56 protein-coding genes, 1 tRNA gene and 1 pseudogene (1 of these 58 running past the window's edge) are annotated in these 55,994 nt (G+C 63.1%); 31 read left to right on the top strand and 27 right to left on the bottom strand.

What is annotated here, in order from left to right:
• Together NKI49_RS25830 and NKI49_RS25825 are read left to right on the top strand one after the other, a co-directional pair.
• Nucleotides 1-156: the 3' portion of a transglycosylase SLT domain-containing protein gene (locus NKI49_RS25830; protein ID WP_027023508.1), read on the top strand. 699 nt of this gene lie to the left of the window's left edge; only the last 156 of its 855 coding nucleotides appear in the window; the start codon falls outside the window, past its left edge; its stop codon occupies nt 154-156.
• Nucleotides 157-295: 139 nt separating this feature from the next.
• On the top strand, nt 296-1,048 hold the full coding sequence (locus tag NKI49_RS25825) for a Stf0 family sulfotransferase (protein WP_352600258.1): 753 nt from the start codon (nt 296-298) through the stop codon (nt 1,046-1,048).
• A 6-nt stretch (nt 1,049-1,054) separates the two neighbouring features.
• On the opposite strand, the gene NKI49_RS25820 is transcribed toward NKI49_RS25825, so the two are convergent.
• From NKI49_RS25820 to NKI49_RS25810, 3 genes are all read right to left on the bottom strand, one after another.
• Nucleotides 1,055-3,391 (bottom strand): response regulator, encoded by a 2,337-nt coding sequence (locus tag NKI49_RS25820; RefSeq protein ID WP_352600256.1) that lies wholly within the window; start codon nt 3,389-3,391, stop codon nt 1,055-1,057.
• Nucleotides 3,392-3,742: 351 nt separating this feature from the next.
• Nucleotides 3,743-4,498 carry an SDR family oxidoreductase gene (locus NKI49_RS25815; RefSeq protein WP_352600254.1) on the bottom strand — a complete coding sequence of 252 codons (756 nt, stop codon included), beginning with the start codon at nt 4,496-4,498 and terminating at the stop codon, nt 3,743-3,745.
• Nucleotides 4,499-4,522: 24 nt separating this feature from the next.
• Nucleotides 4,523-5,440: a polyprenyl synthetase family protein gene (locus NKI49_RS25810; RefSeq protein WP_352600252.1), complete on the bottom strand. Its 918-nt coding sequence runs from the start codon at nt 5,438-5,440 to the stop codon at nt 4,523-4,525.
• Between the two features lie 78 nt (nt 5,441-5,518).
• Between NKI49_RS25810 and NKI49_RS25805 the strand changes: the two genes are divergently transcribed.
• The 3 genes from NKI49_RS25805 to NKI49_RS25795 all read left to right on the top strand — a co-directional run bounded on the left by NKI49_RS25805 (nt 5,519) and on the right by NKI49_RS25795 (nt 7,343).
• A complete protein-coding gene (locus tag NKI49_RS25805) occupies nt 5,519-6,280 on the top strand; it encodes a biosynthetic peptidoglycan transglycosylase (protein ID WP_352600250.1) in 762 nt (253 codons plus the stop codon).
• Nucleotides 6,281-6,423: 143 nt separating this feature from the next.
• Entirely contained in the window at nt 6,424-6,606 is a 183-nt protein-coding gene (gene rpmF / locus NKI49_RS25800) for a 50S ribosomal protein L32 (RefSeq protein ID WP_008834724.1), read from the top strand.
• Nucleotides 6,607-6,941: 335 nt separating this feature from the next.
• Entirely contained in the window at nt 6,942-7,343 is a 402-nt protein-coding gene (locus NKI49_RS25795) for a hypothetical protein (protein ID WP_352600248.1), read from the top strand.
• Nucleotides 7,344-7,443: 100 nt separating this feature from the next.
• Here the strand turns inward: NKI49_RS25795 and NKI49_RS25790 are convergent, their stop codons facing one another.
• From NKI49_RS25790 to NKI49_RS25780, 3 genes are all read right to left on the bottom strand, one after another.
• Nucleotides 7,444-7,875: a GlcG/HbpS family heme-binding protein gene (locus NKI49_RS25790; RefSeq protein WP_352600246.1), complete on the bottom strand. Its 432-nt coding sequence runs from the start codon at nt 7,873-7,875 to the stop codon at nt 7,444-7,446.
• An 89-nt stretch (nt 7,876-7,964) separates the two neighbouring features.
• Nucleotides 7,965-8,198, bottom strand: coding sequence for a hypothetical protein (locus NKI49_RS25785; protein WP_352600244.1), 234 nt, complete (start codon nt 8,196-8,198; stop codon nt 7,965-7,967).
• 76 nt (nt 8,199-8,274) lie between these two features.
• Entirely contained in the window at nt 8,275-8,796 is a 522-nt protein-coding gene (locus NKI49_RS25780; protein WP_352600242.1) for a winged helix-turn-helix transcriptional regulator, read from the bottom strand.
• Nucleotides 8,797-8,887: 91 nt separating this feature from the next.
• On the opposite strand from NKI49_RS25780, the pseudogene NKI49_RS25775 reads away from it, so the two are divergent.
• Together NKI49_RS25775 and NKI49_RS25770 are read left to right on the top strand one after the other, a co-directional pair.
• Nucleotides 8,888-9,743: pseudogene (locus NKI49_RS25775) on the top strand (alpha/beta fold hydrolase).
• Between the two features lie 58 nt (nt 9,744-9,801).
• Nucleotides 9,802-10,458 carry a glutathione S-transferase family protein gene (locus NKI49_RS25770; RefSeq protein WP_352600240.1) on the top strand — a complete coding sequence of 219 codons (657 nt, stop codon included), beginning with the start codon at nt 9,802-9,804 and terminating at the stop codon, nt 10,456-10,458.
• A gap of 29 nt (nt 10,459-10,487) precedes the next feature.
• Here the strand turns inward: NKI49_RS25770 and NKI49_RS25765 are convergent, their stop codons facing one another.
• The 3 genes from NKI49_RS25765 to NKI49_RS25755 all read right to left on the bottom strand — a co-directional run bounded on the left by NKI49_RS25765 (nt 10,488) and on the right by NKI49_RS25755 (nt 12,314).
• Nucleotides 10,488-10,751 carry an ArsR/SmtB family transcription factor gene (locus tag NKI49_RS25765; protein WP_352600238.1) on the bottom strand — a complete coding sequence of 88 codons (264 nt, stop codon included), beginning with the start codon at nt 10,749-10,751 and terminating at the stop codon, nt 10,488-10,490.
• Nucleotides 10,752-10,782: 31 nt separating this feature from the next.
• Complete coding sequence (locus NKI49_RS25760; RefSeq protein WP_352600236.1) at nt 10,783-12,030, bottom strand: MFS transporter; 1,248 nt, start codon at nt 12,028-12,030, stop codon at nt 10,783-10,785.
• Between the two features lie 89 nt (nt 12,031-12,119).
• Nucleotides 12,120-12,314: a DUF1192 domain-containing protein gene (locus tag NKI49_RS25755; protein ID WP_352600234.1), complete on the bottom strand. Its 195-nt coding sequence runs from the start codon at nt 12,312-12,314 to the stop codon at nt 12,120-12,122.
• A gap of 123 nt (nt 12,315-12,437) precedes the next feature.
• On the opposite strand from NKI49_RS25755, the gene NKI49_RS25750 reads away from it, so the two are divergent.
• From NKI49_RS25750 to NKI49_RS25740, 3 genes are all read left to right on the top strand, one after another.
• Nucleotides 12,438-13,448, top strand: a complete 1,011-nt coding sequence (locus NKI49_RS25750) for an NAD(P)H-quinone oxidoreductase (protein ID WP_352600232.1) — start codon at nt 12,438-12,440, stop codon at nt 13,446-13,448.
• A 192-nt stretch (nt 13,449-13,640) separates the two neighbouring features.
• Entirely contained in the window at nt 13,641-13,781 is a 141-nt protein-coding gene (locus NKI49_RS25745; protein WP_013892619.1) for a DUF1127 domain-containing protein, read from the top strand.
• A 364-nt stretch (nt 13,782-14,145) separates the two neighbouring features.
• Nucleotides 14,146-14,844: a DUF1013 domain-containing protein gene (locus NKI49_RS25740; protein ID WP_352600230.1), complete on the top strand. Its 699-nt coding sequence runs from the start codon at nt 14,146-14,148 to the stop codon at nt 14,842-14,844.
• A gap of 63 nt (nt 14,845-14,907) precedes the next feature.
• Here the strand turns inward: NKI49_RS25740 and NKI49_RS25735 are convergent, their stop codons facing one another.
• The 4 genes from NKI49_RS25735 to NKI49_RS25720 form a co-directional block, all read right to left on the bottom strand.
• A complete protein-coding gene (locus tag NKI49_RS25735) occupies nt 14,908-15,627 on the bottom strand; it encodes a helix-turn-helix transcriptional regulator (protein WP_352600228.1) in 720 nt (239 codons plus the stop codon).
• Nucleotides 15,628-15,699: 72 nt separating this feature from the next.
• Nucleotides 15,700-16,011, bottom strand: a complete 312-nt coding sequence (locus tag NKI49_RS25730; protein WP_352695809.1) for a hypothetical protein — start codon at nt 16,009-16,011, stop codon at nt 15,700-15,702.
• A 167-nt stretch (nt 16,012-16,178) separates the two neighbouring features.
• On the bottom strand, nt 16,179-16,769 hold the full coding sequence (locus NKI49_RS25725; protein ID WP_352600226.1) for a DJ-1/PfpI family protein: 591 nt from the start codon (nt 16,767-16,769) through the stop codon (nt 16,179-16,181).
• 80 nt (nt 16,770-16,849) lie between these two features.
• Nucleotides 16,850-17,011, bottom strand: coding sequence for a hypothetical protein (locus NKI49_RS25720; protein WP_081689354.1), 162 nt, complete (start codon nt 17,009-17,011; stop codon nt 16,850-16,852).
• 308 nt (nt 17,012-17,319) lie between these two features.
• On the opposite strand from NKI49_RS25720, the gene NKI49_RS25715 reads away from it, so the two are divergent.
• Nucleotides 17,320-18,273: a ring-cleaving dioxygenase gene (locus NKI49_RS25715; protein WP_352600224.1), complete on the top strand. Its 954-nt coding sequence runs from the start codon at nt 17,320-17,322 to the stop codon at nt 18,271-18,273.
• A gap of 98 nt (nt 18,274-18,371) precedes the next feature.
• Nucleotides 18,372-18,551, top strand: coding sequence for a hypothetical protein (locus NKI49_RS25710; RefSeq protein WP_032919006.1), 180 nt, complete (start codon nt 18,372-18,374; stop codon nt 18,549-18,551).
• Nucleotides 18,552-18,585: 34 nt separating this feature from the next.
• Here NKI49_RS25710 and NKI49_RS25705 read toward each other — a convergent pair whose 3' ends face one another.
• The 7 genes from NKI49_RS25705 to tkt all read right to left on the bottom strand — a co-directional run bounded on the left by NKI49_RS25705 (nt 18,586) and on the right by tkt (nt 28,294).
• Entirely contained in the window at nt 18,586-19,302 is a 717-nt protein-coding gene (locus tag NKI49_RS25705; protein ID WP_352600222.1) for an SGNH/GDSL hydrolase family protein, read from the bottom strand.
• A gap of 46 nt (nt 19,303-19,348) precedes the next feature.
• Nucleotides 19,349-20,167, bottom strand: coding sequence for a DUF899 domain-containing protein (locus NKI49_RS25700; RefSeq protein WP_352600220.1), 819 nt, complete (start codon nt 20,165-20,167; stop codon nt 19,349-19,351).
• Between the two features lie 170 nt (nt 20,168-20,337).
• Nucleotides 20,338-21,363 carry a class I fructose-bisphosphate aldolase gene (locus NKI49_RS25695; protein ID WP_352600218.1) on the bottom strand — a complete coding sequence of 342 codons (1,026 nt, stop codon included), beginning with the start codon at nt 21,361-21,363 and terminating at the stop codon, nt 20,338-20,340.
• Nucleotides 21,364-21,522: 159 nt separating this feature from the next.
• Nucleotides 21,523-22,719: a phosphoglycerate kinase gene (locus NKI49_RS25690; RefSeq protein ID WP_352600216.1), complete on the bottom strand. Its 1,197-nt coding sequence runs from the start codon at nt 22,717-22,719 to the stop codon at nt 21,523-21,525.
• A gap of 182 nt (nt 22,720-22,901) precedes the next feature.
• Nucleotides 22,902-24,785 carry a potassium/proton antiporter gene (locus tag NKI49_RS25685; RefSeq protein ID WP_352600214.1) on the bottom strand — a complete coding sequence of 628 codons (1,884 nt, stop codon included), beginning with the start codon at nt 24,783-24,785 and terminating at the stop codon, nt 22,902-22,904.
• 348 nt (nt 24,786-25,133) lie between these two features.
• The gene (gap, locus tag NKI49_RS25680) at nt 25,134-26,144 is read right to left on the bottom strand and encodes a type I glyceraldehyde-3-phosphate dehydrogenase (protein WP_352600212.1); all 1,011 of its coding nucleotides are present in this window, start codon (nt 26,142-26,144) and stop codon (nt 25,134-25,136) included.
• Nucleotides 26,145-26,302: 158 nt separating this feature from the next.
• Nucleotides 26,303-28,294, bottom strand: a complete 1,992-nt coding sequence (tkt, locus tag NKI49_RS25675) for a transketolase (protein ID WP_352600210.1) — start codon at nt 28,292-28,294, stop codon at nt 26,303-26,305.
• A 259-nt stretch (nt 28,295-28,553) separates the two neighbouring features.
• Between tkt and NKI49_RS25670 the strand changes: the two genes are divergently transcribed.
• From NKI49_RS25670 to NKI49_RS25655, 4 genes are all read left to right on the top strand, one after another.
• Nucleotides 28,554-28,826, top strand: a complete 273-nt coding sequence (locus tag NKI49_RS25670) for a DUF4164 domain-containing protein (RefSeq protein ID WP_023763725.1) — start codon at nt 28,554-28,556, stop codon at nt 28,824-28,826.
• A 4-nt stretch (nt 28,827-28,830) separates the two neighbouring features.
• Nucleotides 28,831-29,196: a cell division protein ZapA gene (locus NKI49_RS25665; protein ID WP_352600208.1), complete on the top strand. Its 366-nt coding sequence runs from the start codon at nt 28,831-28,833 to the stop codon at nt 29,194-29,196.
• Between the two features lie 205 nt (nt 29,197-29,401).
• Entirely contained in the window at nt 29,402-30,061 is a 660-nt protein-coding gene (locus NKI49_RS25660) for a peroxiredoxin (protein WP_027023480.1), read from the top strand.
• Between the two features lie 142 nt (nt 30,062-30,203).
• A complete protein-coding gene (locus tag NKI49_RS25655; protein WP_352600206.1) occupies nt 30,204-31,076 on the top strand; it encodes an MBL fold metallo-hydrolase in 873 nt (290 codons plus the stop codon).
• A gap of 174 nt (nt 31,077-31,250) precedes the next feature.
• On the opposite strand, the gene rpoH is transcribed toward NKI49_RS25655, so the two are convergent.
• Both rpoH and NKI49_RS25645 read right to left on the bottom strand, forming a co-directional pair.
• Entirely contained in the window at nt 31,251-32,162 is a 912-nt protein-coding gene (gene rpoH / locus NKI49_RS25650; protein WP_352600204.1) for an RNA polymerase sigma factor RpoH, read from the bottom strand.
• A 211-nt stretch (nt 32,163-32,373) separates the two neighbouring features.
• Nucleotides 32,374-33,426, bottom strand: coding sequence for an RluA family pseudouridine synthase (locus NKI49_RS25645; RefSeq protein WP_352600202.1), 1,053 nt, complete (start codon nt 33,424-33,426; stop codon nt 32,374-32,376).
• A gap of 26 nt (nt 33,427-33,452) precedes the next feature.
• Here NKI49_RS25645 and NKI49_RS25640 point away from each other — a divergent pair, with 26 nt between their 5' ends.
• The 3 genes from NKI49_RS25640 (at nt 33,453) to NKI49_RS25630 (ending at nt 34,439) form a co-directional block, all read left to right on the top strand.
• Nucleotides 33,453-33,851 (top strand): fimbrial protein, encoded by a 399-nt coding sequence (locus tag NKI49_RS25640; RefSeq protein WP_352600200.1) that lies wholly within the window; start codon nt 33,453-33,455, stop codon nt 33,849-33,851.
• A 14-nt stretch (nt 33,852-33,865) separates the two neighbouring features.
• Nucleotides 33,866-34,273 (top strand): VOC family protein, encoded by a 408-nt coding sequence (locus NKI49_RS25635; RefSeq protein WP_352600510.1) that lies wholly within the window; start codon nt 33,866-33,868, stop codon nt 34,271-34,273.
• Nucleotides 34,274-34,364: 91 nt separating this feature from the next.
• Nucleotides 34,365-34,439, top strand: a tRNA-Glu gene (locus NKI49_RS25630).
• A 503-nt stretch (nt 34,440-34,942) separates the two neighbouring features.
• Here the strand turns inward: NKI49_RS25630 and NKI49_RS25625 are convergent.
• Nucleotides 34,943-35,209, bottom strand: coding sequence for a hypothetical protein (locus NKI49_RS25625; RefSeq protein WP_352600198.1), 267 nt, complete (start codon nt 35,207-35,209; stop codon nt 34,943-34,945).
• A gap of 51 nt (nt 35,210-35,260) precedes the next feature.
• On the opposite strand from NKI49_RS25625, the gene tolA reads away from it, so the two are divergent.
• The gene (gene tolA / locus NKI49_RS25620; protein WP_352600196.1) at nt 35,261-35,629 is read left to right on the top strand and encodes a cell envelope integrity protein TolA; all 369 of its coding nucleotides are present in this window, start codon (nt 35,261-35,263) and stop codon (nt 35,627-35,629) included.
• An 82-nt stretch (nt 35,630-35,711) separates the two neighbouring features.
• Here the strand turns inward: tolA and NKI49_RS25615 are convergent, their stop codons facing one another.
• On the bottom strand, nt 35,712-35,927 hold the full coding sequence (locus NKI49_RS25615; RefSeq protein WP_352600194.1) for a hypothetical protein: 216 nt from the start codon (nt 35,925-35,927) through the stop codon (nt 35,712-35,714).
• A gap of 356 nt (nt 35,928-36,283) precedes the next feature.
• Complete coding sequence (locus tag NKI49_RS25610; RefSeq protein WP_352600192.1) at nt 36,284-36,640, bottom strand: hypothetical protein; 357 nt, start codon at nt 36,638-36,640, stop codon at nt 36,284-36,286.
• A gap of 457 nt (nt 36,641-37,097) precedes the next feature.
• On the opposite strand from NKI49_RS25610, the gene NKI49_RS25605 reads away from it, so the two are divergent.
• The 7 genes from NKI49_RS25605 (at nt 37,098) to phoB (ending at nt 48,383) form a co-directional block, all read left to right on the top strand.
• Nucleotides 37,098-41,666 carry a PAS domain-containing protein gene (locus NKI49_RS25605; RefSeq protein WP_352600190.1) on the top strand — a complete coding sequence of 1,523 codons (4,569 nt, stop codon included), beginning with the start codon at nt 37,098-37,100 and terminating at the stop codon, nt 41,664-41,666.
• Between the two features lie 525 nt (nt 41,667-42,191).
• Nucleotides 42,192-43,220, top strand: coding sequence for a substrate-binding domain-containing protein (locus NKI49_RS25600; protein ID WP_352600187.1), 1,029 nt, complete (start codon nt 42,192-42,194; stop codon nt 43,218-43,220).
• Nucleotides 43,221-43,316: 96 nt separating this feature from the next.
• Complete coding sequence (gene pstC, locus NKI49_RS25595; RefSeq protein ID WP_352600185.1) at nt 43,317-44,777, top strand: phosphate ABC transporter permease subunit PstC; 1,461 nt, start codon at nt 43,317-43,319, stop codon at nt 44,775-44,777.
• Nucleotides 44,774-46,090: a phosphate ABC transporter permease PstA gene (gene pstA / locus NKI49_RS25590; protein ID WP_352600183.1), complete on the top strand. Its 1,317-nt coding sequence runs from the start codon at nt 44,774-44,776 to the stop codon at nt 46,088-46,090. The genes pstC and pstA overlap by 4 nt, the downstream gene beginning before the upstream one ends.
• 15 nt (nt 46,091-46,105) lie before the next feature.
• Nucleotides 46,106-46,930 (top strand): phosphate ABC transporter ATP-binding protein PstB, encoded by an 825-nt coding sequence (gene pstB, locus NKI49_RS25585; protein ID WP_352600181.1) that lies wholly within the window; start codon nt 46,106-46,108, stop codon nt 46,928-46,930.
• A gap of 37 nt (nt 46,931-46,967) precedes the next feature.
• Nucleotides 46,968-47,675, top strand: a complete 708-nt coding sequence (gene phoU, locus NKI49_RS25580; RefSeq protein WP_352600179.1) for a phosphate signaling complex protein PhoU — start codon at nt 46,968-46,970, stop codon at nt 47,673-47,675.
• An 18-nt stretch (nt 47,676-47,693) separates the two neighbouring features.
• Nucleotides 47,694-48,383, top strand: a complete 690-nt coding sequence (phoB, locus tag NKI49_RS25575) for a phosphate regulon transcriptional regulator PhoB (RefSeq protein ID WP_032918995.1) — start codon at nt 47,694-47,696, stop codon at nt 48,381-48,383.
• Nucleotides 48,384-48,713: 330 nt separating this feature from the next.
• Here phoB and NKI49_RS25570 read toward each other — a convergent pair whose 3' ends face one another.
• Nucleotides 48,714-49,955, bottom strand: a complete 1,242-nt coding sequence (locus tag NKI49_RS25570) for an ROK family protein (RefSeq protein ID WP_352600176.1) — start codon at nt 49,953-49,955, stop codon at nt 48,714-48,716.
• A gap of 269 nt (nt 49,956-50,224) precedes the next feature.
• Here NKI49_RS25570 and xylF point away from each other — a divergent pair, with 269 nt between their 5' ends.
• From xylF to NKI49_RS25550, 4 genes are all read left to right on the top strand, one after another.
• Nucleotides 50,225-51,265, top strand: coding sequence for a D-xylose ABC transporter substrate-binding protein (xylF, locus tag NKI49_RS25565; RefSeq protein WP_352600174.1), 1,041 nt, complete (start codon nt 50,225-50,227; stop codon nt 51,263-51,265).
• A 145-nt stretch (nt 51,266-51,410) separates the two neighbouring features.
• Nucleotides 51,411-52,766: a sugar ABC transporter permease gene (locus NKI49_RS25560; RefSeq protein ID WP_352600172.1), complete on the top strand. Its 1,356-nt coding sequence runs from the start codon at nt 51,411-51,413 to the stop codon at nt 52,764-52,766.
• 26 nt (nt 52,767-52,792) lie between these two features.
• A complete protein-coding gene (locus NKI49_RS25555; RefSeq protein ID WP_352600170.1) occupies nt 52,793-53,593 on the top strand; it encodes an ATP-binding cassette domain-containing protein in 801 nt (266 codons plus the stop codon).
• 145 nt (nt 53,594-53,738) lie between these two features.
• Nucleotides 53,739-55,397, top strand: coding sequence for a CHASE domain-containing protein (locus NKI49_RS25550; RefSeq protein WP_352600168.1), 1,659 nt, complete (start codon nt 53,739-53,741; stop codon nt 55,395-55,397).
• A gap of 93 nt (nt 55,398-55,490) precedes the next feature.
• On the opposite strand, the gene NKI49_RS25545 is transcribed toward NKI49_RS25550, so the two are convergent.
• On the bottom strand, nt 55,491-55,736 hold the full coding sequence (locus tag NKI49_RS25545) for a YMGG-like glycine zipper-containing protein (protein ID WP_027023447.1): 246 nt from the start codon (nt 55,734-55,736) through the stop codon (nt 55,491-55,493).
• Nucleotides 55,737-55,994 lie beyond the last annotated feature (258 nt).

The raw sequence follows: 55,994 nt of genomic DNA, 5'->3' as shown, positions 1-55,994 counted from the left end.
GGGCATGATCCAGTGGTCAGCCGGGTGCGCACGCCAATCGGCCGGCGCGGCATCTATGCGGTCAGGATCGGGGTCGACGACCGCGCCGCGGCCAATGTCATCTGCCAGAAATTGCAGAGCGTCGGCGGAGCGTGCGTGGTGGTGCGCAACCGGTAGGTCAGGGGATTTTGCCGTACAGGAAAGCGACGTGCTGCAGCTGGTGTGTGCCCGTCGCATCGGCTTGGAATTTCGGGCATAGGCAGCCATCATCTCCCGGGCAACAGCCCCTGCCACTTGTGAGCAACAGGGCCGCAACATGTTCGATGGATACATTCTCTGCGGTACGCCGAGAACCGGGAGCACTTTGCTGTGCAGACTTCTGGCGTCTACGAAGACAGCCGGCGATCCCCACTCGTTCTATCGACGGCAGGACGTCGCGGAGTGGGCCGAAGAGTGGAACTTGCCCAGTCGCGGCACGATGAGCGAGCTCGAATTCCAGATCGCCTATCTCAACGCGGCGATCGCCGCTGGCAAGAGTGGGACAGGTGTCTTCGGGCTTCGTCTGATGCGGGAAAATCTGGATGAGCTCTCGGCGATCCTTGAGCAGATTTTCCCCGGGCTTCCGTCGGACAAGGCGCGTTTAGAAAAGGCATTTGGCCGTATCGTCTACATACATCTTTCGCGTGGGGACAAGCTCGCCCAAGCCGTCTCCCTGATCAAGGCGGAGCAGACCGGTCTCTGGCACGTCGCTCCCGATGGAACCGAGATCGAAAGGGTCGCACCGTCGAAAGAACCGCAATATGACTTCGACCGGATCAAACGTGAGGTCACGGAACTCGAGACTTATGATGCCGCCTGGAATGCCTGGTTCGCGGAGCAAGACGTAACCCCGCTGCGGATTGGCTATGAGCGTCTTTCCGCCAACCCGGCCGCGACATTGCTCGACATCTGCGAAGCCCTGGGCGTCCATTCACCCAATGCCGAGGATGTAAGGCCGGGCGTTGCAAAGCTCTCCGATGAGACAAGCCTCGCTTGGATGCGCCGCTATCAGTTGGACGCAGCCGTCTGACGCCGGCTAGGCGGTCTTCGCCACCACTGTCTCGCTGAGCCAGGTGCCGATCTTGGCGCCGAGGCGGTCCGGCGAAACCGGCTTCGGCAGGTAGTCGTCCATGCCGGCATCGATGCATTTGTCGCGGTCGCCCTTCAGGGCATGCGCGGTGACGCCGATGATCGGTATGTGGGCGCCCGCCGGGGCCTCCATGGCCCTTATGGCGCGGGTCGCCTCGTAGCCGTTCATCTCGGGCATCGAGACGTCCATCAGGATCAGCCTGGGGCGCAGCGACCGGTACATTTCGACCGCGGTGCGGCCGTTGCCGGCGATGCGGTAGCTCAAGCCCAACCCGTTGAGGATCTGGCCGAACACCAGCTGGTTGACGTCATTGTCCTCGGCGATGAGGATGTCGATCGGGCCGTTCGGCGTGGCCATCGATTCCGGCGCCGGGGCGACCGGCATGGCCGGGCCGCGGATGACGGTGAAGGCGGGCGCCGCTGCCGGCGGCGGCCGGACCGGTTCACGAACGAACTGCGCCTTGCCGACCTGCGAACGGGCCTTCTGGACGACCGAAATGACAGTGCCGAGCAGGACCGCGGAGCGCGCCGGCTTGGTCAGATGCGCGGCAATTCCAAAATCGATGATCATCTTGCCGAAATCGACCTGGTCGACCGAGGTCAGCAGAACGACCGGAATGCTGGACAGGCGGCTGTCGGCGGCAATCGCCCTGGCGACATCGGCGCCGTTCATGCCGGGCATCTGGTAATCGAGGATGATGCAGTCCACGGCGGCACCCAGCTGCCAGGCGCGATCGAGGAAGGCCAGCCCAATGGCGCCGCTTTCGGCGGCGGCGCAATCGAAGCTCCAGCCTCTGAGCTGTTCGAGCAGGATCTCACGGTTGACCGGATTGTCATCGATGACCAGCACGCGCGCGCCGGTGACGTCGACCGGCACGGCCGCGTCGCGTGTGTCGGCGTGGTGCGCGGGCAGCGGCACCGCGAACCAGAAGACGGAGCCACGGCCGATCTCGCTCTCGACGCCGATCTTGCCAGCCATCAGGTCGACGAGGCGAGCGGCGATGGCAAGCCCAAGGCCGGTGCCTTCGTGGCGGCGGGTCGAGGAGCCGTCGACCTGCGCGAATTTCTCGAACACGTTCTGAAGCTTCTCGGCCGGAATGCCGATGCCGGTGTCCTCGACGCGGAGCTTGAGCTGGACGACATCGTTGACGATTTCACCGCCGACATCGATCAGCACATGGCCCTTCTCGGTGAACTTCACCGCGTTGCCGACCAAGTTGGTGACGATCTGCCGGAACCGTCCGGCGTCGCCGACGACATGGGCGGGAAGGCGCGGGTCGACACGTACGATCAGTTCGAGGTTCTTTTCGGCGACCCGCGCCGATACCAGGGTGGCGACATCCTCGACCGCTTCGGTAAGGCGGAAGGGAGCGGGGTCGAGCGTCAGCTGGCCGGCATTGATCTTGGAGAAATCGAGGATGTCGTTGATGATGGTGAGCAGCGCGTTGCCCGATTTGACGATGACGTCGGTGAAGGTCTTCTGGCGCGTGGTCAGCTCGGTCTTGGCCAGGAGTTCGGCCATGCCAAGCACGCCGTTCATCGGCGTGCGGATCTCGTGGCTCATATTGGCCAGGAATTCCGATTTGGCGCGGTCGGCGGCCTCTGCCTTGGACAGGGATTCGGCCGATTGGGCGAAGGCGCGGCGGATGGCCTTTTCCATCGGCCGGAAGATCCAGAAGGCGACGATGGCCAGGACGGCGAACAGCAGACCGGTCGCCCAGAGCAGGAGCCGGTCACTGGAAGCGTCGGCCAAATGGCGCTCGCCGTCCATCGCGGTGCGGACACGAACCAGCATCGGTTGGGTAAACAGGTCATTCTGATTGCGAATTTCGCGATAGCTCCACTCGTCGACCTTCTGCGCCACCGACATCAGGTTGAAGTTACGCACCATGTCGCGCGGCGACCAGAACAGGTCACCGTTGACGGACGCGGATTCGAGCTCGTTGATGGTGCTGGTCGACAGGCGAGAGCGTATCGCGGCGAGCTGTGCCGTAAGTGTCTCTATCTCGCCGGTCAGGCGCTCGGAATGGCCGCGCGCCGACGCGGTCAGCGCATCGCGCGTTTCGGTTCGCCAGGCGGTGCCGGTTGTCTCGGCGAAGCTGGTTGCGTTGCGCAGGTCGCGGGCGAAGACGACAAGATTGCTGCTCAGGGCATCGATCTGGTGGCGGAAGGAATTGACGCGATCGAGCGCGCCCATGATGGCGGCGGAAGCCAGCGCGAAAATCAACAATCCTGAAAGATAGCGAACCCGGACAGACCGGATGAAGGAAGAATATTCCGGCATGCGCAACCCCAACACATACGCATTATTTTAATGGTCGGGATTACGCTTCATTTACATTAAGATTTCGTTCGCGCGGACATGCCGGGAATGACCGCCGGTCAAGTGATCCTGCACTCCATTTCGTGCGTGTGCCCGCCACGAACCTAAACCTCGTTCCATCAATTACACGCCTACAGGCCCGTAGCCGCCATCATACGGATTTTCCTGCTGGAAACACATCATCGCGAGTGCGCGGCTGTCGTCGCTCGCTTCATCAGCGACGTGGACACCGGCGCGTTCCAGGATCGCACCGGATGACGGCGGCAGCGGGAAAATTCGGCGAACCTGTGAGATGTTGTCCGACGTGCCCGATCAGATCGATGCCGTGATGCCGCCGTCGACATAGAGGATATGGCCGTTGACGAAGGACGAGGCATCGGAGGCCAGGAAGACGCAGGCCCCGACCAGTTCTTCGACCTTGCCCCAGCGGCCGGCCGGCGTGCGCTTTTCGAGCCAGGCGCTGAATGCCGGGTCGGCGACAAGTGCCGCGTTGAGCGGCGTGTCGAAATAGCCTGGCGCGATCGCGTTGCATTGCAGGCCGTGTTTGGCCCAGTCGGCCGCCATGCCCTTGGTCAGGTTGCCAACCGCGCCTTTGGTAGCCGTGTAGGGTGCGATGCCCGGGCGGGCGAGTGCGGTCTGCACGCTGGCGATGTTGATGATCTTGCCGCGGCCACGCCCGATCATGTGACGGGCGACCGCCTGGCCGACATGGAAGACGCTGGCGACGTTGGCCTGCAGCAGGCGCTCGAACGCGTCGGCGGGAAAGTCCTCGAGGGGCGAGCGGAATTGCATCCCGGCATTGTTGACCAGTATGTCGATACGCCCGCCCGACAGCTCGAAACCGTCGATCTCGGAGCGGACGGCATCATGATCGGTCGCGTCGAAGGCGAGTGCTTCCGCGCCGGGGATCTGTGCCGCCGCCGCGGCGAGCTTCGCCGCGTCACGGCCATTGAGGACGACCTTGGCACCGGCTTCTGCCAAGCCTTTTGCCAGGGCGAACCCAATGCCTTGCGACGAGCCGGTTACCAGTGCCCGGCGCCCGGTGAGATCGAACATATTGGACGACATCGACCCTGATCTCCCGACTCTCTGTCAGCTATTGCGAGTTGCGACGAATTTCGCCGCCGCCTTCAGCATCGCCGCCTGTTCGCCATAGGGTTCAAGCAGCGCGTGCGCCTGGTCGATGAGACCGTGCAACTGGCTGCGCGCCCAGCCCGGACCGTGCAGCGCCACCAGCGTCGCCTTGCCGGCGGCGGCGTCCTTGCCGGTCGCCTTTCCCATCTGCTCGACGTCCGCCGTCAGGTCGAGCAGGTCGTCGGCAAGCTGGAAGGCGAGGCCGGTCGCCGAGCCGAATTCGGCCAGCCTCTCGCGGTCTTCGGACGAGGCGCCGGCAATGAGCGCGCCCGCCTCGCAGGCGAAGCGGATCAGCGCGCCGGTCTTCATTGCCTGCAGCCGGATGATGCCGGCCTCGTCCGGCGGCGCCCGTTCGGCCTCGAGGTCCAGCTTCTGGCCCCCGACCATGCCGCCGGCACCGGCGGCGCGGGCGAGCGCCAGCACCAAGGCTGCCCGCCGTTCGGCTGGCAGCATGGTCGCCTCATCGGCGATGATGTCGAAGGCCAGGGTCAGCAAGGCGTCGCCGGCCAGGATAGCGGTCGCCTCGTCGAAGGCCCTGTGCACGGTCGGTTGGCCGCGGCGAAGATCGTCGTCGTCCATGGCGGGCAGGTCGTCGTGGATCAGCGAGTAGCAGTGCACGCATTCAAGTGCGGCCGCAACGCGCCGCGCCGCTTCGCCGTCGGCGGAAAAAAGTGCCGCACTTTCCATGACCAGGAAGGGGCGCAGACGCTTGCCGCCGTTCAGCACGCCATGGCGCATCGCCGCCATCAGGCGGTCGGGCCGGGCGATCTCACCTGAAAGCGCGCGGTCGTCGAGCAACCGCCGCAGCAGCGTCTCCACGGCGGCTGCCCGCGCAACAAGCGCCATTTCGAACGCCATTTCGTCGTCATTCGTCATGGTCGGGAGCGGTAGCCGACACTCAGACGTTGCGCAAGAAGCCAAGCGCCATTATGCCGGAGCAAGGAGAGGCACGGGTTGGGCGGCTTGGCGGAACCGATCGTCGATCATGAAACCGAAAAGCTGGACATGGCGACGAGATCGAGGCGTGTGAACCGCCGCGGTATCGAGCGCCGGGTCCGGTGCGGCATCGTCGTCGCCGCCGCGCTGGCGCTGGTGCCGGTGGTGCTGACCTTCCTGTATCTGCCATTCTTCGTGCATCCGGTCTCGACTCTGATGCTGAAGGACCTGGCGACTTTCTCCGGCTACGACCGGCGCTGGGTCCCGATCGAGGACGTCGCCCCGGTACTGGCCAATTCGGTCATCATGTCGGAGGACGGGCAGTTCTGCTTCCACCGGGGCGTCGATCTCGGCGAATTGCGGGGTGTCGTCGACGATGCGCTGGCCGGCGAGGCGACTCGCGGCGCCTCGACCATCACCATGCAGACGGTGAAGAACCTTTTCCTCTGGTCGCGGCCGCTGGGCTCGGTACGCAAGGTGGTCGAACTGCCGCTGGCTATCTATTTCGACGCGGTGATGTCGAAGCGGCGCATCATGGAGATCTATCTTAACGTCGCCGAGTGGGGGCCGGGCATCTATGGCATCGAGGCGGCGGCACAGCATCATTTCGGCGTTTCGGCGAAACAACTGTCGCGCCGGCAGGCCGCGCTGCTCGCCGTCAGCCTGCCAAACCCCATCGCCCGCAATCCGGCCAAGCCCGGACCAGGCCTCAGACGGCTTGCCAATCTGATCGAGCGCCGTGCCGGCCGTTCCGGTGCTTATGTCGGTTGTCTCCACTAGTTGTTTCAAAAAAATTCGCGGGCAGCGCTGGCCAAAACGGCATCAGGCGTGTATAGGCACCCGACTTTCTCAGATTCCGGCCCCTGACACGGCCCTTTCACGAGGGCGGGCGGGGCTTTTTGACCATGTAGTGGAGCATATCCATGGCCGTTCCGAAACGAAAAACCTCTCCGTCCAAGCGCGGCATGCGCCGCTCGGCCGACGCCCTGAAGGCCCCGACCTATGTCGAGGACAAGAATTCCGGCGAAATGCGCCGCCCGCACCATATCGACCTGAAGACCGGCATGTATCGCGGTCGCCAGGTGCTGACGCCCAAGGAAAGCTGAGACCAGCTTTCTCGAAGGTCTGAATTAGCGAAAGACCGGCCCGTGGCCGGTCTTTCTGCGTCTGGCGGTCCCGGTCCGAAGGTCGGCCGGTCAAGGCCGGAGTCTCCCGGCTTTCACCCCTGAATCCGGCGGCCCGAATCCGGCGGCATGAATCCGGCAATGAAGGTTCCCTGCGCGCCCGCTTCAAATGCTGGTCAGACGATCATGCGGGCGGGCAACCGGCTGACATCGTTGTTGCACCCGGTCTTCGAGCGTGTTCGCCGCTTTCCACGAAAAATCTTGACGGCGTGCCTGTGGCGCATTCTACAGAAGGTGCCCCCATATGGAGACGCCAGATGTTCGGTGCCGTCCCGCTATTGATCGTACCTTTCGTGCTCTACAACCTCGGCCTGCTCGGGATTTTTGGCAGCGGCGACGATCCGTGGGCTAGCGAAATCTTCTCATTCAGCATGATGTCGGGCGGGGTGTTCTCGATGACGCTCGGCGACCTGATAGTGCTGATCGGGCTGATCTTGCTGTTCCTCGAAATGGTGAAGTCGGCGCGCACGACCAGCGCCTCGATCATGGATCATCTTCTGTCGACGCTGGTTTTCGTGGCGTTCCTGGTCGAGTTCCTGCTGGTGAAGGGCGCGGCGCATTCCATCTTCTTCACGCTGATGATCATCGCACTGTTCGACGTACTGGCTGGCTTCGCGGTGTCGATGCGGTCGGCCAGCCGGGACATCAATCTCAACTAAGTTTTCGGTGCGGAAGTTTGACCGGTCGCTTGTGACGAGCCGCATACGTTGGCGATGAGCAAAACGCCATCGGCTTCGGCCAGTCGCTAAGCTCCGGCGTTCAACCCGGGTCGGCGGTGAAGCCGGCTGCCTCGATACCTGCGATGGCGGCGGCCTCGTCATTGTCGGAGGTGTCGCCGGAGATGCCGACGGCGCCGATAACGGTACCTGCCTTGTCGCGGATCAGCACACCGCCGACGACCGGCAGCACGCGTCCGCCCGACACATCGGAGATGCCGGCGACCAGATGCGGGCGCTCCTTGGCGAATGCCTCGATCCGACGCGATCCCATGCCGATCGCCAGCGCGCCATAAGCCTTGCCCGTCGACATTTGCGGGCGCAGGAACGAGGCGCCGTCCTGGCGCTGGAAAGCGACAAGGTGCCCGCCGGCATCAAGCACCGAGACACCCAGTGGTTTGAGCTTGAGGACAGCGGCCCTGGCGAAAGCGGCATCGATGATCTCAATGGCCTTTTCGAGCAGCAGTGCGGTCATGGCGGTCTCCTGTTTGACATGCGGCGCCGCGCCGACATGCGCTCACGTTCAACGGGGGCAGGGCGGTGTCGAAGCTGCGGAAGAACGCGTCACTTCTTCTTGGCTCGGGCCGGCTTCTTGACAGGTGTTGCCGGCGCGTTGGCCAGATCCTCGGCTTCCTTGGCAAGCCGGAGCGCGCGCAGCTTGTTGGTCTTGGCCTGGCGGGCATCGCTCTCGGCGACATACTCAGCCATCGCTTTCTGGCGGACGGTCGCTGCCTCTTCCTGCTTCTTGAAGCGCTGATCCGCGCGGGCGCGGGCAGTGTCCTTAGAGTTCTCGACCAAGAGCGTATCCAATCCCGTGAATTGTAATTTCCTTCACTTCTAGCAGAGCCGGCCTGTTAACGGGAAAATAAGTTGGTCACGCAGCCGGACTGGCGGCGAGAGCCTTGCTGGCGACCACGGCTTCGTAGGCTTCCTGAAGGGTCGCCCGAACGGTAGGTCCGGCGGCCGGGTCCGCCGGCGTACCGAGGTGCTCGTGGCGCAACTCGTTCATGAATTTCTCCCACAGCGGCGGCCCGCCCTTTTCCAGGAGTTCGGCGCGGATCGAGAGCTCTTCGCTGACCGGGAGCCAGACACGGCCCCAGGCACCGAGATGGGCCAGGATCGGCACCAGCGTGATGGCCATCTCGGTCAGGCTGTAGATCGCCTTCTGCTTGTGCGAGGGGTCGTCGGCCTTGGTCAGCATGCCGAGTTCCATCAGCCGTTTCAGCCGGTCGGCGAGGATGTTCGAGGCGATGCCTTCCATCGAGCCGTTGAGCAACTCGCGAAAATGGCGCTTGCCGCCGAAAATCATGTCGCGAAGGATGATCAGGCTCCAGCGGTCGCCGAACACTTCCAGCGACAGGTTGATCGGACAGCCGGACCGGCGATCAAGGGTCATTCGATTCTCTCCATAAACCGGTTGCATTATCGTATCAGTTTCAATATGGTGCAACTGATTGCAAAATGCAAGCAGATAAGGAGGCCAAGCGATGACCGTGATCGAACGTCCTGAGATCATATCTCAAACCTTTGGCGATCCGGCAGATCCCGCCCTGTTGCTGATCATGGGAGCGATGGCGTCGATGCTTTGGTGGCCGGAGGAATTTTGCCGGAAACTGGCGGCTGCCGGCCTGTTCGTGATCCGCTACGACAATCGCGATACCGGATGCTCGACCAAATATCCGCCGGGAGAGCCCCCTTACACATTCGATGACATGGCGGACGATGCGATCGACGTTCTGGACAACCATGGCATCGCCAAGGCCCACATCGCCGGCATGTCGATGGGCGGCATGATCGCGCAGCTCGTGGCCCTCAAACATCCCTCCCGCGTCGCGTCGCTGACCGTGATCAGCAGCTCGCCCGTGGGATTGGACACCTCGCATTTGCCGCAGATGAATGATGGCTACGTCGAGCATTCGGCCGAGGGGGCGAAAGTCGATTGGTCGGACCGCCGGCAGGTAATCGATTTCATCGTCAGGGATGCGCGGGCGATCGCCAGCACCGTGCACCCATTCGACGAAGCCCGGATGAGAGCCTTCGCCGAACAGGATTATGACCGGTCGGTCGGCTTTCTGAGCGCGACCAATCATTTCATGCTCAGGGGCGGCGATGAGTGGAAGGGCCGTCTGCACGAAATGACGGCGCCGCTGCTGGTTATCCACGGCACGACGGATCCGATCTTTCCGGTCGAGCATGGCGAGGCGATGGCCGCGGCGGTCGCCGGCCCCGAAAATCCTTCGCATCGAAGGCGGCGGGCATGAACTGCATCCCGAAGACTGGCCAATGATGTCAGCCGCAATGGTCGCCCACATCGAGGCCAATCAAGGTAGCACCCCATCTTGACGAGCAGGGCCTACCTGACGGCACGGCTACGACCAACCACAAAGCAAACGAGCAAAACATGGCCCTGACATTTCATTTCCATCCGCTGGCCTCCTTCTGCTGGAAGCCGCTGATCGCGCTGTATGAAAACGACATACCGTTCACCCCGGTCGTCGTTGATCTTGGCGATGAGCAATCGCGCGCGGCTTTCCTGAAGATATCGCCGACCGGCAAGATGCCGGCTCTGCGCGACGATGCACGCGGCCGCACGGTGCTGGAATCGACCATCGTCGTGGAATATCTGGCGGCGCACTATCCGGGGCCGGTTGAACTCATTCCTGCCGAGATCGACCTGGCGCTGGCCGTTCGCCAGGCTGATCGTTTTTATGACTTCTATGTGCAGGAGCCGATGCAGAAGATCGTCGGCGACCGGCTGCGCCCCGAGGACAAGACCGATCCGTTCGGCGTCGAACAGGCCCGCGGCCAGCTGCGGGATTCCTACGCCATCATCGAGCAGGACATGCATACGAAGATTTGGGCGATGGGTGATACCTTCACCATGGCCGATTGCGCGGCTTCTCCCGCGCTGTTCTATGCCAACAAAGTCGAGCCGTTCGGCGACAGATACCCGGCCATGAAGCGCTATCATGACCGCCTGGTGCAGCGCCCTGCCTTCAGCAGGGTGATCGAGGAAGCACAGCCCTACTTCAAACTCTTTCCGTACAACAACGGTTGATCACGATGCTGCCGGGCGAGCCAGAACGGTCAGGCTTCCCAGAACTGATCGAGCCAGATGTTGAGTTTCAGGAAACCGGCATTGCTGACCGTGTAGACGCGCCTTGTTCCTTCGGCCTTGGCTTGGACCAGCCCGGCATCGAGCAGGACCTTGAGATGCTGCGAAACGGCCGGGCGTGAGACTGGCAGCCCGGACGCCAGTTCGTTGACGGTTTTCGGGCCGCGTCGAAGTTCTTCCAAGAGATAACGCCGGTTGGGGTCGGCAATCGCCATGAAGGCGTCGGAAAACATCATGTCTTATTTGTGAGGCAAAGCTTTTCGAATCTCAACCGTCGGTTTCTACTTTTCTTCTTGGATCAAGCCGCAACGCTTCCGGCGTCACCGAGCGGTCGGCCGGTTGGGTCTTGAAGGCGTCGCGATCCTCGATCGGCACCGGCGCGCGGCGGCTGATGCGCAGCAGCGTGTAGCCGGCCAAGCAGAGATGCGCGAAGGCCGTCGCCAGGAACAGGCCTTCCGGGCGCATCCAGCTCATCAGCGCCGCCGCCAGCAAGGGCCCGATCATGGTGCCGAAACCGTAAAGCAAGAGCAGACCGCCGGAAACCTTGACGAAGTCCTCGGCACTGGCGTGGTCGTTGGCATGCGCCACGGCGATCGAATAGAGCGTGTAGGCGAACGCGCCGTAAGCGGCGGTGAAGACGATGACGAAGACGCCGGAGCGCGGTTCGAACAGGAAGATCATGAGCGCGAACAGCGCCGCGCCGAAGGCCGCCCCTGCCAGCACGAAACGCCGGTCGGTCTTATCGGACATGCGGCCGGCCGGAAGCTGCATGGCGGCGCCGGCAACGACCACAAGGCTCATCATCAACGCGATCTCGGCGGTGGAGATGCCGATGCGGGCACCGTAAACGGCGCCTAGCGTGCCCCAGGCGCCGTTGGCTATGCCGATCAGCACGCAGGCGATGGCCGAGACCGGCGAGTTGGCGTAGAGCCCCCTGACGTCGAGCTTGACGTCTTGCAGCGGCTTGGGATGCGAGGCTGTCGAAACCGCGGTTGGGATCAGCGACAGGCAGAACAGGATGCCGGTGATCATGAACAGCGACGCCGATTTTACATCGCCGCCGGCGACGATCATCTGCCCCCCCATGATCGAGGCGTAGGTGACCATCATATAGAGGCCGAACACCGTGCCGCGGTTTTCGTTGGTGGCTTTCTCGTTCAGCCAGCTTTCGATGACCATGAAGGCACCGGCCATGGTGAAGCCGGTAAAGGCGCGCAGCAGGATCCAGATATATTCATCGATGACCAGCCCGGTGAGCAAAGCCACGATGGCGCCGGAAGCGGCGAAGGCGCCGAAGGCGCGCACATGCCCGGCGCGGCGCACGATGCGCGGCGCGAAGAAGCAGCCGGTGACGAAGCCGCCGGCCCAGGCCGTGCCCATCAGGCCGAGCGATGCGGTCGAAAAGCCTTCCACCTGGCCGCGCAGGGGCAACAGCAGTCCGTGCAATCCCGACGCAGCCAGCAGGAAGGCGGTGCCGCGAAGCAGAGAAAGGATCGGTCGGTAGGCTGCGAGCATTTTTTGATCCGGCTGGATTTTGGGAGGATGCAGGGCCTGAAGACAGCCGCATTCCGGCTTTTCCGCGGCGGACCGTTCCGTCCGTTTATCTACCCGCGCCGGAACAGCGCTTCGGCCGCCGATTTGGTGTTATCCTTGGTCTTGAGCTCGGTCTCCAGCCGGGCAATTTCGGCGCGCAGGAGATCGATCCGCTCGGACAGTTCGCCGACTGAAAGCAGCGACAAGTCCTGCCCGATTTCGTGCGGGCGCGCCTTCTTCTTGGGCTCGTCGTCGAAGATCGCCATGGGTCGCTCCTCCTCCGCTACACCGGATTGGCCATTTGCCTGCTTTGGCAATCAGCATACATAGGGCAGGGGCGTCGATGCAAACAGCCGATCCGATAACGGCGAGAAAAGACGGTAAATCTTATGGCGAGTGGACAGAAAATTCCGGCAAGAATGACGGCCATCGCGATCTCGGCGCCGGGTGGTCCCCGGGTGCTGAAACCGGAAATGCGCGACGTGCCGCAGCCCGGCCCCGGCGAGATACTGATCAAGGTCCACGCCGCCGGCGTCAACCGACCCGACGTGCAGCAGCGCAAGGGCGTCTATCCGCCGCCGCCCGGCGCTTCGGACCTGCCCGGCCTCGAGGCGTCGGGCGAAGTGGCGGCCCTTGGCGACGACATATCGCGCTGGCGCATCGGCGACCGGGTTTGTGCGCTGACGCCCGGCGGCGGTTATGCCGAATATGTCAAGGTTCATGCCGGCAGCGTTCTGCCGCTGCCGGCCGGCTTCACCCACACGGAAGCGGCCGCCGTGCCGGAAAACTATTTCACGGTCTGGCACAATATGTTCGAGCGCGGCGGCCTGAAGAAAGGCGAGACGCTGCTGGTCCATGGTGGCTCATCCGGCATCGGCACCACGGCTATCCAGCTTGCCGCGGCCTTCGGCGCCTATGTCATCACCACCGCCGGCAGCAAAGAAAAGTGCGATGCCTGCCTGAGGCTCGGCGCCGACCGGGCGATCAATTACCGCGAGGAGGACTTCGTCGCCGCGGTGAAGGAGGCAACAGGAGGCAAAGGGGCGAACGTCATCCTCGACATGGTCGGCGGCGACTATGTGGCCCGAAACTACGAGGCTGCGGCCGTCGAGGGCCGCATTGTCCAGATCGCCTTGCAGGCCGGCGCCGTTGCCAGCGCCGATTTTTCGAAGATCATGGTCAAGCGGTTGACGCACACCGGGTCGACGTTGAGGCCCCGCACCGTGGAGTTCAAGGCGGCGATCGCGACGGCGCTGGAAGCGCAGGTGTGGCCCTTGCTCGGGACGCGCAAGGTGGCTCCGGTCATGGACATGATCTTCCCGCTCAGCGAGGCCTGGCGCGCGCATGAGCGAATGGAGGAGGGCGAGCATATCGGCAAGATCGTGCTCGACGTCGGCTGATAGGGCGATAGCCTGGGCCGGTCGGCAGGCGGACCGGGCCGGCCAAGGCTGGCGCCTGCCTAGAAGCTGAACAAAAGTTAATGGTGCAATGCAGCATTTGCATCATTGCTATGCAAAATCAGCCATTCAAGTCCCGATCGATGATGACTATTTGAGCATCATCGAAACGAACAACTCATTTGGAGGACCACCATGAACCCGATCCGCGCTTTCCGTAACTGGCGCATGTACAACGAGACCGTGCGCGAACTGAACCGCCTCAATGCGCGTCAGCTCAGCGATCTCGGCATCAACCGCGGCGACATCGAACGGATCGCCCGCCAGGCGATCTGATGTCGGGTATGGTCCGCTCAAAAAGCGGACCATGCCGTAGAAGCAAGAGCCGAGCCAGGCGCTTTGCCGCCGCCGGTTCCGAGCCCGCTGGACCCAGTCCGGCGGGTTTTGTCGTTTTGGCGGCAGGGATGGCATGGTCGGGCCGACGGCCGCCTTGACCGAGATCGGCCGCATCGCCGGCGCGACACCTTAATGTGCTAGCGCCCTGCAATTGACCGGACGCCCCAGGCGCTTCGAAAAACGGCGCTTCCAAAAACGTTGCGAAACGACCGGAGAGCGGTTATACAGACCGCGAATTTCCCATTTTGGTGGCTCTAAACCACCGCCCGCGCGGGAACGCGGGCGAACGAGAAGGATTTTTACAATGGCCAATACGTTGCTGATGCCCAAGGCGACCGCCGTCTGGCTGGTCGACAACACCGCGCTTTCGTTCGAGCAGATCGCGCAGTTCTGCGGGCTGCATCCGCTTGAGGTCAAGGCGATCGCCGACGGCGAGGCGGCGCAAGGCATCAAGGGCATGGACCCGATCATGACCGGCCAGCTGACACGCGACGAGATCGCGCGCGCCGAGAAGGACCCGAACCAGCGCCTGAAGCTTTCCGACCCCAAGGTGCGGGTGCCGGAATCCAAGCGCAAGGGACCGCGCTATACGCCGCTGTCGAAGCGTCAGGACCGGCCGAATGCCATCCTGTGGCTGGTGCGCAACCATCCCGAGCTGAAGGACGCGCAGATCTCGCGCCTCGTCGGCACCACCAAGTCGACGATCGAGCAGATCCGCGAGCGCAAGCACTGGAACTCGGCCAATCTGCAGCCGATGGACCCGGTGACGCTCGGTCTTGCTTCGCAGATCGACCTCGACATGGAAGTCAACCGTGCGTCGCGCGGTCGCGAGCAGGCGCAGCCGGTCGGCGACACGCTGCTGCCGGCGGCGTTGACCGAACGGCTGGTTCCGGCTCCCGAAAAGCCGAAGGACGAGGACGCTGAACTCGACGCCAACGCCGTGTTCGCCAAGCTCTCGGCTCTGAAGTCGAAGGACAAAGATAACGACGACGACGAGGAATAGAATTCTCGCGAACTCAACAAAAAAGCCCGCTTCGAGCGGGCTTTTCTATGTAGTCCGGAGGTTTCAGCTTCGCGCCGCGCGGTCCGGCGCCATGCCATAATCCTCGCTCCGTTCCACCGCACGGTAGAAATCCGCAAGCTGCTTGCCGCGCTCCGGCTTAAAGATGCGGCCGGCAATGACCACCGAGGCGATGCGATCGATGCGGAAGGCGCGGAAGTCATCGCGCATTTCGCACCAGGCGACCAGCGTCCATACCTTGCCCCAGAACCACAAGCCCAGCGGCCGGATATCGCGCGCCGTGCCGCGCCCGGCCTCGTCGGAATAGTCGATCGTCAGCACCTGGCGCTTTTCAACCGCGCGTTCAATCAGGTCGATCGCCTCGCGGGCGGCGTCGCTGACCACCCACATCGGGGTGTGAATCTCGGTGCGGGCGATGCGGTCCTTCTCGGCTTCGGGCAGCACAGCGCCGATCTTGACCAGCGCCTCGTCGGCGGCGCGCGCCATGGCGGCACCGCCGAAGGCACGCACCATGCGGGCGCCGGCGACCAGCGCCACGATCTCGTCACGCGTGAACATCAACGGCGGAAGGTCGAAACCCTCCCTCATCATGTAGCCAACGCCGGCCTCGCCGTCGATCGGCACTCCGGTGGACTGGAGGTCGGCAATGTCGCGATAGATCGTTCGCTCGGAAACCTCGAGCCACGTGCCGAGCTTCTGGGCGGTGACCAGACGGCCACCACGCAGATGCTGCACGATCTGAAAGAGCCTGTCGGCGCGGCGCATCGTGTGGTCCCTCGGTGTTGCTCCTATGCATGTCGTGGTCCCAAACCGGTTCCCACTCCTGGGCGACATGCATTACGGTTTCAGCCCTTCGCGCTTGCGCTGCGCGGCGAAGAATTCCGCGCCGAAGGACAATTTCCTCACTGTCGGCGTCCCGGCGTCGAGTACGCGCCAGAAAGGTGCCACGTCGCTCAACGTCGTGCCGCGCACAAGATCCTCTTTGGCAGCCTCGGCAACGGTGCGCAGATGATAGCCTGTTGTGACCGGGCATGTCACTTCGGCGCCGTGGTCTGTCGCAAGTGCCGTGCGCAGCGCACGCACATCCAACTCGACGCCTTCGGGAAGGAAACGGATTAAATCATCAACTTGCCGCGCTGTCGGCAGCATTGGCTGGCTCTCGATTACGTCCCCCACTGCGCGTGATGCGATCTTGATGCCGTTGATGCCCGATGGATCCAGCCTGTCGTTCCAACTTTTCATCGATCGTCCTCTCGACCGCCGACGCGCAGCATCTTGATTTCGCATCATTGCACGTGCCTCCTGACAGCATACTGTCAGGAGGCTTCAGCATATTCCCTGGCGAAGAGTGTCCGCATCTGAGCGAGATCGCCGCTTCTTTCGGGGTAGAGTGCCTTCAGAAAGGCCAACGCGAATGTGCCTGGCGCCGAGCCCGGCGCCGAAACGACTTTGCCGTCGGCAACGGCATGCGGCACATCCTGATAATTGCTTTCGCCAGCATAGTTGGCTTCGTGGCCGTTGATCCAGTCGCGGCCATTGCTGGTGTGCCTAGCCTTCTCGAAGAGGCCGGCCCGAGCCAGCGCCAGCGTCCCGGCGCAGATACCGCCGACCACGCCGCCGCGTGATGCCACCGCGTTGAGCAGTTCGGCCACATCAGGCGGCGCCTTGCCTGCCCACTGGTCGGAGCCGATGACGGCGACGGCATCCAGATCGGCATTCTCATCGATCCCGGTAGAGCGGTCGGGCGTCAGCCGAAACCCGCTTATGCCAGCGACCGGCTTGCCATCGGGCGTCAGCGAAACGGCGCGAGCGCCGAACCATTCGACCGCCGACGCCGCCAGGAGCCCATATTCCCAGTCGGCGAAGCCTTCGATAAACAGAAATCCGATCTTCTTCTGTTCTGGCATATGCCTGCTCCCTCCCACACGCCGGATCTATATCTGGGCATCCGCCCGGTTCGCGTCCAACACCGCGTCGAGAATTTGGCTCAATTGCCGCGACGGTCGGTATACATGTCGGGCCAGCCTATATCCTTGCGGATATCCGACGGAAGCGAGTTCATGAAGCGCTGGGTACGGATCTCGTTGCGCATCGTCCGGATCTTGCCGACATAGTGCTGCATGCCGCGCAGAATGGTCAAACCGTTCATGGCTAGTCTCCTCTCTTTGAATGGAGACACTATCGCATACCCCTCCTGACAGCAGTCTGTCAGGAGGATGACAGGCGGGCGACGACAATCGCGACCAGTGCATTTCTCCGGGAAAAGCGCCGGTTCTCCCTACATTGCACCGTTCCCGCATCAGCTTGGCATCTAACGACTGTTCACCGTCGAGGTGCCGATCACGGCGCAGTCGTTCAGCCTTCAGCGACGGACTGTCGGAATCCGAAACCTTCCGCGGGATGGCCGCAGTTCTGATATGGAAAGAGAAAATTCTTCTCCAAAAAAGGGAGACGACCGTGAGCCTGCAACTGACAGGAATTCATCATCTGACCGCCATCACTGCCGATGCGCCCGGGAACCTGCATTTCTATACGAGAGTGCTCGGCCTGCGGCTGGTCAAGAAGACGGTGAACCAGGACGACACCTCGGCTTACCACCTCTTCTATGCCGACGGCGAAGCGACGTCCGGTACCGATCTCACCTTCTTCGACTGGCCGGTCGGACGCGAGCGGCGCGGCACGAACAGCATCGCGCGGACCAGCCTCAGGGTCGGCAGCCGGGAAAGCCTTGCCTGGTGGAAGCAGCACCTTGCCGGCGAAAGTATCGTGACGGGAGAGATCGCCGACATTGGGGGCTATCCATCGCTGGATTTCGAAGACCCTGAAGGCCAGCGCCTGCGGCTGGTCAGCGATGGCGGCAAGGGCGGCAGCCATCCTTGGGCGCGGAGCCCGGTGCCGGCAGAACACCAGATCCGAGGGCTCGGGCCGATCGTGATCAGTGTCCCCGACATCACCAACACCGGGACGGTGCTGACCGAGGTGATGAACATGCGCAAGGTCCGCGACTATGCCTCGCCGGACGGTGAAGGGCAGGTGCATGTCTTTGAAATGGGCACGGGCGGGCCGGCGGCGGAGCTTCATGTCGCCGTTCAGCCTGGGCTGGCGCCTGCACGACAAGGCGCCGGTGCGGTCCACCATATCGCCTTCAGGGCGCCGGACCAGGAAACGCTGCATCAATGGACGGCGCGGTTATCAGAATTCCGGCTGCCGTCGAGCGGCGAGGTCGAGCGCTATTACTTCCGCTCGCTCTACTTCCGCGAACCGAACGGCGTCCTGTTCGAGATTGCCACGGACGGGCCTGGATTTACCGCCGACGAGCCGCTGGAAGCGCTGGGCGAGAGATTGGCCCTGCCGCCGTTCCTCGAACCGAAGCGCGCTTCCATCGAGGCCGGCCTCAAGCCGCTGAAGTAAATCGCTCCGCGATCAAGGCGGGCACCGCGCTCCGGTTCGGGATCGCGGCGCCGATGCCTTGCCAGACACGAATTGAAGCGCTTTGACAGCCGGCTGCGTTGCTGGTCAAAGGCGTTATGTCGAAACTCCTCGCCCTTGTCATCATTGGCATCATGGTCATCCAGCTGATCAAGCCTCTGGGATGGCCGGGCCTGAAACGGCGCAGCGACTTCTGGAAGCTCGCGCTGCTGGCCATGGCGGCTATTTCCATAACCGCCGTGCTCGGGCACTGGGCGTAGCTGCAGCGGGCAATGCGGCCTTCTCTCCGGCCGCTCACCCGGCAAGCACCGGGCCGACGAGATGCTCGGCCCAGGCCCGGTAGCCGGCCTCCGAGGCATGAAATCCGTCCGAGGCAAAGCCGGCCTCGGGATTGGTGATTGGCAGGCGTGGCGCCGGCACCGCGCCGCGTTCCAGGCAGAGGCGTTCGCCCATCCGGTTCATCTCGGTGGCGCGGATCTCCAGAATCTTGCCGAGCAGCGGCGGCATGGCCGGCGCGCGGGTAAACTCCAACACCGGCGACCACACCACCCGTGCCTCCGGCCATTTGGCGCGCAGTGCATAGAGCAGGCCGCCGAATTCCTTCTTGAAGCGCGGCACGGAATGAAAATTCTTGGTGTCGTTGGTGCCCACGGCAAGCACGATGTGGGTCCACGGATCGGCCGACAGGTTGGGCAGGACATGATCGCGGATCTGGCCCGACGTCGCGGAATTGAAGCCGGCGGCGCGCCAGCGCACGGCGCGGCCGGTGCCCTGTGAAATCAGGATGGCCAGTTGCGCGGCAAGCCCGTTTTCGGAATGGCCGATGCCGACCGAGGCGGCGGAGGAGTCCCCCAGCACCAGAAGCGAGATCGCCGGTGCCATGCCGGCAAGCTCGTGCATGACCGGTCCCTGCGCCGGCAGCATGCGCGTGGTGCGGCGGCGCACGCCCAATCCCTGCCAGACATAGACAGGGAAGGCGAGCCAGGTGAAGAAAGCGAGAAAGCGCTGCATGCGCACCCTTTTATCGTATCCGGCGGCTGGCTGTCGCGCTGTCTCCTTATTTCGGTGCAATTCCCAAGGGAAGGCGCGATGCGCTTTTCCCGGGAAAACCGTTCATTCTCTCCCTCGAATTGCCCTGGTCGCAACAGCCCTCCTGTGATCCGGACCTGTCGCTGTATTCGTCATGCAGCCGCACCCAGTCCATCAGGCCGTGATAGGGACCGGTTTCGTTGCGGCCCTTCGGCGTCATGTCGAGATAATCATACGTGCCGATCAGCGCCTCGCCGCCGCGGGCGCGCGATAGGAAGGTGAGAAAGATGTCGCCGTTCTCATCCTTGTAGAACACGCTGGTGCCGGGGAGCTCCTTCGAGGTGCGGGGACGGGTCTCGAAATTGTAGGTGGTGTCGCCGGCAGCGATCTGCCTGTCGGTGAATGAGACCTGCATGTCGAAGTTGAAATCCGAGGCGTAGGACGACACCCAGTCGAATTTCCAGCCCATGCGGTGCTTGTAGGGCAGAAGCTCGGCCAGCGGCGCGCGTGAGATCACGACCAGCGACACGTCGTGGTGTCTCAGGTGCTGATTGGCCCCGTCTATATGGTCGGCGAGGAACGAGCAGCCCTCGCAATAATGACTACAGCCCGGCCCGAACATGAAATGGTAGATGATCAGCTGGCTGTTGCCGGCAAACAGGCCGGCCAGGGTTTTCGGTCCTTGCTCGGTCTCGAAGACATAGTCCTTCCTGATTTTCAGCCAGGGTAGTTCACGTCGCTCAGCCGCGACGCGCTCGCGAAGTCGCGTCAGTTCCTTCTCGCGCGCCAGATGCGCCTTGTGTGCCTGGAACCAGTCTTCGCGTGAAACGACCTTGTTGCGATGCATGAACCTCTCCCTGTCTGCCGTCCCAAGGACGTTCGAGATCAGAAAAAACCGACATGGCCGCCGACATTTTCCACGCAGGACATAGGCATGCCGGGACTCCGCCCCAATGCCGAGACAAACAAAACCCGGGCACGTTGGCCCGGGTCAGGAAGAGCATGGAAGATCTGCTGTCAGGCCGCCTGTTCGAGACCCGCCTTCCATTTTCCCAGTGCCGCCAGATGGTTCATATGGGCGCGATGGGCAAAGGCGGCCTGGCCCGCGGCCACGTTCGACGCCTTGCCGCCCCACGCCTTCTGCGGCGCGGCCTGCAGCGCACGGCCGTAGGAGAAGGTCAGCTTCCACGGGTGCGGCCCGATCGCGTTGATGGCGTTGAGATTGGCGGTCGCCTCCTCATCCTCCTGGCCGCCGGACAGGAAGGCGATGCCCGGCACGGCTGCCGGCACCGTCTCGCGGAACAGTTTTATGGTCTTTTCCGCGACTTCTTCCGGGCTGCTCACCTTGCCCGACTTCTTGCCGGCCAGCACCATGTTGGGCTTCAGGATCGTGCCTTCGAGCACGACGCGCGCCGCATGAAGTTCGTCATAGAGTTTTATCAGCGTCGCCTTGGAGGTTTCATAGCAGGTGTCGATGTCGTGGGCGCCATCCATCAGCACTTCCGGCTCGACGATCGGCACGATGCCGGCCTCCTGGCAAAGCGCTGCGTAGCGGGCGAGCGCATGAGTATTCGAACCAATCGAAATGGCCGAAGGCACGCCCTTGCTGGTGTCGATGTCGATCACCGCGCGCCATTTGGCGAAGCGGGCGCCGAGCTTGTAATAATCGGCAAGGCGCTCGCGCAGCCCGTCGAGGCCTTCGGTGATGGTGTCGCCGGGAAAGCCGGCCAGAGGTTTGGCGCCGGCATCGACCTTGATGCCGGGGATAGCGCCCGCCGCCTTGATGATATCGACCAGAGGCGTACCGTCGGCGGCCTTCTGGCGGATCGTCTCGTCATAGAGGATGACGCCGGAAATATACTTGGTCATCGCGTCGGAGGCGCGGAACATCATCTCGCGATAGTCGCGGCGGCTGTCGGCGGTCGATTCCACGCCGATGACGTCGAAGCGTTTCTTGATCGTGCCCGAGCTTTCGTCGGCGGCCAGCAGGCCCTTGCCGTTGGCCACCATCGCGGCGGCAATGTCTTCGAGACGTTCGCTCATCGTGCTCTCCTGAAAGGGCCTGTTCCGCACCTAACGGAAGTCTACCGCCAAAGGAATGGCATCGGAAAGCTCGAATCGATTGAAAGTTCGGAGTGCCCGGTTCGCTCTCCTTGAGTTGATTGGGTCGGTGGCTTGGCCGCATTCTGCGACGCCCAACGCTCAGCGCTTCAGCACTTCGACGCCGGGCAGCGGCTTGCCTTCCATCCACTCGAGAAAGGCGCCGCCGGCGGTCGAGACATAGGTGAAGTCGTCGGCGACGCCGGCATGGTTGAGCGCCGCCACCGTATCGCCGCCACCGGCGACCGAGACCAGCCGGCCCGCCTTGGTGCGGGTCGCTGCGTGCTTTGCCGCCGCCACCGTCGCATGGTCGAAGGGCTCGATCTCGAAGGCGCCGAGCGGGCCGTTCCAGACCAGCGTCGCGGCACGGTCGATCCATTCGCCAACGGCTTTCACCGTTTTGGCGCCGACGTCGAGGATCATGCCATCGGCCGGCACATCCGAGATGGCAACGGTCTCACTGGCCGCACCCGCCTTGAATTCCCTGGCGACGACGCCGTCGACCGGCAGGATGATGGCGCAACCGGCCTCGGCCGCTTCGATCATGATCTGCTTGGCGGTGTTTGCGAGGTCGTGCTCGCACAGCGACTTGCCGACATCGGTGCCGCGTGCGGCGAGGAAGGTGTTGGCCATGCCGCCGCCGATGACCAGCGCGTCGACTTTCTTGACCAGGTTCATCAAGAGGTCGATCTTGGTCGAAACCTTGGCGCCGCCGACAATGGCGACCACGGGGCGAACAGGATTTCCCAGGCCCTTCTCCAGTGCTTCCAATTCGGCCTGCATGGTGCGGCCGGCGAAGGCCGGCAACAGATGCGCCAGCCCCTCGGTCGAGGAATGGGCACGGTGTGCCGCCGAAAAGGCGTCGTTGACGAAGAGATCGCCATTAGCGGCGAGTTTTTCCGTGAAGGCCGGATCGTTCTTCTCCTCGGCCTTGTAGAAGCGGGTGTTTTCAAGCAGCAGCACGTCGCCCTTGTCCATGGCGGCCACGGCGCTGCCGGCCGTATCGCCAATACAATCGGAGGCAAAGCCGACGGGGCGGCCGAGCACCTCGGCTGTCGCTTTTGCGATCGGCTCCAGCGAGAATTCGGGCGAGGGGCCATCCTTGGGCCTGCCGAAATGCGCGAGCAATATGACCTTGGCGCCCTTGCCGGACAGTTCCGCGATAGTAGGCGCGATGCGTTCGATGCGGGTGGCGTCGGTGACCTTGCCATCAGCAACGGGAACGTTGAGGTCGACACGCACCAGCACGCGCTTGCCGCTGATGTTGCCGATGTCGTCCAGTGTCTTGAAGGCGGCCATGCGGGGTCCTTTCGCTAAAAATCGCCGGGACCATACCCCGAGCCGACGACGATGCAAGGCTTAGGCCGCTGCTGGAACGAAATTTTGAGTTCGGTGCGAAAGGCCGTGGCGAGCGGCGGCCGGCGAACTTACCTCGGATTAGGGCCGGCAGCGGATGAGAGGCGGCGCAAACACCGCTTTTGTCAGCTCTCTGTCGTTGCCTTCTTCGGCTCCGGCGCTTCGTGCTCGTCCGCTCGCGCCTCTGCCATCGGGGCCAAGGCTGGCTTGCGCCAGCCGCGGATGAAGGCAGAGATGCGGTCGCCGATCTCGCCGGCGCTGAGGAATACCGGCACGCGCGCCACCGGCGCGGTCGGCTCGAAGGAAAGGCCGAGCCCGGTGATCCTGCCCTTGTCGTCAACATCGCGCACGATCAGTTCTATCGGACCGATCAGCACGCGGTCGGCATATTCGGCATGGCCGCCGAGCCGCGTTGTGACCAAGGCACCGACGGTGAGCTTCTGCTCCGCTTCGGTCAGGCCAGGCGCATAAGCGGCCTCGAGTTCGGCAGCGGAACGCGCCGGGTCGACGGCGAAGGCGCCGAAGAAATCGACGTCTTCGGGATCGACGACAGCGCGGCTGGCGAAGAGCTTGTCGAGCAGGCGCGGGTAGCGATCCGGTACGAAGATGTAGACCTGGTCACCGGCGGTGAGCCGGCCCATGTCCTGGAAGCGCATCGAGCGGCCATCGCGCAGCACCAGCGAGGGCCGTGCCCAGCGCGGAATGCGCTCGCCGCGCGCCACCGGACTGCCCGGCGCGACGCGATAGGCGAGAAGCTCGTGATGGGCGGAGCCCGGCAGTTCGAGCTCGACCTTGTCCAGCGGTCCCAGCCGCGCCGGCACGATCAGGCCGAGACGGCGGGCCAGCGGGCCGACCGTCCAGCCCTGGATGACCAGGGACACCAGGACGATGATGAAGGCGGCGTTGAAGATGACGCGGCCGTTCTCCAGCCCGCCGAGCAGCGGCGTGATGGCGAGCAGGATCGAGACCGCGCCGCGCAGGCCGACCCAGGATATGAAGGCGACCTCGGGGCGCGGCATACGGAACGGGATCAGGCAGAGCCAGACCGCGATCGGCCTGGCGACGAACATCAGGAACAGCCCAAGCAAAATGGCGGGCACCATGATCGCCGGAAATTGCGAAGGCGTCGCGAACAGGCCGAGGATGAGGAACATGATGATTTGCGCCAGCCACGACATGCCGTCTTGGAAGCGCTTCAGGATGGTAACGGCGCGGATGTCGGAATTGCCCGCGACGAGACCCGCAAGATAGACCGCGAGGAAACCCGAACCGCCGATGGCTCCGGCAGCGGCGAAGACCATCAGCGACAGGGTCAGCACGAAGATCGGCAGCAGCCCATGGTCGAGATTGAGCCGGTCGACGAGGCGCACGATGGCGAGGCCGCCAAGCACGCCGACGACGGCGCCCAGACCCATGTTGACGAGGAAGCCGAGGACCAGATTGGTGACCAGGACATTGGCCTCGGGATTGGCGTGCGCGGCGATGACCTCGACCAGCGTGATGGTCAGGAAGATGGCGATCGGATCATTGGTGCCGGATTCCACCTCGAGGGTGGAGCGTACGCGCTCGCGCAGGTTGATCTCGCCGGTACGCAGCAGGAAGAACACCGCGGCGGCGTCCGTGGAGGCGACGGCGGCTCCGAGCAGGAACGATTCCAGCCAGCTCAAGTCGAGCAGATAATAGGCGGCGGCGCCGAACAGACCGGTGGTGACAAGCACGCCGAAGGTCGCCAGCGACAGCGCCGGGCCTGCCGCCTGCCGCAAGGCGTTGAGCGGCGTGCCGAAACCGGAATCGAACAGGATGACGGCCAACGCCAGTGAGCCGGCAAAATAAGCGATGCGGGCATTGTCGAAGTGAATGCCGAGACCGTCGGTTCCGGTAGCGAGCCCAATGCAGAGAAACAGCAGCAGGAGAGGGGCACCGAAGCGGAAGGCGATCAGGCTCGAAAAAGCGGCGGCGACGACTAGCGCTGTGCCGACCAGCGTGACGAGATAGATCGCATGCTCCATCCGTGATTTGTCCCCTTCCTCTTCTCTCGATTCAAGGAAGAGTGGGGCGAAGGCATGGCCGGCGCAAGGCGGGAGGGCGGTTTTTTGGCCGAAGCGTCGTCATTCCAGGGTGGAGCAGGAGCGAAGCTCTGTCGCGGCGACCCTGGAATCCTGTGTGTGGTCGTGGAACGCAGCGGAGCAGAATTCTGCATCGTGACCATATTCTGAGGTCGCGGCATGGATCCTCGGGTACTGCGCTGCGTCGCTACGCTCCTTGCTCCGCCCGTGGATGACGAAAGGATGGCCGCCCCAACGAAAAACGCCCGGCCAGGGCCGGGCGTTTGATGTTCTTGAGCGAGGTCCGGGCGATCAGGCGATCGTCTTGCCGAAGGCGACAGCGGTGTCGCCCATGCGGTTGGAGAAGCCCCATTCATTATCGTACCAGGACAGCACCGAAACGAAGTTGCCGTCCATGACCTTGGTCTGGTCGAGCGCCATGATCGAGGACCGCGGATCGTGGTTGAAGTCGATCGAGACGTTCGGGTGATGGGTAACGCCGAGGATACCCTTCAACTTGCCGTTGGAAGCGGCGATCACCGCGTCGTTGATTTCCTGCACCGTGGTCGGGCGCTTGGCGATGAACTTGAAGTCGACGACCGAGACGTTCGGCGTCGGCACGCGGATCGAGATGCCGTCGAGCTTGCCCTTGAGGTCGGGCAGCACGAGACCGATTGCCTTGGCCGCACCTGTCGAGGTCGGGATCTGCGAAAGGGCGGCGGCGCGGGCGCGGTAAAGGTCCTTGTGCATGGTGTCCAGCGTCGGCTGGTCGCCGGTGTAGGAATGGATCGTCGTCATCATGCCTTTTTCGATGCCGACCGTCTCGTGCAGCACGGCTGCCAGCGGCGCCAGGCAGTTGGTGGTGCAGGACGCGTTCGAGATGACGATGTGGTCCTTGGTCAGCTTGTCGTGGTTGATGCCGTAGACGACCGTGAGGTCGGCGCCTTCGGCCGGCGCCGAGACGAGGACGCGCTTGGCGCCAGCGGTCAGGTGCGCGGCGGCCTTGTCGCGGGCGGTGAAGATGCCGGTGCATTCGAGCGCGATGTCGACGCCCAGCTCCTTCCATGGCAGCTGCGTCGGATCCTTGATCGCGGTGACCTTGAACGTTTCCTTGCCGACCGTGATTTGGTCGCCGGAAACCGACACTTCGTGCGGGAAGCGGCCGTGCACGCTGTCGTAGCGCAGAAGGTGCGCGTTGGTCTCGACCGGGCCGAGGTCGTTGACGGCGACGACGTCGATATCCTTGCGGCCGGATTCATGGATGGCGCGCAGGATGTTGCGGCCGATGCGGCCGAATCCGTTAATGGCAACTCTGACGGTCATTTTTCTCTCCCTGGGAGCTGGAGGTAATTTGGTCCGCAGCTTCATAGCGGCGGACGGCCGAAGAATCCAGCCATCCAAGGCATGGATTTAAATCGATTAGGTTAGGCCAGCCGACGAAATCGCCGGGTGCGGTTTCGTGAGCTGGCGTCCTCAATTCCTTATTTGCCGTGCAGGCGGGCTTCGGCTGCCTCGGCCGCCGCTTCGGCGGTGATGCCGAAATGCGGGTAGAGCTGTTCGATGGTGCCTGAGGCGCCGAAGCCGGTCATGCCGATGAAGATGCCGTCGCTGCCGATCAGGTGATCCCAGCCTTGGCGGATGCCTGCCTCGATGGCCATCTTGATCGGTGCGTTACCGATCGTCTTGCTGCGATAATCATCGCTCTGCTTGTCGAACAGTTCGAAGCAAGGCACGGAGACGACGCGGGTCGGGTGGCCGTGCTTTTCCAGAAGGTCCCTGGCGCCAAGCGCTATCTCCACCTCGGAGCCGGTGGCGAAGATCGTCACCGCCGCCTCGGCGCTGGCCGCGGCCAGTTCGTAGGCGCCTTGGCTGCTGAGGTTTTTGGCCGAGAATTCGGTGCGCACCGTCGGCAGGTTTTGGCGGGTCAGCGCCAGGGTCGACGGCGTCTTTTCGGATTCAAGGGCCAGCTGCCAGCATTCGGCGGTTTCCACCGCGTCGGCCGGGCGGAAGACATTGTGGTTGGGAATGGCGCGTAGCGCCGCCATATGCTCGACCGGCTGGTGGGTGGGGCCGTCTTCGCCCAGGCCGATGGAATCGTGCGTCATGACGAAGATCGAGCGGATGCCCATCAGCGAGGCAAGCCGCATCGAGGGACGGGCATAGTCGGAGAAGCACATGAACGTGCCGCCATAGGCGATGAGGCCGCCATGCAGCGTCAGGCCGTTGATCGCGGCGGCCATGCCATGCTCGCGGATGCCGTAATGGACATAGCGCTGGCCGTAATCGTCCGGGGTGATGTTCTTGGTCTGGCTGGTCTTGGTGTTGTTGGAGCCGGTCAGGTCGGCGGAGCCGCCGATCGTTTCCGGCACGGCGCCATTGATGATTTCCAGCGCCATCTCGGACGATTTGCGGGTGGCGACCTTCGGCTTGTCGGCGGAGAGCTTCTTCTTGTAGTCGGCAATGACGGCGTCAAAATTGGACGGCAGCTTGCCTGCGGTGCGGCGCTCGAACTCGGCCCTCAGCGTTGCGTCGGCCTTGGCCAGGCGCCCCTCCCAGTCGGTGCGCGCCTTGACGCCGGCCCTGCCCGCGGTACGCCAGGCGTCGAGGATGTCGGCCGGAATTTCGAAGGGCGGAGAATCCCAGTTGAAGAATTTCCGCGCGCCGGCGATCTCGTCGGCGCCGAGCGGCGAACCGTGCGCCTTGTTGGTGCCGGCCTTGGTCGGCGCGCCGAAGCCGATCGTCGTCTTGCAGGCGATCATCGTCGGCTTGTCGGAATGGCGGGCGGCCTCGATGGCATAGGCGATGGCTTCGGGATCCGTGCCGTCGATGTGGCTGGCGTTCCAGCCGGAGGCCTGGAAGCGGGCAACCTGATCGGTATTGTCGGCCAGCGACACCGGACCGTCGATCGAGATGTTGTTGTTGTCCCAGAAGACGATCAGCTTGTTGAGCTTGAGGTGCCCGGCAAGCGCGATGGCTTCCTGGCTGACGCCTTCCATCAGGCAGCCGTCGCCGGCCAGCACATAGGTGTAGTGGTCGACGAGGTCGCTGCCGAAGGCGGCGTTCATGATGCGCTCGCCGAGCGCGAAGCCGACCGAATTGGCAAGGCCCTGGCCGAGCGGGCCGGTGGTCGTTTCGATGCCGGTGGCGTGGCCATATTCGGGATGGCCCGCCGTCTTCGAGCCAAGCTGGCGGAAATGCTTGATCTGGTCGATCGTCATATCCTCGTAGCCGGTCAGATGGAGCAGCGAATAGAGCAGCATCGAACCATGGCCGGCCGACAGGATAAAGCGGTCGCGGTCGGCCCAGTGCGGGGCCTTGGCATCATATTTCAGGAAGCGCGTGAACAGTACGGTGGCGATGTCGGCGCAACCCATGGGCAGGCCGGGATGGCCGGAATTCGCCTTCTCGACGGCGTCCATGGACAGAAAACGGATTGCATTTGCCATCCGGTCATGTTGTTCGCGCGACGTCATGGTTCCTCCAGGGTGGGAGTTTGGGGGCTTGGGAGAGCCCTTGAAAAGGGTGCGCGACACATAGCAGGCGCGGGCTTTTAGTCAACAAATCGGGTGCATATTTGCCGGTCTTGTGAAGCCGCGGGCGGCCTACATTAGCGTTAGCGGGGGACAGTCGCGAGAGCTTTGTTGACGTCGCCTTCACCCGGTGCCTAATGTTTCCTGGATAACGCGTTCTGAACGCGAACGATTCGGTGATGGGCAGGGCAGGACGAAAGCCATGACCGGGGAAACCACGCTCAAGGAAGTCATCGCCAGGCTGGGGAAGGCCATGGAAGGGCTGGAAAACGCCGTGGCGGCCAAGCTCGAGCACGAGCGCGACTATTCGGAAGCCGAGGCCGAGGTGCAGCGCATGAACGCCGACCGCTCCCGGCTGGCGCAGGAACTCGACAATTCCGAAGCGCGCGCCGAACGGCTGGAAGACGCCAACAAGGAAGTGTCGCGACGACTGGTGACCGCCATGGAAACCATCCGCGCTGTGTTGGACAGGTAGGCCAATGGCACAGGTCACGGTTTCAATCGACGGCAAGCAGTATCGCATGGCTTGCGACGAAGGCCAGGAAGAGCATCTGATCGACCTTGCCGAACGCTTCGACCGCTATGTCTCGCACCTGAAGGATTCGTTCGGCGAGATCGGCGACCAGCGGCTCACCGTCATGGCCGGCATCATGGTGATGGACGAGCTTTCGGAGTTGCAGAAGCGCGTCAAGGGCATGGAAAGCGAGGTGCTGACCTTGCGCAAGACGCGCGACGACGCGCTGACCAAGGCCGACAAGAACGACAACATGCTGACCGATGCGCTTGGCGCGCTGGCGCAGCGCATGGAAAACCTGGCGACGACGCTGGCGATCAACAAGACCTGAGCGCAGCCTTCCCAGGCCAGCCGAGAGGCTCTCGTCCGGCCTCCCGTAGCATGAAAATACCCGCTCTGACGGCGACAGAGTTTCATATTATCTTGCGGTCACGATTTTTGCGCTAAGATGCGGAGATGTCGGAGCGCGAATGCTTTAACCGCAGCCTTGATTGCCGCTCTCGCCCGACGCGATCTGTTCAAAGGGGAAATGTGCCATGAGCCTCCGTATCAACGACATTGCGCCGGACTTCACCGCCGAGACCACGCAAGGGACGATCAAGTTTCACGAATGGATCGGTGACGGCTGGGCGATCCTGTTCAGCCACCCGAAGAACTTCACGCCGGTGTGCACGACCGAGCTTGGCACAATGGCCGGGCTCGAAGGCGAGTTCAAGAAACGCAACGTCAAGATCATCGGCATTTCGGTCGATCCCGTCGAAAGCCACGGCAAATGGCAGGACGACATCAAGACGGCGACCGGCCATTCGGTGCGCTATCCGCTGATCGGCGACAAAGATCTCAAGGTCGCCAAGCTCTACGAGATGCTGCCGGGCGGTGCCGGCGAGACCTCGGAGGGCCGCACTCCGGCCGACAACGCCACCGTGCGTTCGGTCTATGTCATCGGCCCGGACAAGAAGATCAAGCTGGTGCTCACTTACCCGATGACCACGGGCCGCAACTTCGACGAGATCCTGCGCGCGGTCGATTCCATGCAACTGACCGCCAAGCACCAGGTGGCGACGCCGGCGAACTGGAAGCAGGGCGAGGACGTCATCATCACGGCGGCCGTTTCCAACGAGGACGCGATCAAGCGCTTTGGCGCCTATGAGACGATCCTGCCCTATCTCAGGAAGACCAAGCAACCGTCCGCCTGATCGGCGCCCAGGAGCAATTTTGGCTTTCTCGCGCTTGCGAGCCAGGTGACGCTTGACTGGGTTGCCCGGGAAGACAACCATGCTCTTCTCGGGCGCCGTCGGGAAAAATCATTCCTGTTGGCCGGGGTTGAGGGAGCCGGAATTGGACATAGCTTTGGCCAGGCCGCAGGTCAGCGGCTTCTACGACAAGCCGACCGGGGCGATCCAATATGTCGTTGCCGACCAGGCGACGAAGCGTTGCGCCGTCATCGACCCGATCCTCGACTTCGATGAGAAATCCGGGGCGACGGGCACGAAGAGCGCGGATGCCGTGCTCGATTTCATCCGGGAAAACGGGCTGCAACTCGAGTGGATTCTCGACACCCATCCACATGCCGATCATTTCTCGGCCGCACATTACCTGACGGAAAAGACCGGGGCGCCGACGGCAATCGGCGACAGGGTCGTCGAGGTCCAGAAACTTTGGAAAGCGATCTACAACTGGCCGGATTTTCCCGCCGACGGGTCGCAGTGGGACAGGCTGTTTTCAGAAGGCGAGACGTTCCGGATCGGAACTCTTCCGGTCAAGGTGCTGTTCTCACCCGGGCACACATTGGCCTCGATCACCTATGTAATCGGTGACGCCGCTTTCGTGCACGACACTCTGTTCATGCCCGACAGCGGCACGGCCAGGACGGATTTTCCCGGCGGCAGTGCCGCGCGGCTCTGGCGCTCGATCCAGGATATTTTGGCGTTGCCGGACGAGACGCGCGTCTTCGTCGGCCATGACTATCAGGCGGGCGGCCGCGCGCCTTCGTGGCAAAGCACGATCGCGGCGCAGAGGATCGGCAATATCCACCTCGTTGCCGCGCGCAACGAGACCGATTTCGTCGCCTTGCGCGAGGCGCGCGACAAGACATTGCCGATGCCGAGGCTGATCCTGCATGCGCTGCAGGTCAACATGAATGGCGGCCGGCTGCCGGAGCCGGAGGCCAATGGAAGGCGGTATCTCAAGTTCCCGCTGGACGGATTGTGAGGGACTGTCGCAGACGGCATTCTACTTTCCTGGATGTCAGTGCCGCACTGACATCGTTGGGAAAAGCGCTGAACAGCAACCGTGCAACTGTCCGCATCCGATTGCGACCCACAAAAGGAAACGGCGGCGCCAGTTTCCTGACGCCGCCGTTGTATCCTATCGCCAAACCCGGCTTTACGCCGCCGGTTGTGCCTCGATGGTGCGCAGCGCCTGGGTCTGGCGCTTGGCGGCGGCCTTGACCGCGTCCTGCACCTTCTCGAAGGCGCGCACCTCGATCTGGCGCACGCGCTCGCGGCTGATGTCGAACTCGGCCGACAGCTCTTCCAGCGTCAGCGGCTCGTCGGCGAGGCGACGGGCCTCGAAGATGCGCCGCTCGCGCTCGTTGAGCACGGCAAGAGCGCCTGACAGCATGCCGCGCCGGTTTTCCAGCTCGTCCTGCTCGATAAGCATCTCTTCCTGGCTTTCGTGGTCGTCGACCAGCCAGTCCTGCCATTCGCCGGACTCGCCTTCCGTTGCCCGGATCGGGGCGTTGAGCGAGGCATCGCCCGACAGGCGGCGGTTCATCGACACCACTTCGGCTTCCGAAACGTTCAGCCTCGTAGCGATCTCGGCGATCTGTTCGGGCTTGAGATCGCCGTCGTCCAGCGCCTGAATCTTGCCCTTCACCTTGCGCAGGTTGAAGAACAGACGCTTCTGGTTGGCGGTCGTGCCCATCTTGACCAGGCTCCACGAGCGCAGGATATATTCCTGGATCGAGGCCTTGATCCACCACATGGCATAGGTCGCGAGACGGAAGCCACGCTCGGGTTCGAATTTCTTGACAGCCTGCATCAGGCCGACATTGCCTTCCGAGATCACTTCGCCGATCGGCAGGCCGTAACCGCGATAGCCCATGGCGATCTTTGCGACGAGCCTGAGATGGCTGGTGACGAGCTTGTGCGCGGCGGACGTGTCCTCATGCTCGGCATAACGCTTGGCGAGCATGTACTCCTCCTGCGGCTGAAGCATGGGAAAGCGACGAATTTCTTCCAGGTAGCGGCTGAGGCCGCCTTCGCCGGAAACGATACTGGGTAGTGACTGGGCCATGATAGCGCCCCCTCTCTATTGGAGTGATGCCCCCGAAACGCGGCGGGCATGTGACGCGAGCACCAAACGGCTCGCCCGCGACATCGGGTGTATACAGGAACAAAACCAGAAACGACAGCTTTTGTTCAACGCGAAACAGTGTGTCACGCTGAAGTGAACAACGCGGGTCAGGTTTTTTGATGGCTGTGCTGAAGCTTCCCTGGTGTCAGGTTCAGAGTTTACGAAAGCCGCCGACAAGTTCCTCCATGTCCCTCGGGATCGCCGCCTCGAACCTCATCGTTAAATGGGTAGTGGGGTGGCGAAATTCAAGGAGCCAGGCATGCAAAGCTTGTCGGGGAAATGCCTTCACCTGGCTTCTCAGCGGTTCCGGCAGCCGGTTGGCCTTGGTGCGGAACGCCTGGCCATAATCAGGGTCGCCGATCACTGGGTGCCCGATATGGGCCATATGGACGCGGATCTGGTGGGTGCGGCCGGTCTCCAACCGGCATTCGACGAGGCTGGCGGCGGCGAATTCCCGCTGTTCCCCGCCGAAGCGCTCCTGCACGGCAAAATGGGTGACGGCATGGCGAGCGTCGCCGCGCCCTTCCGGCACGACAGCGCGGCGCACGCGGTCGGCGGCGCGCCCGAGCGGCGCTTCGACCGTACCAGTCGGTCTTTGCGGTATGCCCCAGACCAGCGCCAGATAGGCGCGTTCGAGATCGCCGGTCAGGCCGTGATCGGCGAAAGCTTCCGACAACGCCTTATGGGCGCGGTCGGTCTTGGCCACCACCATGACGCCGCTGGTCTCCTTGTCGAGGCGGTGCACGATGCCTGGCCGGCGCACGCCGCCTATGCCTGAAAGACTGTCGCCGCAATGATGGATCAGCGCGTTGACCAGCGTGCCGGTCCAGTTGCCGGCGCCGGGATGCACGACAAGTCCGGCCGGCTTGTTGATGACGATCAACTCGTCGTCTTCATAGAGCACATCGAGCGCAATGTTCTCACCCTGCGGCTCGGCCGGCTCGGGCTCCGGCATGGCGATCGACACGCTTTCGCCCGGCATCATCTTGCGCTTGGTCTCGACGACAGGCTTGCCGTCGATCAAAACCGCGCCCTGCCTGATCAGCATCTGCACGCGGCTGCGCGAAAGATCGGGGGCAAACTGGGCGGCCAGCCATTGGTCGAGGCGCTGACCGGCCGCATCCGCGCCCGCAACCAGCACGGTTGGGGGCCCGCTGAATTGGTCCTCTATCAATTCAGGGGCCTCTTCGCTATGAGCGCTCATCGAAAAACCGTTCCGGAATATTTGCCATGGCCAGCCCAACCGCCGAGGAAGATCAAGTCGTTGAAGGCAGGGAAAAGCCGCTCGAACCCGAGATCGAAAAGGTGCGCGGCAAGCTCATCCGCTTCATGGCCATCAATCTCGGCCTGCTGCTATTGGCCCTTATGGTGGTGATCGCGGCGATTGTCTACAAATCACGCAAGGTGCCCCCGGCGAACCCGCCGCTGGCTGGTGACATCCAGACGCCCGCCGGCGAGCCGGCCAGCGGAGACATCGTGCTGCCGGTCGGCTCCAAGGTGGTCAGCCAATCGCTGTCGGGAAACCGCGTCTCCATCGACGCCGAGCTCGCCGACGGCAGCCGGACGATCTTCATCTACGATATCGCGGAGCGCAGGCTGATCGGGCAGTTTGCGATCCGCAACAAATGAGCGTGCCGCAACAAGTGGGCGGGTTCACCGAACAGCGCCGGGTGGCGACCGTTGCGCTGGTCGTCGCCAACTATGACGAGGCTATTGCCTGGTATGTCGGGCGGCTGGGCTTTCTGCTCATCGAGGACGTCGATCTCGGTGGCGGCAAGCGCTGGGTCACGGTCGCGCCGGCCAGGGGGCACGGGGCCAGGCTGCTTCTGGCCGAGGCTGCCAACGAGACGCAAACGAAAAGTATCGGCAACCAGACCGGGGGCCGGGTGTTTCTGTTCCTCGAAACCGACGACTTTGCCCGCGACCATGCGGCGATGCTGGAGAAGGGCGTCGAATTCCGCGAGGCGCCGCGCTTCGAGCCCTACGGCACAGTGGCGGTTTTCGCCGATCTCCACGGCAATCTCTGGGACCTGGTCGAGCCGAAGCGGTAAGCCTGCGGCCGACTTTTGCGCGATGTGGCAAAGCTCGCCGAACCCCAGTTGCTTTTTCCCAGCCGTCAGCCTATATCGCCCGTTCTTGAGCGCGCCCATCGTCTAGCGGTCAGGACACCGCCCTCTCACGGCGGGAACAGGGGTTCGATTCCCCTTGGGCGTACCAATGAAACAGCGGCTCGGTCGTTGCTCCCCAAATGTCAAACAGCGTTCAAGCACTCTTCTCCGGAGCTCCCTTTTGACTGCGCGCATCTAACTGCGTGCGAGAGGATCGGCGTGTCTGCGAAAAGCCCGACCATCTCGAATGCGCGAATGCACCCAATTTAAGTCAGGCCATGACGGTTGAAAGCGCAGCAATTCCTGTTACTTGCGGCGCGGGGTACCCCGCGCCGCAGCGCGGATTTTGGGTCGGATGAAAAGTAGAAATGACTTCGGTGAACACGGTATGTCCGCGCTGCCACGGCGGCGGCAAGGTTTTCGAGTGCTCGAGATGGCACGCGTCATACGGGCATTGCTGCCCGCAAGGAACCCATCGGATTGGTTGTCCGGGGACGAGCGTCGTCTGCGCAGAATGTGCCGGTTTGGGAACACTGGCGGAAGCTGCGCTCAGAGCGGTCGCATAGACATGAGGTGCCACCCTGTCGGCCTTTAGCAAGATCGGATTTCTCGTCATCGTGCTTGGACTACGCGCGCATTTAGATTTCGTTTACCATTAGCCTGTCTATTGGAGGCAATTCGCTCTCGGCCGCGACCACGGATGTACTGGCGCGATGTCGAGGCGAAAGGAAAGGTCGGCGCAATGCCGGCCTTTTTGCTTTTTGACGTCATCGCCGAGATAGGCGTGACGGCCGCACGCGATGCGTCCAGCATCAGCGCTTCGAGGCCAACTTTTTGCCGGGAGATATTGTCATTGCCGACGTTGGCCCTACCATCCATTTCAGTGGTCCATCACGGATTCGCCGTTGGAAGCGAGGATGAGGGCTTGCAATGAAAGGCGTTGCCAGACTGGCGATTGCGGGCATGATGTCGGCGGGTGTCATCCACCCATTGGTAGCTGCCCCGCTCAACACCATGGACGAAGTCGGGGCGGCGATTCAGGCGTGCTGGACGCCCCCGGCGGATGCCGGAAATTCCAGTGTGACGCTGAGCTTCAGCTTCAAGCGGGACGGCACGCTACTCGGCCCGCCCCGGCCTACCGCCGCCAAGGTGGCCGGCGACGACAAGGCGCGAAAGTCGTTCATCGACGCGGCAAGCGCGGCAGTGAAGAACTGCACGCCCCTGACGCTTTCGCCAACGCTGGCACAAGGGATTGCCGGCAACGTGTTCACATTGCAGTTCGTGTCTCCCAAACAGTAGCTCCCACCGATCGCTCGCCACAGGATGGCAATGGGCGCAGGCTTCGGCCTCCGCCAGGCCCTGTCCAGGATTGCCCCAACGGTCAGTGCTTCATGCGCCGTGCTTCGGCATGCCGCGCCAGATCGGGTGTCTCGAAGACGTAGTCGTTCCAGGCCGATTCCGGAATCTGCCCGGCCAGATAGCATTCCAGCAGCAAGCTTTGCTCGGGATTGAGCCGCCTTGGCACGCGCTGGTGATCCAGTCCGAGGGAATGAAAGAGATTTCTTCTCAGTTCCGATACCGTGAAGTGGATCGACATCCGCGTTCTCCTTTGCCATTCAACGCCGCGGGCCAGGCAAAGGTTTCAGCGCCGGATGCGGGTAACGGCGGATTGATCCTTGCGCCCCTGCCCACTGGCGCTGCGGGCGCAGATCTGGCGCGTTGTTTGCCGTGTCGTCTCAATCTTGAAATGAAAATGCAATATAGATTTTACAGGCGCGGCTATATCAAACTAGAGCAAGCGGCCGGTGCGCGTGGTGGGTCCGGCGTTCTTCCCCGCCGAATGATCGACAGGCTTTGCGGACCGGCTGAACGATTTTCACCGAAAAGGCCGAGCGGCTCGCCTTAAAAGTCATTCGGGACGGGAAACGGTTTCACACTGCCCCTGAAGTTGCTTCAATCGCAGACCATGCGAACCCTTTTGCCGGGTTCGCTGACGTTCCTGCATGCCAGTTGTTTCTCCGCGCCGGAGGACGGGGGAGGCGGGGAGGAACGCTTGGTCAAGTGCCGTCTCGGCGCGGCCGGTCCAGTGGTTCTGCGCTCCGAAACGCGTCTTTCCGGTTGCGGGGCCACCGGGAAGGCGCCGTTGACGGCTGGCACCTGTCCGTACTCGATATTGGGCGGCGGCCGATCCCAGAAACGCCTGACGTCGAGCGGCCGCGGGATGATGACAGTGCCGTCGTAGCTGCGCGAGCAGCCGCTGCCTAAAAGCAGCGTCACACCCAGGAAGAAAGGCACCATCCGTCCAGACATCAGCAACACCCCTGCGTGGGTTATAACGCGGCTTCGATGCAGCCGACAACCGGGCGCAATAACGCAACAGGGCAACGAATCCGATTAACGGGTTCCTCCGGAGCGTTCGCCTGCGTGTTGGTTGAGAAGCATCAAACGAAAAACCCGCCGGTGCGGCGGGTCATTGGCGCAAATCTGCACCATAGGTAGATATCTACCATAGCTGCACTCACCCTGTCAAGAAAAAATTCCTATCATGAAAAGTTGCCCGGCACAAAAAGTTGCCCGGCACAAAAAGGTGCCGGCACCGCCGATGTTGGTAGGCCTCTTTGCCAACCTGAGTTCGGAGCCCTGAATAACGCAGGCGCAACAGGCCGATATGGCCGTTAAGGTTAGCGGATCGTTAATGCTTCTCGGGCACATTCCGCCGACGAACCGCGGAGGGAGGGTTCGGCCTGGTTTTCGGGGTGGGGATGGCATGGCGGAAGCGGACGAAGTAATCGGTGCGCGGAGCACAAGTGGTCCCCGCAAGGTGGCGGCGCATGACGGCGACGCGGCACCGTTCGCTCGGGACATGCATTCGCCTGATGTGCTTCGACAGCTTGTCGAGGCCGGCTCGGACTGGATCTGGGAGACCGACGCCGAGCTGCGCTTTTCCTGGCTTTCGCAGACCTACCAGGCGGCCACGGGCATTGATCCGGCTGATGTGCTTGGCCGGTTTCGCTTCGATTTCCTCAATCAGGTCCTGAAAGGCAGCCGCAGCGCCGCAGCGCATCTGGAGGATCTGCAGGCGCACCGGCCGTTTCGCGACTTCGTTTACGAACTGAACGGCGGGCGCGCCGACTGTCGCTGGGTTCTGACTTCAGGCTTTCCTCGGTTCGACGATGAAGGGAAATTCACGGGCTATCGCGGCATAGGCCGCAACGTCACGGCGCTTGCCGGCGCGTTCGAGGATCTCGGGCAGAACGATTTGCCCGATGACGACACCGGCGAACAGCATCTCGCCGATCTCGAGCGGACGATGGATGCCATGCACATGGGGGTCGTGCTACTGGATGCCCGGCTCGACACGCTGATCGTCAACAAGGCCTATCGCGACCTCTCCAGGATCGCGGACGGCTCTGTCACCGCCGGCGCGCCGTTCAGCCTGTTGATGGAACTCAACCGCCGCAATGGCATCTACGGCGACCTCGACGAACAGCAATGGCAGCGTTACCTCGCCAGCCGCATCGAGGAGATACGCGCCGGCTCCGTGGCGCCACGCGAGTTTGTCCAGGCCAATGGCAGGACGATGATGTTCTCGGTGACGGCGCTGTCCGGGGGCAGGCGGCTGTTGACCTATTACGACGTCAGCGAGCTCAAGCGCCGCGATGCCGAGATCGAGAGCGCCAACGCCAAGATCACCGAGACCTTCGCCAATCTTCGCACGATGGTCGATTCAATGCCGATCGGCGTCCTTGTCCTCGATGCGGACATGCGCGCGGAAGTGATCAACCGCGCCTTCCACGAGTTCTGGAAGATCGATCCCCGCCACGCCGGGATCGGCTGCGATTTTCGCGAGCTGATGCAGGCCAGTCGCGACATCGATCCCCATGGAGCCGACGACATCGCATGGCAGAGCCATATGGCCGAGCGCGAAGCCGAAATCAGGGCCGGCGTGGCGGGCTCCAGGCAATTGCCGCGCAATGACGGGCGCACGCTCATAGCGTCGCTAGCGCCGCTGGCAGGCGGCAAGCGGCTGATCTCCTATGTCGATGTCACCGACATGAAGGACCGCGAGGCAGAGCTTGCCGAAGCGTTGGAAAAGGCGCGGCTGGCGGAAGCCGTGATCAACGGCGTCAAGGATCCGATCTTCGTCAAGGACGACAATCTGCGCTTCGTCTTCGCCAACGAGGCGTTCGCGGCCCTGTTTGGCCAGACGCGGCAAGCCATGCTCGGCAAGCCAGGCGGCGATTTCCTCGCGCCGGCCGAGGTCGCCCTCTTCGAAAGCAGCGAACGGGAGGTGCTTGCGAGCGGACGGCTCTACGAAGTGGAAGAAAGTTTCGAGGCCGACGGCGCCAGCCGTTCACGCATCGTCCGGAAGAACCGTGTCGGCATGGCAAGCGGCCGCAACTACGTCGCCGGTTTCCTGTTCGACATTTCCGACATGAAGCGGCGCGAGACCGAGGCGCAGGAAGCGCGCAAACACCTCGCCAGCGTGCTGGAATCGCTGCCGGCGGCCGTGATCATCTACGATCGCGACGACAATTTCGTCTTCGCCAACCATAAGATCCAGGACACGCTGCCGGCGTTGAAGCCGGCATGGCAGGCCGGCCGTTCCTTGCGCGACGCGCTCACGCTCGGCCATTCGGTCGGCTATTTCCGCTCGAGCGGCGATCCGCAGGTCGATCGACTTTACGACGGCGATCGCGAGCGATGGCTGGACGGCATGCTTGCCCGCTATCATCTGCCCTATTCGTCCTTCGAGCGCCACAATCCGGACGGCCGCTGGTACCAGGTCTACGACATGCGTACCGACGACGGCACGTTCATCGGCGTGCGTGTCGATATCTCCGAGATCAAGAGCCGTGAGGCGGCGCTGCGCGACAGCATGCGCCAGATCGACCTGTTCCGTCACGTCATGGACGAGTTGCCTGTGGCGGCCTTCATCAAGGCGCAGGATCTGAGCATCGAATTCGTCAACAAGGCCTGGTGCGCACTGACCGGCATCGCCAAGGAAGACGTCATCGGCCGGACCGATCGCCAGCTGTTCGGCACGGACGATGCGGAAAACTACAGCCAGGACGACGCCGAGGTCGTGACCACCGGCAAGGGCCGCGAGATCGAGGAGCCCGTCACCCATCGCGACGGATCGGTGCGGCAGTTGATGACGCGCAAGAGCCGCCTGGTGGCGACAGACGGATCGGTGCATCTGGTCGGCTCCAGCACCGACATCACCGACGTCAAGGCGCGCGAGCGGGCGCTGGAAGAAAGCATGCGCGAGAACGAGGTGTTCCGCAGCCTGATCGACAACGTTCCGGTGTCGATTTACGCCAAGCGGTCCGATCTCAGGCAATTCTACGTCAACAAGGGTTGGTGCGATCTCACCGGCTTCAGCAAGCAAGACGCAATCGGCAGGACCGACGTCGAGATCTTCGGGCCGGATGGCGAGGCCTTCGTGGCCAGTGATCTCGCCGTGCTGCGCACCGGCGACACCCAGGAGATCGAGGAGACGGTAACCCTTCCGGACGGAACTGTCAGGCATCAGTTCGCGCGCAAGGGCGCGATGATCGCGTCCGACGGTTCGCTCTACCTGATCGGTTCGACCACCGACATCACGGAGCTTAAGCAACGCGAGGCGGAACTCGGCGAGGCCCGCCAGCGCGCCGTGCTCGCCGACCGCGCCAAATCGGAATTCCTGGCCAATATGAGCCACGAGATCCGCACGCCGATGAACGGCGTGCTCGGCATGGCCGAACTCCTGGCCAAATCCAATCTCGATCCGAAACAGAAGACGTTCACCGACATCATCGTCAAATCGGGCAACGCGCTTTTGACCATCATCAACGATATCCTGGATTTCTCCAAGATCGATGCCGGGCAGCTGGTGCTCGATCCGGCGCCGTTCAACCTCGCCGAGGCGATCGAGGACGTGGCGACGCTGGTGTCGACACGCGCCAAGGAGAAGGATCTCGAACTCATCGTGCGCATCGAACCGGGGCTTGAAAGCCTGTTCATAGGCGATGTCGGCCGCATCAGGCAGATCGTCACCAACCTGCTCGGCAATGCGGTCAAGTTCACCGAGGAAGGCCATGTGCTGGTCGACGTGACCGGCGAACGGGTTCCGGCAGGGACCAGCCTGACGATCTCGGTCACCGACACCGGCATAGGAATCCCCGAGGGAAAACTGAAACAGGTGTTCGAGAAGTTCAGCCAGGTCGACACCTCCTCGACAAGGCGGCACGAGGGTACCGGGCTTGGCCTCGCCATCACCTCGCGACTGGTCGAACTGATGGGCGGGGACATCGGCGTCGAGAGCGCCGAGGGCAAGGGCTCGACCTTCTGGTTCACGGTGACGCTGCCAAGGGCAGGACAGCTGAACGGCCAGCGCATCACGCCGGTGGACGTGACCGGCGCGCGCGTGCTGATCGTCGACGACAATGCCGTCAACCGGGCCATCCTGAGCGAGCAGATGACTTCATGGACCTTTGATTCCTGCGCGGCCGAAAGCGGCGCCGAGGGGCTCAAGGTGCTGATCGCCGCCGCCGCCTATGGAGTGCCGGTCGACTGCGTCGTGCTCGACTACCAGATGCCTGGCATGAGCGGCGCCGAGATGGCGCGCGTCGTGCGCAACACCGCCGGGCTCGCCGACACGCCGATCATCATGCTGACCTCGGTCGACCAGTCGCTCGCCAACACCAGCTACCGTGATCTCGGCATCGATGCCCAGCTGATCAAGCCGGCGCGGTCCTCGGTGCTGCTGGAAACGCTGGTCGCCACCGTCCAGCGGCATCGCCACACCACGGCCAACCATGCACAGCCGCCGGCAGCCGACGGGCGAGGCGCCGGTACTCCTGAGCCAGCAGCACCGGCATCATCCGAACAACGCGCGATGCTGCAACCCCCCGCGGTTCGCCCCCGGCTGCCCGCCACGGGTGGCGGCGAGCACAGGCTGGATATCCTGGTGGCCGAGGACAATGAGGTGAACCAGATGGTCTTCACCCAGATCCTTGGCGAGACCGGCTATGGTTTCGAGATCGTCGGCAACGGCCGCAAGGCGCTCGACGCCTTTGGCAGGCTCAACCCGTGCATGATCCTGATGGATGTCTCCATGCCGGAGATGAACGGGCTCGAGGCGACCGCCGCGATCCGCCGGCTGGAGCAGGAGACCGGCACGCATGTGCCGATCGTCGGCGTCACCGCGCATGCCCTCAAGGGCGATCGCGAACGGTGCCTGGAGGCGGGCATGGACGATTATCTGCCCAAGCCGATCAGTCCCAGGGCCCTGCTCGAGAAGGTCGAGCGCTGGGTAGGCGCTGGCCGCCAGGTCCAGCGCAACGCCGGATAGCACCGCGTCGGCCTGACCGCGGCATCCGCGGGCGAGCAGAGAGAATCAGCCAGGATTCGCTGCCGCGGCCACGTGCAAGGATATGGTGCGATCGCACCATATCAAAGGCACCGTCCAGCCGGGACAATGACGACATCGATTCCGCTCTTCCAGTTACGGGCGGGAGCAGCGACCGCCGGCATGAAACAGCGTCAATCTACCCCAACGGACCTGTTTTCGGCGATGGCCCGGCCAGACACCCTCTGGCTGCGAGCGACGCGCTCCCGTCCGGATTTTTTTGCCTGAATCCAATCCTGTCGAATCCGTTGCGGTCGCTGCGCAAAAGCTGTGCAAGCCGCTGATTCCGGGGACAATCCAGGATCTTGCCGTCGATGCCAGGGGCTCCCGGATTTACCCGTGCCGGCGACGCGTTACCGGGCTGACATCAAACTGTCATGCGACTGTTATAATCGAAAGCTATTGGCCTCAGCGGGCGCCGGCAAGAAATGGCGCCGAGAGACCATCTTCCGAACAGGAGCAGGCCACATGAAGAAATTCCTCCTTACGGCGTCGGCCGGGGCGCTTGCGCTCGCCGCGTCGTCCGGCTTCGCCGCCGCGCGCGACCAGATTCAGATCGCCGGGTCGTCGACCGTGCTACCTTATGCCAAGATCGTCGCCGAGCAGTTCGGCGAAACCTTTACCAACTTCAAGACCCCGGTGGTCGAGTCCGGCGGCAGCGGCGCCGGCATCAAGGAATTCTGCAAGGGCGTGGGCGAAGACACCATCGACATCGCCAACTCCTCGCGCCCGATCAAGAAGGACGAGCTGAAGTCCTGCGCCGACGCTGGTGTCAAGGAAGTCCAGGAAGTCCGCATCGGCTATGACGGCATCGTCTTCGCCACCGACATCAAGGGTCCGGACTGGGCCCTGGTTCCCGCCGACATCTACAAGGCGCTCGCCGCCAAGCTGGTCGTCGACGGCAAGCTGGTCGACAATCCGAACACCAAGTGGAGCCAGGTCAATCCGAAGCTGCCCGATTGGGATATCGCCGCCTACATTCCCGGTGAGAAGCACGGCACCCGCGAAGTGTTCGAGGCCAAGCTTCTCGACGCCGGCTGCGACAAGGCCGCCATCAAGGCCACCGGCGTCAGCGACGAGAAGGAAATCGGCAAGACCTGCGTCGCCATCCGCAAGGACGGCAAGGCTGTCGACATCGACGGTGACTACACCGAGACCCTCGCTCGGATCGCTTCCAACAAGACCGGCGTTGGCGTGTTCGGCCTCTCCTTCTACGAGAACAATGCCGACAAGCTGAAGGTCGCCACCGTGGAAGGCATCGTGCCTTCGACCGAGACGATCGCCAGCGGCAAGTATCCGGTTTCGCGCCCGCTGTTCTTCTACGTGAAGAAGGCGCATCTCGGCGTCGTCCCGGGCCTGAAGGAATATGTCGAATTCTTCCTCGACGACCAGATGGTCGGCCCGGAAGGCCCGCTTGCCGAATACGGCCTGGTGGCTGCTCCGGACGCCGAGCGTCAGGCCCAGCGCGATGCGTTCACCACCGGAAAATCGATGTAATCAATCTTCCAGACCAGGGCGCGGGCCACGTCCGCGCCCTGGTCTTGTCGCCTGCCGCGATAGGCCTGGCGACTATATTTCCCCGGGGGTCGGTCCATGTCGTCCTTGCTCGTACTCGCCATTGTGATCGCCATCGGCGTGGTCGCCTTCCTGCTCGGCCGCCAGCGCGCCGCGGCGCATGACAATGGCACCGTGAAGCCGCACTCGCGCGCCCATTACCACGGTTGGTGGGCCTTCCTGCTCGCCGTCCTTCCCGCCCTTCTGCTGCTTGCCGTCTGGAACGTCGGCTCTTCATTCTATCTCGACCGGCACATTCACGCCGTCCTGCCCGAGCGCACCGCCGACAGCAAGGTTGCCAGCGAGGCACTTGATGTCAGCCTGGTGAAGAGCCTGTCCAAGGGCTTGCGCAAGCTCGATGGCAACACCGTTTTGCCCGCAAGCTTTGCCGAACTGCAGCCGCTGCTTGCCGCCAAGGGCGTGGCGCTCGCGACAGACACCCAGGACTACATGATCCCGATCGCCATCGAGGCGAACAAGGTCCAGGACAGGCTTGGACTGTTCGGTGCGGCCGTAATCCTGGCTTTGTCGATTGCCGGCGCCTTCTATGCGCTGAGGCAGATCGCGCCGCGGGCGCGCGCCAGGAACAATGTGGAGAGACTGATGCTGTGGGGGCTGCTCGCCGCCTCGACCATCGCCATTCTGACCACGGTCGGCATCGTGCTTTCGATGCTGTTCCAGACGATCCAGTTCTTCGAAAGCGTGTCGCCGATGAGCTTCTTCTTCGGCACCGTATGGGACCCGCGCTTTGCCGCAGCGGGTTCGGGCGGAAACCAGGGCCAATTCGGCCTGATCCCGCTTCTGGCCGGCACGCTCTACATCGCTGCCGTCGCGCTGCTGGTGGCAGTGCCGGTCGGGCTGATGTCCGCGGTCTATATGGCCGAATACGCAACGCCCAAGGTCCGCTCAGTGGTAAAGCCGGCGCTTGAACTGCTCGCCGGCATCCCGACCATCGTCTACGGCATCTTCGCCGTGGTCACGCTTGGACCATTCCTGCGCGATCTCTCGGCAGCGCTGACCGGCGGCTCCCCCTTCATCCAGGGCCAGAGTATCTTCACCGCCGGCCTGGTCATGGGCGTCATGTTGATCCCGGTCGTGTCCTCGCTGTCCGACGACATCATCACCGCGGTGCCGCGCGCCATGCGCGACGGCTCGCTCGGCCTCGGGGCGACGCGCTCCGAGACGATCAAGCGGGTGATCCTTCCGGCCGCACTTCCGGGCATCGTCGGCGCCATCTTGCTGACCGCTTCGCGTGCTATCGGCGAGACGATGATCGTCGTGCTGGCCGCCGGCGTTGCCGCCAATCTCACCATCAACCCATTCGAGGCGATGACCACCATCACCGTCAAGATCGTCAACCAGCTGACCGGCGACCTCGAGTTCAACTCGCCGCAGACGCTGGTCGCCTTTGCGCTCGGCCTTACGCTGTTCGCGCTGACGCTGGTGATGAACATCGTCGCGCTCTACATCGTGCGCAAATACCGGGAGCAGTACGAATGACCGACATCCCCATGGGTTCTGTGGTCCCGGCGGCAGCTCATCCGCGCCGCGACATCGGTCTGAAGGCCCGCTACGCAGCGGAACGCCGCTTCCGCATCTATGGCGTGCTGGCGATCTCGGTCGGCCTGGCGTTCCTCGCCATCATGCTCGTCACCATCGTCTCCAAGGGCTACACCGCCTTCTGGCAGACGACGGTGACGCTGCCGATCAGCTTCGACGAGAAGGTGATCGATCCCTCCAATAAGCGCGCCACCGATTCGAGCGTGCTGATCAAGGCAAACTATCCCAAGCTTGCGGACAACGCGCTGATCGCCAAGCTCGGCATCGATCCCGCCAACAAGCCGATGGTCATGAAGCTCAAGGGGTTCCTGTCGGAGGGTGCCCGCGTCCAGCTGCGCGACATCGTCGCCGCCGACCCGTCGGTCATCGGCACGACGCGGAACGTCGATATCCTCGCCGCCGCCAATCTCGACTCCGCCTTCAAAGGCCAGATCGATCTCGGTGTCGACGAAGCGCGCCGCAAGGTGTCGGACCAGCAGATTGCGTGGATGAACAAGCTCAAGGCCGAGGGCTTGATGGCCGAGCATTTCAACACCGGTTTGTTCTCCTATGGCGCCTCCAGCCGCCCGGAAACCTCGGGCATGGGCGTGGCGATCATAGGCTCGTTCTACATGATGGTGATCGTGCTGCTCTTGGCGCTGCCGATCGGCGTCGCGGCTTCGATCTATCTTGAGGAATTCGCCAAAAAGAACCGTCTCACCGACCTGATCGAAGTCAACATCAACAATCTGGCGGCGGTGCCGTCGATCGTCTTCGGCCTGCTTGGACTCGCTGTGTTCATCAATTTCCTCGGCATGCCGCGCTCGGCCGCTTTCGTCGGCGGCCTGGTGTTGACGCTGATGACGCTGCCGACGATCATCATAGCCACGCGGGCCGCTTTGGCCGCCGTGCCGCCATCGATCCGCTCGGCGGCGCTCGGCCTTGGCGCGTCCAAGATGCAGATGGTGTTTCAGCACATCCTGCCGCTTGCCGCCCCCGGCATCCTCACCGGCACCATCATCGGCCTGGCGCGGGCGCTCGGCGAAACCGCGCCGCTGCTGCTGATCGGCATGGTCGCCTTCGTCGCCGACTATCCGAAGACGCCTTTCGATCCGGCCACGGCGCTGCCGGTGCAGATCTACATGTGGGCCAACGAGGCCGAGCGCGCCTTCGTCGAGCGCATGTCGGGTGCCATCATCATCCTGCTCGTCTTCCTCATGGCCATGAACATCACAGCGATCGTGCTGCGGCGCCGCTTCGAACGGCGCTGGTAAAAGAAGGCATCTGGTATGAACATCATGACCGAACAGTCCCTCGAAAACGCGGTGGGCGACAAGATGAGCGCCAAGTCGAACGAAGTGATCAAGATGCGCGGCGACAAGGTCGGCGTGTTCTACGGCGAGAAGCAGGCGCTGTTCGACGTCAATCTCGACGTCCGCCAGAACCAGGTGACGGCGCTGATCGGCCCCTCCGGCTGCGGCAAATCCACCTTCCTGCGTTGCCTCAACCGCATGAACGACACCATAGACTCGGCGCGGGTAACCGGCAGGATCACGTTGGACGACGAGGACATCTACGACAAAAACATCGACGTCGTCGAACTCAGAGCTCGCGTCGGCATGGTGTTCCAGAAGCCCAATCCGTTCCCGAAGTCGATATACGAGAACGTCGCTTACGGTCCACGCATCCACGGCTTGGCCAAGGGCAAGGCCGACATGGACCAGATTGTCGAATCGAGCCTGAAAAAGGCGGCGATCTGGAACGAGGTGAAGGATCGCCTGCAAGAGCCGGGCACCGGTCTTTCCGGCGGCCAGCAACAGCGCCTGTGCATTGCGCGCGCCATCGCGGTTTCGCCAGAGGTGATCCTTATGGACGAGCCCTGCTCGGCGCTTGACCCGATCGCCACCGCGCGCGTCGAGGAACTTATCGACGAATTGCGCCAGAACTACACGATCGTCATCGTCACCCACTCGATGCAGCAGGCAGCGCGTGTGTCGCAGCGCACGGCGATGTTCCATCTCGGCTATCTGGTCGAGGAGGGCGCTACCGACAAGATGTTCACCACTCCCGACGACAAGCGCACCCAGGACTATATCACCGGCCGGTTCGGTTGAGCAGTCCGGGCGAATTTACAGACACGAGGACAAGGTCATGGCCGAACACACAGTCGCAGCCTTCGACGAGGATCTAGGGCAGATCAGCAGGCTGATCAGCGACATGGGCGACCTCGCCAGTTCGATGGTCGGCGGCGCCACCAAAGCGCTGCTGAACACCGACAACGCTCTCGCGCAACGCGTCGTCTCCGATGACGCGATCATGGATGCGCGCCAGCGCGAGCTCGACGACCGCGCCATCACGCTGATCGCCAAGCGTCAACCGATGGCCGACGACCTGCGTCACGTCGTCGGCTCGATCCGCATGGCCGGCGACCTCGAACGCATCGGCGATCTTGCCAAGAACATCGCCAAGCGCGTCGGCACGGTCGGCCTCGCCGCCACGCCGCGCGACCTGTCGCATTCCATCGACGCGATGGCGCAGTTGGTGCTGATCCAGGTGCAGGGCGTGATCGAGGAATATGCGGCGCGCGATGCCGCCGCGCTGACGACGCTGCGGGCCAACGACGAGCGCATCGACGTCAAATACACCTCGGTGTTCCGCGAACTGCTGACCTACATGATGGAAGATCCGCGCAACATCACCGCTTGCACGCATCTGTTGTTCTGCGCCAAGAATCTGGAACGCATCGGCGACCATGTGACCAACATCGCCGAAAATGCCTATTATGTCCTGACCGGTACGCAACTGCCCGCCAATCGCCCGAAGCAGGACGAAACGGCGATGTCGGCGCCGGCGGCCTGACGGCGGGGTGACCGGGCGATGATCGCGCCGCGCATCATGGTGGTGGAGGACGAGGAGCCGTTAGGCGTGCTGCTCCGCTACAATCTGGAATCCGAGGGTTACCAGGTCGAGGTGGTGACGCGCGGCGACGAAGCCGAGATCCGGCTGCAGGAAAACGTGCCGGACCTTCTGGTGCTCGACTGGATGGTGCCGGCGGTTTCCGGCATCGAACTCTGCCGGCGCCTGCGAATGCGCGCCGAGACCGAGCGATTGCCGATCATCATGCTGACGGCGCGCGGCGAGGAAAGCGACCGCGTGCGCGGCCTTTCCACCGGGGCCGACGACTATCTGGTCAAGCCGTTCTCGACGCCGGAATTCATGGCCCGGGTCAAGGCGCTGCTGCGCCGCGCCAAGCCGGAGGTGCTGTCCAGCGTGCTCAAGGTCGGCGACATCGTGCTCGACCGCGAATCGCACCGGGTCTATCGCAAGAAAAGCGAGATCCGGCTCGGGCCGACCGAATTCCGCCTGCTCGAATTCATGATGCGCCATCCCGGCCGCGTGTTCTCGCGCAGCCAACTGCTCGACAATGTCTGGGGCGAGACGATCTACATCGACGAACGCACGGTGGACGTGCATGTCGGCCGGCTGCGCAAGGCGGTCAACAATGGCCGCATGCCCGATGTCATCCGCACCATTCGCGGCGCCGGCTACGCGATCAGGGAAGATTAGGTCTTTGGCGCGGAAGTTCCGTCAGATTGGGCTTCCGAAGGCGGGTCTCGGAGGTTTTGCGACTAGCCGAAAACGGCAGTCACTTCGTCATCCACGGGCGTAGCAAGGAGCGTAGCGACGCAGCGCAGACCCGAGGATCCATGCCGCGACTTCGGAGTGCTGCCACGATGCAGAATTCTGCTCCCCTGCACTCCACGACTACGGTCGCAGGATCCTCGGGTCTGCGCCGCGTCGCTGCGCTCCTTGCTCCGCCCTAGGATGACGACATTGGGACGACTTCGGCAATATCCAAAGTCGACGATGGTCTGCGGCATCGACGGCGGACGCCACTCAGGCTACGTTCTTTCCAGTGCCAGTTCTCGCCTGCACGCCAGGCGCGAAAATCTCCTGGTCGACGAAGGTCAGCGCGCGCATGGCGCAACCTTCCCTGATCAGCGGCAGTTCGTTGGGCTCGGTGTCGAAGGAAATCGATTCCGAGTGCTGGCCGCCGGCGGTCTGGGCGATGGCCTCGCGCAGTGCCGGCTCGATCAGGTCGAAGGCGGCGGCGCTGACGCCGACCATGGCGACAGGCGCCGGGTCGATCAGCGCGAACAGGCTGCCGAGGCCATAGCCGAGCGCCTCGCCGGCCTTGCGATAGGCCTCGCGCTCCGGTCCGTCTTTTTCGCGCGCCGAAGCCGCCAGCGTACGCATGTCGGCGTCGCTGACGTCGACCGGTTCGGTGTCCTCGCCAAGCTGCCTCGCATTGCGCCAGATCGCATAATTGCCGGCATAGGCCTCGACGCAGCCGCGCCGTCCGCAGCGGCAGAGGGCGCCGCCCGGCCAATGGATCATGTGGCCGAACTCGCCGCCCGAGGAATGGGTGCCGGTGAACAGTTCGCCTTTCAGCACCAGGCCCATGCCGATGCCGTGGGAAAGCAGGATGGCTATGAAGTCGTCGCGATAGCGCTGGGGATCGCGCCAGCGCAGCGCCACCGCCATCATGTTGCAGTCATTCTCCGTGGTGGCGGGAATGCCGAACTCGGCCTCGAGTATGTCGGCGAAGGCGATATCGGTCTGCGGCGTGATCGGCGACCACAGCATGGACCGCGCATCGGTGTCGGTGATGCCCTGGATCGCCAGCGCGATGCGGGCGACGCGCCGGACGTCGAGGTCGGGGTCCTCGATCCGGCGCCGCACGATGGCGACGCATTCGCCGATCAGCGCCCCGCGCGCCATGGTCAGCGTGTCCAGCCGGCGCTGCTCCTCGGCGATCACCTGGCCGGCATAGTCGATGACGGCGACGGACAGGAAGTTCAGCGACAGCACCACGGTCATCACCGCCGCCGCCTCCGGGTTGAGGCCGAGGCCGACCTGTGGGCGCCCGCGTTTCAGCGAGCCCGTCTCGCTCGGCTTGCCCTCGGTCAGGATGCCTTCGCCGATGAGGTCGGAGGAAATCGCCGATATGGTCGAGTGGCTGAGGCCGGTGGTCGCGGCGATCTCGGTGCGCGAGGGCTGGCTGGCACGGCGTACGGCCGCGATCACCATCGCCCGGTTGCGCCGACGCAAATCGTCGTGACGGATTCCGACCGACATGCTTCTCTCATATCCTCCCTGTCGCCGTGGTTCTTCCTGTCCCTCGAACGCTGCCGGCAACGTGGGCAAATACTGGCAGAAGCATGCGGTGCTGTCATTATTTATTCGGGGCTCGAAAAAAATTCGAGAGGACATCAAAATCCATCAGAATCGATGTTGACAGCGTTCCGGGGATGGACCAGTGTTTTTTCGGGGCTCGAAAAAATAGAGCCTCTGTGCCGGCCTTCGGGTCAGTTTGGTCGCGCCTTACGCGGCGCAGGGAGGATAATATGAAAAGATTCACAGCCGCCATCCTGGCGGGTGTCGCCATGTCGCTGACGCTCGCGTCGGTCGCCCAGGCGAAAGACAAGGTCATCGGCGTTTCGTGGTCCAACTTCCAGGAAGAGCGCTGGAAGACCGACGAAGCCGCCATGAAAACGGCGATTGAGGCAGCCGGCGACAAGTACATCTCCGCCGACGCGCAGTCCAATCCCGGCAAGCAGCTCACCGATGTCGAGAGCCTGATCTCGCAGGGCGCCAACTCGCTGATCATCCTGGCGCAGGATGCCTCGGCCATCGGCCCGGCGGTGCAGAAGGCGCTGGACGAAGGCATTCCGGTCGTCGGCTATGACCGGTTGATCGAGAACAAGGACGTCTTCTACCTGACCTTCGACAACAAGGAAGTCGGCCGCATGCAGGCCCGCGAAGTGTTCAAGGCCAAGCCGGAAGGCAATTATGTCTTCATCAAGGGCTCGGGTTCCGATCCGAATGCCGATTTCCTGTTCTCGGGCTCGATGGAAGTGCTCAAGGAGGCTATCGACAGCGGCAAGATCAAGAATGTCGGCGAGGCTTACACGGACGGCTGGCTGCCCGCCAACGCCCAGAAGAACATGGAACAGTTCCTGACCGCCAACGACAACAAGGTCGACGCCGTGGTCGCGGCCAATGACGGCACCGCCGGCGGCGTCGTCGCGGCGCTGACGGCGCAAGGTCTTGCCGGCACCGTGCCGGTCTCGGGCCAGGACGGCGACCATGCCGCGCTGAACCGCATCGCGCTCGGCACGCAGACCGTGTCGGTGTGGAAAGATGCTCGCGAGCTCGGCAAGACCGCCGCCGAGATCGCCTCGCAGCTGGCCGACGGCAAGAAGACGGCAGATATCGCCGGCGCCAAGGACTTTACGACGCCGGGCGGCAACACCGTCAAGTCGCTGTTCCTGACTCCGGTTGCCATCACCAAGGACAATCTCAGCCTCGTGATCGACGCCGGCTGGATCAAGAAGGACGAGGTCTGCGCGGGTGTCGCCGCCGGCAGCGTCGCGGCCTGCAACTAGAGGGCTGGCCTCTTCCTGCATTCTCAACGCCGCGGCCCCAAGCCGCGGCGTTTTCTCAAAAAGATTTGTTTTTCCGCATCAGGCGGATAGCTTCTAGGCTGGGTTTCGGTATCCGCGTCAGACGGCCAGCCGGTGCGAGGAAATCATGACCGACATCACGTCCACCACCCCGCAGACCGACACCGCGCGCGCGTCGGAACTCGGCGCGGTCGCCCGGTTCCTGAAGGCGACCGAGATCGATACCCGCATGCTCGGCATGATCGGCGCGCTGCTGGTCATCTGGATCGGGCTGCACGTCATTTCCAGCCTGCGCCTCGGCGTCAATCCGTTCGATTTCGACAGTCGTACCTTTCTCACGCCGCGCAATCTGTGGAACCTGTCGGTGCAGACATCCGCAGTCGCCATCATGGCCTGCGGCATGGTGCTGGTGATCGTCATGCGCAATATCGACCTGTCCGTCGGCTCCGCCGAGGGCTTGATCGGCATGGTGATGGGCTTTGCGCAAGTGCATTTCCTGGTGCGGTTTGTCGGGCTCGAACTCGGCAATCCGTGGATATGGGTTCTGGCGCTGGTCATAGGCCTGGCGCTCGGCTTGCTGATCGGCGCTTTTCAGGGTTTCATCATCGCCTATCTCGAAGTGCCGGCCTTCATCGTGACGCTTGGCGGCCTGCTGGTCTGGCGCGGTGCCGCCTGGTGGATCACCAGCGGCCAGACCGTGGCCCCGCTCAATGCCACCTTCCAGTTGATGGGCGGTGGACCGGCGGGATCGATCGGCGCGACATGGAGCTGGGTCGTCGGGATCGTCGCTTGCCTTGGCGTGGTGTTTGCGCTGTTCAATGGACGGGTGCAGCGCAAGCGGTTTCGTTTTCCGCTGCGTCCGATCTGGGCCGAGACGCTGCTCGGCGCGGTCACCTGCGCCGTCATCATGGGAGCCGTGTGGCTGGCCAACTCCTATCCCTGGCCTGTCGGCATCGTGAACCGATACGCGGCCGCCAACAACATCACCGTGCCCGAGGGCGGCCTGTTCATTGCCCATGGCATCGCCATACCGGTGCTGATGGCGATCGCCGTCGGGCTGGTCATGACCTTCATCACCAAACGCACCCGTTTCGGCCGCTATGTCTTTGCCATCGGCGGCAACCCGGAAGCCGCCAATCTCGCCGGCATCAACACGCGCTGGATCACCATGAAGGTGTTCATGATCATGGGGGTGTTGGCCACGATCGCCGCCGCGATCTCGTCGGCCCGGCAGAATTCGGCCACAAATGCGCTCGGGACGCTCGACGAACTGCTGGTCATCGCGGCCGCCGTCATCGGCGGCACGTCGCTTGCCGGCGGCTCGGGAACGATCATCGGCGCCATGCTCGGCGCGCTGCTGATGCAATCGCTGCAATCGGGCATGGTGCTGCTCGGCGTCGACTCGCCGCTGCAGAGCATCGTCGTCGGCGCCGTGCTGGTCATCGCCGTCTGGCTCGATACCGTCTATCGAAAGCGCGTCTGAGCATGATCCAAAAAGTGAACACCGCCATGACTGACAACACTGCTCCTGCTGCCTCCGCGCTGATCGACATGCGCAACATCTCGATCGCGTTCGGCGGCATTCGCGCGGTCGACGACGCCTCGATCGATCTGTTTCCCGGCGAGGTCGTGGCGCTGCTCGGCCACAACGGCGCCGGCAAGTCGACCCTGATCAAGATCCTGTCCGGCGCCTACAAGCGCGACGCAGGGCAGATCTTCGTCAATGGCGAAGAAGCAACGATCTCCAACCCGCGCGATGCCAAGAAACACGGCATCGAGACGATCTACCAAACGCTGGCGCTGGCGGACAATGTCGATGCCGCCGCCAACCTGTTTCTCGGCCGCGAGCTGATGACCGCCTGGGGCACGCTTGACGACGTTGCGATGGAGGCCGAGGCGCGCAAGGTGATGGGCCGGCTCAATCCCCGCTTCCAGCGCTTCAAGGAGCCGGTGATCAAACTGTCGGGTGGGCAGCGGCAGTCGGTGGCGATCGCACGCGCGATCCTGTTCAACGCCCGCATCCTGATCATGGACGAGCCGACGGCGGCTCTCGGTCCGCAGGAAACGGCGCAGGTCGGCGAACTGGTCAGACAGCTCAAGTCCGACGGCATCGGCATCTTCCTGATCAGCCACGATATCCACGATGTGTTCGAACTGGCCGACCGCGTCTGCGTGATGAAAAACGGCCAGGTCGTCGGCACGGCGCGCACCACTGATGTGACCCAGGACGAGGTACTCGGCATGATCATCCTGGGCAAATGTCCTCCCGGTGCCATTCCCGGTCCGGGCGCGTTGAAGATCGCCGCCTGAGCCTGTTGACGGCCGGCGAAGGCGATCTGACATGCCCGGTTGCCGGGCATGTGATGTGCCAGCTGGCACGATGGCTTGGCCGTGCCATTGTCTTGGCCCCGCGAGTTGCCCATAAAGGTCCGATGCTCAAGGGCTACACGATCCGTTGAAGAAATTTTTTCCAATCGTCGCGTTCATCGCCGTTGCGCTGATCAGCATGACCATGGCGGGGTTCGCCTATTTCGCGACGCAGGAAGCCGCCCGTATCAAGTTCGAGGCGACGGCTGACGACGCGCTCAACCGGATCGAGAGCCGTATCGACCTGCATCTGTCGCTGCTGCGGTCGACCCAGGCGCTGTTCGACGCCCGCAACGGCGACATCTCCCAGAACGAGTTCAACGCATTCTTCAGCGCGCTGAATGTCGACAATAATTTCGCCGGCCTGCGCGGCATCGGGTTCCTGCGGCTCGTCAAGACGGGCGACGAGGCGGCGGTCGAACGCGACATCCTCCGCGACCAGGGCGCCAGCCGTCCGGTCTATCCGGATACGACGCAGCCCTGGCGCACGCCGATCGTGCTTTTCGAACCGTTGGATCCGTCCAACCAGGCCAGCATCGGCTACGATATGTTCAGCGAACCGGTGCGGCGCGAGGCGATCGAAAAGGCGATGTCCGACGACCAGCAGCACGCGAGCGGGCTGGTGCAGTTGGGCCAGGGCACCGGCGCCGCGCAGACCTTCACCGGCTTCTTCGTGTTCGTGCGGCTGAATATCGAAACCGCGCCGGAGGTCATCAATGCATCGCGATCCTCGACCGCGGGCTTTCTTTATGCAGCCTTTCGGGCTCGGGATCTGTTCCAGATCGCTCTCAGCCGCGCGCCGCTGCTGCCGGTCAACACCGAAATCTATGACGGCGCGATCAATGGCGACAACCTGCTGTTCCGGTCGGAGACGCCGCCGGCTTCGTCCTTCGGAAACCGGCTGCTGGTCACCCGCAAGATCACGGTGGCCGGCCGCCCTTGGAACGTGCTGTTCAGGCCGACCAGTGCCTTTTCGCAGCCGTCGTCGCGCGCCATCCCGGTAATGCTCGGGCTGTTCGGCCTGCTTCTGGCGGGCGCCATCGCACTGGTGGCGCGCTATCAAGAGAGGGCCTACGAAGCAGTGTCGGCTTTGCACGAGACGACGGAAAAGAGCTTGCTCGAAAAGGATCTGATGCTGCAGGAAATGAAGCATCGCATCAAGAATTCGATCACGCGGGTGCTGGCGATCGCGCGACAGACCGCGTCGCGAGCCACTGATTTCGAGGAGTTTTCTTCGTCTTTCTCGGCCAGGCTGCAGGCAATGGCGGCCTCCCAGGACATGCTGACGCGCTCGCGCTGGCAGAAGGCCGATCTCGCCGATCTGTTGCGCATCGAGCTTGGCCAGGTGTTCGGCAAGGAACTGCCGGACGGGCTCTTGTCGGGCCCCGAAGTGCTGCTCGACGAGACCACGACGCAGGCGCTGGGCCTTACCTTCCACGAATTGGCGACCAATGCGCTCAAATACGGGGAAGCCGGCAATTCCGCCAATTCGCTCAAGAATGCCAATTCGCTTGGAGGCAATGGCGCGCTGAAGGTCGATTGGTCGCTCGAAGGGCGAGGCCGCGACCGCATCCTGGTGCTGAACTGGCGGGAGAGCGGAAACACGACGATCGAGGCGCCCGCGCAGACCGGATTTGGCACGAAGCTGATCGACCTCAATGTCACGCGCGAGCTGCGCGGCACGATCAAGCGCGATTTTCAGGCCGAAGGCCTGAAGGTGGAAATCAGAATTCCATTGACGGGCTGAAAGTTAGCCGGCGCAACACAGGCAAGACGCTCACCGCGCAAATCCGGAGACCGCAAGATCGGTCTCCGGATCGACACTATGTCGGTTGTCGCATCAGTTGCAGCGGGCCGTGTAGATTCGGCCGCGATGGTCGCGATACTGGCAATAACCGTTCTGCAGCCTGCGAACCAACAGGCCAGACCCGGCGCCGACAGCCGCGCCAATCAGCGCGCCCTTGCCGCCGCCGACCAGGCCGCCGATGCCCGCGCCAATCAAGCCGCCGCCAACCACATCCTGCTCGGTGCTGGTGCAGCCGCTGACCGCGATCACCGCGACCATGGCAATAATCATCTTCCGCATAGCGTAACTCCTCACTTTGTGTCCTCGCTTTGGTAAGCTACAACAGCCATTTAGCATGAAATGACGGCCTTTGCTGCTCCAATTTATTGTGGGCTAAGGGAGCCTTTTTGGGGGCGTTTCTCCCCACATCATGCCGCGGAATGGCTCGCGGTATGGTTGGTCGACCGTGAACTATCCGCAAGCCGTTGATGTGGCATGTTGATTGAGGCAGAGAGCGGCTTTGGAATTGCAAGAGTAGCGGTTTATGGGGGCTGTTTT

Source organism: Mesorhizobium sp. M0587 (assembly GCF_040320945.1).
In the GTDB taxonomy this organism is placed as follows: domain Bacteria; phylum Pseudomonadota; class Alphaproteobacteria; order Rhizobiales; family Rhizobiaceae; genus Mesorhizobium.
This window is presented reverse-complemented; position numbering and strand designations above follow the sequence as displayed.

Coding starts and splice junctions, on each gene's coding strand:
- NKI49_RS25660 (WP_027023480.1), top strand. CDS start 29,402: ATGAGCCTCCGTATCAACGACATTGCGCCGGACTTCACCGCCGAGACC.
- NKI49_RS25745 (WP_013892619.1), top strand. CDS start 13,641: ATGAACCCGATCCGCGCTTTCCGTAACTGGCGCATGTACAACGAGACC.
- NKI49_RS25725 (WP_352600226.1), bottom strand. CDS start 16,769: ATGCCAGAACAGAAGAAGATCGGATTTCTGTTTATCGAAGGCTTCGCC.
- pstC (WP_352600185.1), top strand. CDS start 43,317: ATGTCGTCCTTGCTCGTACTCGCCATTGTGATCGCCATCGGCGTGGTC.
- tkt (WP_352600210.1), bottom strand. CDS start 28,294: ATGACGTCGCGCGAACAACATGACCGGATGGCAAATGCAATCCGTTTT.
- NKI49_RS25555 (WP_352600170.1), top strand. CDS start 52,793: ATGACTGACAACACTGCTCCTGCTGCCTCCGCGCTGATCGACATGCGC.
- phoU (WP_352600179.1), top strand. CDS start 46,968: ATGGCCGAACACACAGTCGCAGCCTTCGACGAGGATCTAGGGCAGATC.
- NKI49_RS25810 (WP_352600252.1), bottom strand. CDS start 5,440: ATGACGAATGACGACGAAATGGCGTTCGAAATGGCGCTTGTTGCGCGG.
- NKI49_RS25720 (WP_081689354.1), bottom strand. CDS start 17,011: ATGAACGGTTTGACCATTCTGCGCGGCATGCAGCACTATGTCGGCAAG.
- NKI49_RS25685 (WP_352600214.1), bottom strand. CDS start 24,785: ATGGAGCATGCGATCTATCTCGTCACGCTGGTCGGCACAGCGCTAGTC.
- NKI49_RS25545 (WP_027023447.1), bottom strand. CDS start 55,736: ATGCGGAAGATGATTATTGCCATGGTCGCGGTGATCGCGGTCAGCGGC.
- NKI49_RS25815 (WP_352600254.1), bottom strand. CDS start 4,498: ATGTCGTCCAATATGTTCGATCTCACCGGGCGCCGGGCACTGGTAACC.
- rpmF (WP_008834724.1), top strand. CDS start 6,424: ATGGCCGTTCCGAAACGAAAAACCTCTCCGTCCAAGCGCGGCATGCGC.
- NKI49_RS25765 (WP_352600238.1), bottom strand. CDS start 10,751: ATGATGTTTTCCGACGCCTTCATGGCGATTGCCGACCCCAACCGGCGT.
- NKI49_RS25780 (WP_352600242.1), bottom strand. CDS start 8,796: ATGACCCTTGATCGCCGGTCCGGCTGTCCGATCAACCTGTCGCTGGAA.
- NKI49_RS25760 (WP_352600236.1), bottom strand. CDS start 12,030: ATGCTCGCAGCCTACCGACCGATCCTTTCTCTGCTTCGCGGCACCGCC.
- NKI49_RS25755 (WP_352600234.1), bottom strand. CDS start 12,314: ATGGCGATCTTCGACGACGAGCCCAAGAAGAAGGCGCGCCCGCACGAA.
- NKI49_RS25645 (WP_352600202.1), bottom strand. CDS start 33,426: ATGAGCGCTCATAGCGAAGAGGCCCCTGAATTGATAGAGGACCAATTC.
- NKI49_RS25625 (WP_352600198.1), bottom strand. CDS start 35,209: ATGGATGGTAGGGCCAACGTCGGCAATGACAATATCTCCCGGCAAAAA.
- NKI49_RS25750 (WP_352600232.1), top strand. CDS start 12,438: ATGGCGAGTGGACAGAAAATTCCGGCAAGAATGACGGCCATCGCGATC.
- NKI49_RS25705 (WP_352600222.1), bottom strand. CDS start 19,302: ATGCAGCGCTTTCTCGCTTTCTTCACCTGGCTCGCCTTCCCTGTCTAT.
- NKI49_RS25790 (WP_352600246.1), bottom strand. CDS start 7,875: ATGACCGCACTGCTGCTCGAAAAGGCCATTGAGATCATCGATGCCGCT.
- NKI49_RS25735 (WP_352600228.1), bottom strand. CDS start 15,627: ATGCGCCGCGCCGACAGGCTCTTTCAGATCGTGCAGCATCTGCGTGGT.
- pstA (WP_352600183.1), top strand. CDS start 44,774: ATGACCGACATCCCCATGGGTTCTGTGGTCCCGGCGGCAGCTCATCCG.
- tolA (WP_352600196.1), top strand. CDS start 35,261: ATGAAAGGCGTTGCCAGACTGGCGATTGCGGGCATGATGTCGGCGGGT.
- NKI49_RS25700 (WP_352600220.1), bottom strand. CDS start 20,167: ATGCATCGCAACAAGGTCGTTTCACGCGAAGACTGGTTCCAGGCACAC.
- NKI49_RS25640 (WP_352600200.1), top strand. CDS start 33,453: ATGGCCAGCCCAACCGCCGAGGAAGATCAAGTCGTTGAAGGCAGGGAA.
- NKI49_RS25820 (WP_352600256.1), bottom strand. CDS start 3,391: ATGCCGGAATATTCTTCCTTCATCCGGTCTGTCCGGGTTCGCTATCTT.
- NKI49_RS25730 (WP_352695809.1), bottom strand. CDS start 16,011: ATGCTGCCGACAGCGCGGCAAGTTGATGATTTAATCCGTTTCCTTCCC.
- NKI49_RS25740 (WP_352600230.1), top strand. CDS start 14,146: ATGGCCAATACGTTGCTGATGCCCAAGGCGACCGCCGTCTGGCTGGTC.
- NKI49_RS25560 (WP_352600172.1), top strand. CDS start 51,411: ATGACCGACATCACGTCCACCACCCCGCAGACCGACACCGCGCGCGCG.
- NKI49_RS25610 (WP_352600192.1), bottom strand. CDS start 36,640: ATGTCTGGACGGATGGTGCCTTTCTTCCTGGGTGTGACGCTGCTTTTA.
- rpoH (WP_352600204.1), bottom strand. CDS start 32,162: ATGGCCCAGTCACTACCCAGTATCGTTTCCGGCGAAGGCGGCCTCAGC.
- gap (WP_352600212.1), bottom strand. CDS start 26,144: ATGACCGTCAGAGTTGCCATTAACGGATTCGGCCGCATCGGCCGCAAC.
- NKI49_RS25690 (WP_352600216.1), bottom strand. CDS start 22,719: ATGGCCGCCTTCAAGACACTGGACGACATCGGCAACATCAGCGGCAAG.
- NKI49_RS25670 (WP_023763725.1), top strand. CDS start 28,554: ATGACCGGGGAAACCACGCTCAAGGAAGTCATCGCCAGGCTGGGGAAG.
- NKI49_RS25665 (WP_352600208.1), top strand. CDS start 28,831: ATGGCACAGGTCACGGTTTCAATCGACGGCAAGCAGTATCGCATGGCT.
- NKI49_RS25570 (WP_352600176.1), bottom strand. CDS start 49,955: ATGTCGGTCGGAATCCGTCACGACGATTTGCGTCGGCGCAACCGGGCG.
- NKI49_RS25695 (WP_352600218.1), bottom strand. CDS start 21,363: ATGAGCGAACGTCTCGAAGACATTGCCGCCGCGATGGTGGCCAACGGC.
- NKI49_RS25600 (WP_352600187.1), top strand. CDS start 42,192: ATGAAGAAATTCCTCCTTACGGCGTCGGCCGGGGCGCTTGCGCTCGCC.
- pstB (WP_352600181.1), top strand. CDS start 46,106: ATGAACATCATGACCGAACAGTCCCTCGAAAACGCGGTGGGCGACAAG.
- phoB (WP_032918995.1), top strand. CDS start 47,694: ATGATCGCGCCGCGCATCATGGTGGTGGAGGACGAGGAGCCGTTAGGC.
- NKI49_RS25825 (WP_352600258.1), top strand. CDS start 296: ATGTTCGATGGATACATTCTCTGCGGTACGCCGAGAACCGGGAGCACT.
- NKI49_RS25770 (WP_352600240.1), top strand. CDS start 9,802: ATGGCCCTGACATTTCATTTCCATCCGCTGGCCTCCTTCTGCTGGAAG.
- NKI49_RS25605 (WP_352600190.1), top strand. CDS start 37,098: ATGGCGGAAGCGGACGAAGTAATCGGTGCGCGGAGCACAAGTGGTCCC.
- NKI49_RS25615 (WP_352600194.1), bottom strand. CDS start 35,927: ATGTCGATCCACTTCACGGTATCGGAACTGAGAAGAAATCTCTTTCAT.
- xylF (WP_352600174.1), top strand. CDS start 50,225: ATGAAAAGATTCACAGCCGCCATCCTGGCGGGTGTCGCCATGTCGCTG.
- NKI49_RS25795 (WP_352600248.1), top strand. CDS start 6,942: ATGTTCGGTGCCGTCCCGCTATTGATCGTACCTTTCGTGCTCTACAAC.